This is a genomic window from Novosphingobium sp., from assembly GCF_965214355.1.
In the GTDB taxonomy this organism is placed as follows: Bacteria; Pseudomonadota; Alphaproteobacteria; order Sphingomonadales; family Sphingomonadaceae; genus Novosphingobium.
Genome location: NZ_CBDCBI010000002.1, coordinates 734,134 through 791,804 on the forward strand (window position 1 = coordinate 734,134; position 57,671 = coordinate 791,804).

46 protein-coding genes, 1 tRNA gene and 1 pseudogene (2 of these 48 only partly in view) are annotated in these 57,671 nt (G+C 62.0%); 23 read left to right on the forward strand and 25 right to left on the reverse strand.

The genetic code is table 11. The features are described 5' to 3' along the window. From ACOOE2_RS04085 to ACOOE2_RS04105, 5 genes are all read right to left on the reverse strand, one after another. A protein-coding gene (locus ACOOE2_RS04085) for a DUF2141 domain-containing protein (protein WP_420381749.1) crosses the window boundary here: on the reverse strand, positions 1 to 292 show its 5' portion. It extends 188 nt beyond the left edge of the window; 292 of the gene's 480 nt are visible here — the first part of the coding sequence; it begins with the start codon at positions 290 to 292; its stop codon lies off the left edge, out of view. Next, positions 289 to 999, reverse strand: a complete 711-nt coding sequence (locus tag ACOOE2_RS04090; RefSeq protein WP_420381750.1) for a sterol desaturase family protein — start codon at positions 997 to 999, stop codon at positions 289 to 291. The genes ACOOE2_RS04085 and ACOOE2_RS04090 overlap by 4 nt, the downstream gene beginning before the upstream one ends. A gap of 65 nt (positions 1,000 to 1,064) precedes the next feature. Further along, positions 1,065 to 1,520 (reverse strand): DUF3455 domain-containing protein, encoded by a 456-nt coding sequence (locus ACOOE2_RS04095; protein ID WP_420381751.1) that lies wholly within the window; start codon positions 1,518 to 1,520, stop codon positions 1,065 to 1,067. A 421-nt stretch (positions 1,521 to 1,941) separates the two neighbouring features. Next, positions 1,942 to 2,520, reverse strand: a complete 579-nt coding sequence (locus tag ACOOE2_RS04100; RefSeq protein WP_420381752.1) for a hypothetical protein — start codon at positions 2,518 to 2,520, stop codon at positions 1,942 to 1,944. Between the two features lie 896 nt (positions 2,521 to 3,416). Further along, positions 3,417 to 3,815, reverse strand: a complete 399-nt coding sequence (locus ACOOE2_RS04105; RefSeq protein WP_420381753.1) for a hypothetical protein — start codon at positions 3,813 to 3,815, stop codon at positions 3,417 to 3,419. 184 nt (positions 3,816 to 3,999) lie between these two features. On the opposite strand from ACOOE2_RS04105, the gene ACOOE2_RS04110 reads away from it, so the two are divergent. Beyond that, positions 4,000 to 4,353 carry a hypothetical protein gene (locus ACOOE2_RS04110; protein WP_420381754.1) on the forward strand — a complete coding sequence of 118 codons (354 nt, stop codon included), beginning with the start codon at positions 4,000 to 4,002 and terminating at the stop codon, positions 4,351 to 4,353. A 203-nt stretch (positions 4,354 to 4,556) separates the two neighbouring features. On the opposite strand, the gene ACOOE2_RS04115 is transcribed toward ACOOE2_RS04110, so the two are convergent. Continuing rightward, positions 4,557 to 5,957 (reverse strand): DEAD/DEAH box helicase, encoded by a 1,401-nt coding sequence (locus ACOOE2_RS04115; RefSeq protein ID WP_420381755.1) that lies wholly within the window; start codon positions 5,955 to 5,957, stop codon positions 4,557 to 4,559. 322 nt (positions 5,958 to 6,279) lie between these two features. On the opposite strand from ACOOE2_RS04115, the gene ACOOE2_RS04120 reads away from it, so the two are divergent. Further along, on the forward strand, positions 6,280 to 6,864 hold the full coding sequence (locus ACOOE2_RS04120; RefSeq protein ID WP_420384553.1) for a TMEM165/GDT1 family protein: 585 nt from the start codon (positions 6,280 to 6,282) through the stop codon (positions 6,862 to 6,864). On the opposite strand, the gene ACOOE2_RS04125 is transcribed toward ACOOE2_RS04120, so the two are convergent. Next, complete coding sequence (locus ACOOE2_RS04125) at positions 6,861 to 7,445, reverse strand: MmcB family DNA repair protein (protein ID WP_420381756.1); 585 nt, start codon at positions 7,443 to 7,445, stop codon at positions 6,861 to 6,863. The genes ACOOE2_RS04120 and ACOOE2_RS04125 overlap by 4 nt on opposite strands. Before the next feature lie 32 nt (positions 7,446 to 7,477). On the opposite strand from ACOOE2_RS04125, the gene ACOOE2_RS04130 reads away from it, so the two are divergent. Both ACOOE2_RS04130 and ACOOE2_RS04135 read left to right on the forward strand, forming a co-directional pair. After that, positions 7,478 to 7,554: transfer RNA gene (locus tag ACOOE2_RS04130), tRNA-Arg, on the forward strand. Between the two features lie 740 nt (positions 7,555 to 8,294). Then, complete coding sequence (locus ACOOE2_RS04135; protein WP_420381757.1) at positions 8,295 to 8,921, forward strand: PEPxxWA-CTERM sorting domain-containing protein; 627 nt, start codon at positions 8,295 to 8,297, stop codon at positions 8,919 to 8,921. 229 nt (positions 8,922 to 9,150) lie between these two features. Here the strand turns inward: ACOOE2_RS04135 and ACOOE2_RS04140 are convergent, their stop codons facing one another. The 3 genes from ACOOE2_RS04140 to ACOOE2_RS04150 form a co-directional block, all read right to left on the reverse strand. Continuing rightward, complete coding sequence (locus ACOOE2_RS04140; RefSeq protein WP_420381758.1) at positions 9,151 to 9,360, reverse strand: DUF2945 domain-containing protein; 210 nt, start codon at positions 9,358 to 9,360, stop codon at positions 9,151 to 9,153. Positions 9,361 to 9,441: 81 nt separating this feature from the next. Continuing rightward, positions 9,442 to 11,094, reverse strand: coding sequence for an inorganic phosphate transporter (locus ACOOE2_RS04145; protein WP_420381759.1), 1,653 nt, complete (start codon positions 11,092 to 11,094; stop codon positions 9,442 to 9,444). 209 nt (positions 11,095 to 11,303) lie between these two features. Beyond that, the gene (locus tag ACOOE2_RS04150) at positions 11,304 to 12,020 is read right to left on the reverse strand and encodes a TetR/AcrR family transcriptional regulator (protein ID WP_420381760.1); all 717 of its coding nucleotides are present in this window, start codon (positions 12,018 to 12,020) and stop codon (positions 11,304 to 11,306) included. A gap of 399 nt (positions 12,021 to 12,419) precedes the next feature. Here ACOOE2_RS04150 and ACOOE2_RS04155 point away from each other — a divergent pair, with 399 nt between their 5' ends. The 4 genes from ACOOE2_RS04155 (at position 12,420) to ACOOE2_RS04170 (ending at position 17,177) form a co-directional block, all read left to right on the forward strand. Continuing rightward, positions 12,420 to 13,358: a sugar phosphate isomerase/epimerase family protein gene (locus ACOOE2_RS04155; protein ID WP_420381761.1), complete on the forward strand. Its 939-nt coding sequence runs from the start codon at positions 12,420 to 12,422 to the stop codon at positions 13,356 to 13,358. A gap of 10 nt (positions 13,359 to 13,368) precedes the next feature. Further along, positions 13,369 to 14,340, forward strand: a complete 972-nt coding sequence (locus ACOOE2_RS04160) for a sugar phosphate isomerase/epimerase family protein (RefSeq protein ID WP_420381762.1) — start codon at positions 13,369 to 13,371, stop codon at positions 14,338 to 14,340. Further along, positions 14,337 to 15,479, forward strand: coding sequence for a Gfo/Idh/MocA family protein (locus ACOOE2_RS04165; protein WP_420381763.1), 1,143 nt, complete (start codon positions 14,337 to 14,339; stop codon positions 15,477 to 15,479). Before ACOOE2_RS04160 ends, ACOOE2_RS04165 begins: the two co-directional genes overlap by 4 nt. 66 nt (positions 15,480 to 15,545) lie before the next feature. Further along, positions 15,546 to 17,177 (forward strand): family 43 glycosylhydrolase, encoded by a 1,632-nt coding sequence (locus ACOOE2_RS04170; protein ID WP_420381764.1) that lies wholly within the window; start codon positions 15,546 to 15,548, stop codon positions 17,175 to 17,177. A gap of 830 nt (positions 17,178 to 18,007) precedes the next feature. On the opposite strand, the gene ACOOE2_RS04175 is transcribed toward ACOOE2_RS04170, so the two are convergent. The 4 genes from ACOOE2_RS04175 to ACOOE2_RS04190 form a co-directional block, all read right to left on the reverse strand. Then, the gene (locus ACOOE2_RS04175) at positions 18,008 to 19,261 is read right to left on the reverse strand and encodes a sulfotransferase family protein (protein WP_420381765.1); all 1,254 of its coding nucleotides are present in this window, start codon (positions 19,259 to 19,261) and stop codon (positions 18,008 to 18,010) included. 31 nt (positions 19,262 to 19,292) lie between these two features. Next, positions 19,293 to 20,030, reverse strand: coding sequence for an SDR family oxidoreductase (locus ACOOE2_RS04180; RefSeq protein WP_420381766.1), 738 nt, complete (start codon positions 20,028 to 20,030; stop codon positions 19,293 to 19,295). Between the two features lie 24 nt (positions 20,031 to 20,054). Beyond that, positions 20,055 to 20,717, reverse strand: a complete 663-nt coding sequence (locus tag ACOOE2_RS04185) for a TetR/AcrR family transcriptional regulator (protein WP_420381767.1) — start codon at positions 20,715 to 20,717, stop codon at positions 20,055 to 20,057. A gap of 142 nt (positions 20,718 to 20,859) precedes the next feature. After that, complete coding sequence (locus tag ACOOE2_RS04190) at positions 20,860 to 22,971, reverse strand: sulfatase (protein ID WP_420381768.1); 2,112 nt, start codon at positions 22,969 to 22,971, stop codon at positions 20,860 to 20,862. A gap of 21 nt (positions 22,972 to 22,992) precedes the next feature. Between ACOOE2_RS04190 and ACOOE2_RS04195 the strand changes: the two genes are divergently transcribed. Both ACOOE2_RS04195 and ACOOE2_RS04200 read left to right on the forward strand, forming a co-directional pair. Then, positions 22,993 to 23,904 (forward strand): formylglycine-generating enzyme family protein, encoded by a 912-nt coding sequence (locus ACOOE2_RS04195; RefSeq protein ID WP_420384554.1) that lies wholly within the window; start codon positions 22,993 to 22,995, stop codon positions 23,902 to 23,904. A 101-nt stretch (positions 23,905 to 24,005) separates the two neighbouring features. Continuing rightward, a pseudogene (locus ACOOE2_RS04200) lies at positions 24,006 to 24,182 on the forward strand (SDR family oxidoreductase); the annotation flags it as partial. A 58-nt stretch (positions 24,183 to 24,240) separates the two neighbouring features. Here the strand turns inward: ACOOE2_RS04200 and ACOOE2_RS04205 are convergent. Next, complete coding sequence (locus tag ACOOE2_RS04205) at positions 24,241 to 26,373, reverse strand: FAD-dependent oxidoreductase (RefSeq protein WP_420381769.1); 2,133 nt, start codon at positions 26,371 to 26,373, stop codon at positions 24,241 to 24,243. 207 nt (positions 26,374 to 26,580) lie between these two features. After that, entirely contained in the window at positions 26,581 to 29,091 is a 2,511-nt protein-coding gene (locus tag ACOOE2_RS04210; RefSeq protein WP_420381770.1) for a glycoside hydrolase family 2 TIM barrel-domain containing protein, read from the reverse strand. Positions 29,092 to 29,282: 191 nt separating this feature from the next. Here ACOOE2_RS04210 and ACOOE2_RS04215 point away from each other — a divergent pair, with 191 nt between their 5' ends. Next, entirely contained in the window at positions 29,283 to 31,652 is a 2,370-nt protein-coding gene (locus ACOOE2_RS04215) for a glycoside hydrolase family 3 N-terminal domain-containing protein (protein ID WP_420381771.1), read from the forward strand. Here the strand turns inward: ACOOE2_RS04215 and ACOOE2_RS04220 are convergent. Further along, positions 31,629 to 32,705, reverse strand: coding sequence for a helix-turn-helix domain-containing protein (locus ACOOE2_RS04220; protein ID WP_420381772.1), 1,077 nt, complete (start codon positions 32,703 to 32,705; stop codon positions 31,629 to 31,631). The genes ACOOE2_RS04215 and ACOOE2_RS04220 overlap by 24 nt on opposite strands. A 196-nt stretch (positions 32,706 to 32,901) precedes the next feature. On the opposite strand from ACOOE2_RS04220, the gene ACOOE2_RS04225 reads away from it, so the two are divergent. From ACOOE2_RS04225 to ACOOE2_RS04240, 4 genes are read left to right on the forward strand one after another with little or no spacing between them, the layout of a single operon-like run. Then, the gene (locus tag ACOOE2_RS04225) at positions 32,902 to 34,182 is read left to right on the forward strand and encodes a hypothetical protein (RefSeq protein ID WP_420381773.1); all 1,281 of its coding nucleotides are present in this window, start codon (positions 32,902 to 32,904) and stop codon (positions 34,180 to 34,182) included. Then, complete coding sequence (locus ACOOE2_RS04230; RefSeq protein WP_420381774.1) at positions 34,179 to 35,852, forward strand: DUF1588 domain-containing protein; 1,674 nt, start codon at positions 34,179 to 34,181, stop codon at positions 35,850 to 35,852. Before ACOOE2_RS04225 ends, ACOOE2_RS04230 begins: the two co-directional genes overlap by 4 nt. Then, positions 35,849 to 37,198: a DUF1552 domain-containing protein gene (locus ACOOE2_RS04235; protein ID WP_420381775.1), complete on the forward strand. Its 1,350-nt coding sequence runs from the start codon at positions 35,849 to 35,851 to the stop codon at positions 37,196 to 37,198. The genes ACOOE2_RS04230 and ACOOE2_RS04235 overlap by 4 nt, the downstream gene beginning before the upstream one ends. A 19-nt stretch (positions 37,199 to 37,217) precedes the next feature. Continuing rightward, positions 37,218 to 37,691 carry a c-type cytochrome gene (locus ACOOE2_RS04240; RefSeq protein WP_420381776.1) on the forward strand — a complete coding sequence of 158 codons (474 nt, stop codon included), beginning with the start codon at positions 37,218 to 37,220 and terminating at the stop codon, positions 37,689 to 37,691. Positions 37,692 to 37,747: 56 nt separating this feature from the next. Here ACOOE2_RS04240 and ACOOE2_RS04245 read toward each other — a convergent pair whose 3' ends face one another. Continuing rightward, positions 37,748 to 38,803, reverse strand: coding sequence for a hypothetical protein (locus ACOOE2_RS04245; protein WP_420381777.1), 1,056 nt, complete (start codon positions 38,801 to 38,803; stop codon positions 37,748 to 37,750). Positions 38,804 to 38,855: 52 nt separating this feature from the next. After that, positions 38,856 to 39,656 (reverse strand): SDR family NAD(P)-dependent oxidoreductase, encoded by an 801-nt coding sequence (locus tag ACOOE2_RS04250; protein ID WP_420381778.1) that lies wholly within the window; start codon positions 39,654 to 39,656, stop codon positions 38,856 to 38,858. Between the two features lie 98 nt (positions 39,657 to 39,754). Between ACOOE2_RS04250 and ACOOE2_RS04255 the strand changes: the two genes are divergently transcribed. After that, positions 39,755 to 40,459 (forward strand): aspartate/glutamate racemase family protein, encoded by a 705-nt coding sequence (locus ACOOE2_RS04255; protein ID WP_420381779.1) that lies wholly within the window; start codon positions 39,755 to 39,757, stop codon positions 40,457 to 40,459. A 69-nt stretch (positions 40,460 to 40,528) separates the two neighbouring features. Here the strand turns inward: ACOOE2_RS04255 and ACOOE2_RS04260 are convergent, their stop codons facing one another. Continuing rightward, positions 40,529 to 40,678 carry a hypothetical protein gene (locus ACOOE2_RS04260; RefSeq protein WP_420381780.1) on the reverse strand — a complete coding sequence of 50 codons (150 nt, stop codon included), beginning with the start codon at positions 40,676 to 40,678 and terminating at the stop codon, positions 40,529 to 40,531. A 220-nt stretch (positions 40,679 to 40,898) separates the two neighbouring features. Between ACOOE2_RS04260 and ACOOE2_RS04265 the strand changes: the two genes are divergently transcribed. Further along, the gene (locus ACOOE2_RS04265; protein ID WP_420381781.1) at positions 40,899 to 42,080 is read left to right on the forward strand and encodes a ThuA domain-containing protein; all 1,182 of its coding nucleotides are present in this window, start codon (positions 40,899 to 40,901) and stop codon (positions 42,078 to 42,080) included. 26 nt (positions 42,081 to 42,106) lie between these two features. Here the strand turns inward: ACOOE2_RS04265 and ACOOE2_RS04270 are convergent, their stop codons facing one another. Genes ACOOE2_RS04270 through ACOOE2_RS04280 form a run of 3 tightly spaced genes read right to left on the reverse strand, consistent with a single transcriptional unit; the run spans position 42,107 to position 46,830 of the window. Further along, positions 42,107 to 45,052 carry a glycosyl hydrolase gene (locus ACOOE2_RS04270; protein ID WP_420381782.1) on the reverse strand — a complete coding sequence of 982 codons (2,946 nt, stop codon included), beginning with the start codon at positions 45,050 to 45,052 and terminating at the stop codon, positions 42,107 to 42,109. Positions 45,053 to 45,071: 19 nt separating this feature from the next. Beyond that, a complete protein-coding gene (locus ACOOE2_RS04275; protein ID WP_420381783.1) occupies positions 45,072 to 46,061 on the reverse strand; it encodes an alpha/beta hydrolase in 990 nt (329 codons plus the stop codon). A 1-nt stretch (position 46,062) separates the two neighbouring features. Continuing rightward, positions 46,063 to 46,830: a TetR/AcrR family transcriptional regulator gene (locus ACOOE2_RS04280; RefSeq protein ID WP_420381784.1), complete on the reverse strand. Its 768-nt coding sequence runs from the start codon at positions 46,828 to 46,830 to the stop codon at positions 46,063 to 46,065. 117 nt (positions 46,831 to 46,947) lie between these two features. Between ACOOE2_RS04280 and ACOOE2_RS04285 the strand changes: the two genes are divergently transcribed. Further along, on the forward strand, positions 46,948 to 47,367 hold the full coding sequence (locus ACOOE2_RS04285) for a VOC family protein (RefSeq protein ID WP_420381785.1): 420 nt from the start codon (positions 46,948 to 46,950) through the stop codon (positions 47,365 to 47,367). A 61-nt stretch (positions 47,368 to 47,428) separates the two neighbouring features. On the opposite strand, the gene ACOOE2_RS04290 is transcribed toward ACOOE2_RS04285, so the two are convergent. Continuing rightward, on the reverse strand, positions 47,429 to 49,363 hold the full coding sequence (locus ACOOE2_RS04290; RefSeq protein ID WP_420381786.1) for an NAD(P)-binding protein: 1,935 nt from the start codon (positions 49,361 to 49,363) through the stop codon (positions 47,429 to 47,431). A gap of 272 nt (positions 49,364 to 49,635) precedes the next feature. Here ACOOE2_RS04290 and ACOOE2_RS04295 point away from each other — a divergent pair, with 272 nt between their 5' ends. Together ACOOE2_RS04295 and ACOOE2_RS04300 are read left to right on the forward strand one after the other, a co-directional pair. Next, positions 49,636 to 50,721, forward strand: a complete 1,086-nt coding sequence (locus ACOOE2_RS04295; protein ID WP_420381787.1) for a hypothetical protein — start codon at positions 49,636 to 49,638, stop codon at positions 50,719 to 50,721. Positions 50,722 to 50,772: 51 nt separating this feature from the next. Continuing rightward, the gene (locus ACOOE2_RS04300) at positions 50,773 to 53,217 is read left to right on the forward strand and encodes a TonB-dependent receptor (protein WP_420381788.1); all 2,445 of its coding nucleotides are present in this window, start codon (positions 50,773 to 50,775) and stop codon (positions 53,215 to 53,217) included. A gap of 110 nt (positions 53,218 to 53,327) precedes the next feature. Here the strand turns inward: ACOOE2_RS04300 and ACOOE2_RS04305 are convergent, their stop codons facing one another. Beyond that, positions 53,328 to 55,412, reverse strand: coding sequence for a glycoside hydrolase family 3 C-terminal domain-containing protein (locus ACOOE2_RS04305; protein ID WP_420381789.1), 2,085 nt, complete (start codon positions 55,410 to 55,412; stop codon positions 53,328 to 53,330). Positions 55,413 to 55,738: 326 nt separating this feature from the next. Between ACOOE2_RS04305 and ACOOE2_RS04310 the strand changes: the two genes are divergently transcribed. The 3 genes from ACOOE2_RS04310 to galA form a co-directional block, all read left to right on the forward strand. Continuing rightward, complete coding sequence (locus ACOOE2_RS04310; protein WP_420381790.1) at positions 55,739 to 56,362, forward strand: TetR/AcrR family transcriptional regulator; 624 nt, start codon at positions 55,739 to 55,741, stop codon at positions 56,360 to 56,362. A gap of 83 nt (positions 56,363 to 56,445) precedes the next feature. Further along, positions 56,446 to 56,778, forward strand: coding sequence for a hypothetical protein (locus ACOOE2_RS04315; RefSeq protein ID WP_420381791.1), 333 nt, complete (start codon positions 56,446 to 56,448; stop codon positions 56,776 to 56,778). 107 nt (positions 56,779 to 56,885) lie between these two features. Next, positions 56,886 to 57,671 carry the start of a beta-galactosidase GalA gene (gene galA, locus ACOOE2_RS04320; RefSeq protein ID WP_420381792.1) on the forward strand. The gene runs 2,133 nt beyond the window's last position, so the window shows 786 of its 2,919 coding nt (coding positions 1–786); its start codon is at positions 56,886 to 56,888; the stop codon falls past the right edge of the window.

Sequence of the window (57,671 nt, forward strand, 5' to 3'; positions counted from 1 at the left end):
CATAAATGCCGGGCACGACATGGCGAAACACCAGCGCCGGGCCGTTTCGCGCCGGCACCGTCAGGCGCAGCGATTGCGGGTCCTTGTCGCAATCGGGAAATGTCGCGGGCCTGGTCGTCAGGCACGCCAGGATGTTGCCATGGGTGTTGCGCAGGCCGGCGATGGTTATGGTCACGATAACCGTAATGGCGGCGGCGGCGGCGGTGGCGGTGGCTGGGGCGGGGGCGCCCTCTTCGGCGCGCGCGATCTGCGGGATCACAAGCCCGGCGATGATGAATGCGCGCCAGATCATGGATTGGAAATTCCCCGGTCGGTGCGACAGATATGGTCCCAGATGCGGAAATAGAGCCCGTAATTGCCCCGGTACTGCTCGTGATGGCGCTCGTGATGGCTGGCGGTGATGAGCCAGTGCCCGGCACGCGAATGGACCAGCGCGCGCGGAAACATTTCCCACCCCATGTGGTTGGTCACGCCCATCACTGTCATCGCGATCAGCACGCCCGCCAGCATGCCCGCGTGGATCGGCACGACGAACACCAGCGCGGGCACGAACAGCCCGACGATCGCGGCCTCGATGGGGTGAAAATTCATCGCCGCCCACGCGGTCGGCGGCCGGCTGGCATGGTGGATCGCATGAATGCGCCGGAATATCGCGGGCCGGTGCATCCACCGGTGCGTCCAGTAGAACCAGGTGTCATGCAGCAACAGATAGACGAGCAGCGATACCGGCATCCACCACAGCGGATAGGCGCGGGGATCGGTGTAGATCCGCGTCCACCCGTGCTGCTGCCAGCCCCATGCGATCACGCCTGCAGGCAGGCCGTAAATGACGCTGGCCACCAGGCTCCAGCCGATTTCCATGCGGATCTGCTTGCCCAGGGCGGCATAATGCCCGGGCCGCACGCGCATCGTCGCCCAGGCAAAGCCACCGCTGACCATCAGGTACCGCAGCGCGACAATCGCGGTCATCGCGAGCGCGGAAAGGATGGGGGGGATCATGGCGCGCCTTATGGCAAGTGTGGTGCGCGATGCCCAGATGTCATTTGGGCGTTTACGCGTGCGCCTTACCGGACGAAGACATAGTCTGCGGTATATGGCGCTGATTGAAGTTGACCGGGCATAGAGCATGGGCCTTGCAGCGCGCCGCCGCGCGTGTTGATGCGGTAAACTGCCGTAACCGACGCCAGGCGTCCGGTGTTGGCGTTCTGCGCCACATCGAGTTTCAGCCACGACACGTCTGCGGGGGTCGCGCCGGGCGCAGTCTGGGCGATCTTGCCCTTGATCAGGCTTCCGTCGTCCAATTCCCAGCGCGGGCCGGCGAAATGGCGGCCAACGGTCTTGCCATCCTCGAACAGCGCGGCGACCGGTTCGCGAAAGGTCCAGGCAAGGCCGTTGGTGCCCGGTTTGCATTCGTAGATCTGGACGCCCTCTGCGTGGAAGGTCGCAGCGACCGTACGGTTTGCGATGTCAAACGCCGGGGGTGATGCGCCGAGCAAGGAAAACAGGATCAGAACCGACATGGCATCGCCTTTGCAAACGGAGGCCCCCCATACGCCACAGCGCGCGCTCCTCAAAGCCCCTCCCCTTCAGGGGAGGGGTTGGGGTGGGGCCTATCCCCACTCGCCAGCGCTTATGCAAGGCAGCGAGGGCAATTCGCCGCTAGCTTGAATGGCGGGAAGTGGAGGGAAGCGGACGTCAGGTCAATTTAGTGCTGTCGCTGGATTTCCAGCAATCGCTTGGAGTTCGCGGGACAATGGAGTTCCCGGGACAGGGAGTTCCCGGGACAGGGGAGTTCCCGGGACAGTATATGTATTTAGCGCCGGTCAGATGCCATCGCAGGTGATCGCCTCCCAATTGAATAAACTGTCCCCGGAACTCCCCCAATTGAATAAACTGTCCCCGGAACTCCCCAAGATTGCGGACACCGGACACGAATTGGGCTTATCCACAAATTTTCTCTGTGCCGGTTATTGGATGCAGCTTTTTAGCTCTGATCTCAAGAATAGCCTCGGCCATGGCATTATCAGATGTCCGTTCAGCAGCATGTGGATCGTTGGAATTGGTGCCTTTTGCACGTCTGTAAGCCGCAGAACCTGCTGCCTCGACAGCCTGCGCTTCCGCAGCGCTGCAGACTTTCCCCTTAACATTCGAGGGAACGCCAGCCACATCAAAACCTCTAGACACACAAAGTCGATCGTCGAGGCCATTGCCAAAGCAGTCCTTTGTCTCTGAGATAGGGTCGCACGCTGTGCCGGATTCTGTCACCGCGTACTTGGACACAGCGGATTCATATTCTCGCCAACAATTTGTGCTATCGTCAGTTTTGATCGATACTTCACAGTTGCAGGCGTGATTAGCAAGATATTGGAGCCGAACGATCTCATCTTTGTCGGGCGTAGTTGCTTTTGGCGTCTTCGCCTTAGATTGCACTGAACTGATTGGCTGCCAATCAAACGAAATGGCTGCCAAACTGATGCCGATCAACACGAGCGCTATTACGAACAACCAGAGTTTTATCATACGAAGCACCCTGCACAAGAGGGCTTAGTGTCGCAAGCTCTGGGGCGAGATGGCTGATACGGCGTACGCCCAGTGCTGTTGCGTCCGCTCTTGGGGCGTGTCCTGACAGACACCTTTTTATCCAAAATACCTAAAAGCTGCCCTTCGCGCCCGACCTGAACCAACGGCGGCTATCGGTCTCAGCGCGTCGGCTCGGCTAGCTGCCGCTCCACAAATCGCGCTGAGTTGAAATGACGGTGAGATGACTGGCACGGTCAGGGCCGCATGTTTTCTCACGGCTTCAGCCTGCTCTCTTTGATACGTGTCGCCTGATCCATTGATGCCAACATCCATTGCGCTCGTCGGCGAGCTGCTTTGTCGCTTGAGCAAACGATAGAATTTAGGTTGCTTCGAAAATTCTCATCATCGACGGCTGCTGCGGCATTGCAATATATACGAAATTCTCGGCAATCTCGATTTCTAACAAGCTTCAGCAGTATACCCTGCAAAGCTTGCCATTCAGCCGGAGACAGATGGCGTCGTTTAATATCCCGAAGAACAGTCTGTTTTATATATCCTGACCTAAAGAACAATATATCAGGATCAAGCAGTTCAAGAATTTCACTGGTATGAACTTAGGAAATTGGCCGAATTCCCACGACATATTCCGCCAGCGCGGGCGGAAGAACATTTTCCATTGCTACCGCGAAACATTTCAATGCTTCGAGCCACCGCTTGGTACGGGGGTCAGCCTCATCTTTCCTGTGCTTTACCTGTAAAAAGGCGGCGGTCACTTCGCTGTGCGCCTCACGTGCTCGTCGCGCTCGCTCTGCCAGCCCTCGATCCCTCATATATCAACTTTGCATGTAAACCCAAGAATACGCAAACGGGGAACGTCCGCAACTGGGCGATAGCCGTCATGCTGGGCGGCAGATCACCTCACGGCAAGTCGCCAACAAATCTGCGCCATAAGATGGAACGATCATTACCAAACTGACTTCGCCGCTTTCAATGCGCGCAATCTGCCGTTTCAATTGGAGCGCATGTGCGTCGTGATACTTAGCATCTGCGGAGGGATGAGGCGGAGTGAAAAGGCTGTCGAAATCGGTGTCCGCATCAGGTGCGCGTCCCGTAACGACCTCGGCGACAAGTATGATGTTGCCCTCACGAAAATCCTCAACATGCAGCGCCTCCAGACCTTCGAGAAGAAGTTCAAAATCGGAGCCGCTCACGTCCCGAAGATATATCGTCGCGGCCCCATCTCGAAGACGCAGTCCGGTCACATTGCCATCGTGAAAGCGGGGAATTGGCTGCATGGGAGAAGCCTATCGCCAAAACGACAATGTCCGCAATCCCGACGACGACAGTGATGGAAGAACGGCGTAGTTTGGGCCGTTAGCTGCCTTTGCGGCCACGGCACGACTCCGAGGCACTGGAACGGCGGAAAGTGGAGGAAAGCGGCCATTGCCATTTAACCTATAGCGGGCACATAGTGCGAACATGGACGCTACCACGCACGAGGATGGAATGGACTGGGCGCCAATATCAGCAGAAGAGATCCGTGAAATTATAAATGAAGCCCAAGTCGACATGAGCACCACTGAAAAGAGATTGTGGGAACATGTCTCAATCATACCCGAGAAATGGGAGCAAGAGCCGTATGGTTCCCAAGGGGAAGGCTTCTGGGCTGTGGGGTTAATAGGTAGAAGCGTGATTTGGTATAATGATATTGAAGAAGGCTTCAACATTTCGAAATATCAGGCCTACGGGAAGATCGACGAATATTGTTGCAATCAGGACGATCTTCGGATGACCGTGGGATGCCTTAATCGTATGATTAGAGGCGATGTCTGAAAAAAGCTTAAGGGCCGCTAGTGGGGCGATTCCGGTGGTTCCACGTCGCACCGGCTGGCAGCGTAATTGGTTGCGTCCTTTGGCGTGGAATACAGCCAAGAGCCCACCCCAGCCCCTCCCCTGAAGGAGAAGGGGTAAGACGTGCAAGAAAAAGCCGACCCGGAGTTTCCTCCGGGCCGGCTGATTTTACTTCGGTGCCGCGATCAGTTGACGCGCGTCACTTTGCTGCGGTGCTGGCCGACGCCCGGCGCGCCGCGCGGGCGGAAGCGGCGTTTGGCTTCGCCGTCACCGGCGCCTGCGCCGCCGCCGGTCTTGCCGCCGCCGCCGTTGCGTTGGCCCCCGTGACCGCTATTGCCGCCGCGCGGCTGGCCGCTGCCGCGGCGATCGCCGCCGCGGCCATGGCCGCGGTCATCGCTTTCGGTGTGACGTGCCGGCTGGGGCAGCTTGGCCGCTTCGACCAGGAAATCGCCGGGCAGCGACATCGGGTCGAGGTTGATCTGGGTCAGGCGCTGGATGTCGCGCAGATAGGTCTTTTCGTCCGGCGCGCAGAAACTGATCGCGATGCCGTTGGCGCCCGCACGCGCCGTGCGGCCGATGCGGTGGACATACTGTTCGGGCACATTGGGCAGTTCGAAATTGAACACATGGCTGACGCCGGCAACGTCGATCCCGCGCGCGGCGATGTCGGTGGCCACCAGCACGCGGCAGGTGCCGGCGCGGAACGCATCGAGCGCGGCGGTGCGCTGCGCCTGCGACTTGTTGCCATGGATCGCGCGGGCATCGATGCCCGCGGCCACCAGGTGGCGCGCGATGCGGTCGGCGCCATGCTTGGTGCGGCTGAATACCAGGCTGCGGTCGAGCGTCTGGTCGGCAAGCAGCGCGCGGATGCGCAAGGTCAGCAGGCCCTGCTTTTCGGCCTGGTTGACGAATGTCACATACTGTTCGACGCGCTCGGCCGTGGTCGCCTGCGGCGCGACTTCGACGCGCACCGGGTCCTTGATGAACTGGCGGCCGAGGTCTTCGATCGAACGCGGCATCGTGGCCGAAAAGAACAGGCTCTGGCGCTTGTTGGGCAGCATGTTCGCCACGCGGCGCAGCGCATGGATAAAGCCAAGGTCCATCATCTGGTCGGCTTCATCGAGCACGAAGATTTCGACCCGGCCGAGCGTCAGCGCGCGGTTGTCGATCAGATCGAGCAGGCGGCCCGGCGTTGCCACCAGCACATCGGTGCCGGCGACCAGGCGCCGCGCCTGCTTGTTGATCGGCACGCCGCCGAACACGCAGTCGACTTGCAGGTTCAGGTACTTGGCATAGCCTTCCATGTTTTCGGCAATTTGCGCCGCCAGTTCGCGGGTCGGCGACAGCACCAGCATCCGGCATGCGGCCGGCTTGCGCGGCGTGGGGTCGGCGGCCAGGCGGTGCAGCGAAGGTAGCGCGAATGCGGCGGTCTTGCCGGTGCCGGTCTGCGCGATGCCGAGCAGATCGCGCCCTTCCATCAGCGCAGGAATGGCCTGGCGCTGGATCGGGGTAGGATCGGTGTAGCCCTTGGCTTCAAGCGCGCGCAGGATGGGCTCGGCGAGGCCGAGGTCGGAAAAATAGGACATGGATAGTCTTTCACATCAAATGGGCTGGGCGTCCGGCGCAAAAGGCGCGGACGCGGGGTGAACCCCAACGGCGAAAATAGCCCCAAGGTTCGTGGAGCGACCCTCGCGTGAATGGGAAGCAAACGGGTGCCGGGAACGCGAAGCCGGGGCGGATCACTGCTGAATGGATCAGGTGGATCTCACGCTGCCCGGGCCTGCATCAAATGGGTCGATGCCGTCCTTGCAAGGGAGGCTTTAAACAATATTGCTTTCGAAAGCAATAAAATTTGTGCAGGGCAACATACAGCCGGCGGCCTGTGCCGGCGCTGCCGGGATTTGCCCCATTCTCTTTCCTGCATTTCTTACCTCCGCCGCAGTGGTCGCGCTCGCTGAAATCGGCGACAGGACGCAGTTGCTGGCGATCGTGCTGGTCACCCGTTTCAATCGCCCCTGGCTGGTAATCGCGGGGATTTTCGTGGCGACGCTGGCCAACCATGCGCTGGCCGCACTGATCGGATCGGAAGCGGCCTCGCTGCTCGACAGCCTGTGGTTTCGCGCGGCCGTGGCGATCGGCTTTATCGCGACCGGGATCTGGACGCTGGTCCCCGACAAGCTCGATGCCGACGAGGACGTTCCGCGCGCCGGCAGGGGCGTATTCCTGACAACGCTGATCACGTTTTTCCTCGTCGAGATGGGCGACAAGACGCAGATCGCAACGATCGGGCTTGGCGCGCGGTTTCACGATACGCTGGCCGTTGCGGCAGGCACGACTGCGGGCATGATGCTGGTCAATATCCCCGCCGTGCTGTTCGGCCGCGAAATCACCCGCCGTGTGCCGATCGCCCAGATACGGCTTGCGGCGGCCCTGTTGCTGATCGCACTCGGCCTGTGGCAAGGCGCGCAATTGCTCGGACTGGTAAAGCCCTAGAAATCCTCGCCGCGCGGCGCACAAGCCGGATCGGCCAACACCGTCAACCGCCGCAACGCCGCACGCGCCAGCCGTTCCACCTCGACCTTGCGCCGCGCGGCAGCCATCGGCACCAGCGGCGCCGGCCGCAGGATTTCGGCGTCATAACCATCGGCCACGATAATCCCGCAATCACCGGGCCGGAACACCTCGGTTTCCATCACCGCGCGATCAAGATGCGCGGCCAGGCCCCAGTAGAACCGGTCGCAGTGATCGAGATAATCGGGCCACTTGGCATCGCCCAGCAGATCGGCCTTGCTCACCTTGATCTCGACGATGATCACCTGCCCGCGCGCATCGATCCCCATCAGATCGGCCCGCCGTCCGCCCTTCAGCATCATTTCGGGCACGCACCAGATGTCGTTGCGCGCAAACAGCCGCGCAATCCCGCGCGCGACCATCACCGCTTGGCGCGACTGAATTTCGCCGATCTGCGGCACCACGTTCAACGCATTGTCCATGCCGCACCATAAGAACAAATCGGCAACATGCCAAGCCTGCTTTGCAACGCGCGCGGCAAACCCAAAAATGCTGGCAGCCATTCCCGTTTGCTGCTAACTGCGCGATCCGGCCTGCACCCGTAGCTCAGCTGGATAGAGTACTGCCCTCCGAAGGCAGGGGTCACTGGTTCGAATCCAGTCGGGTGCACCATTTTTCAATGACTTATTTGGTGGCCTACGCGGTATCCCTTAAAACAGGGGTCAAAATGCCCTGCATTCCCGGCCGGATAGATTTTCCGTTTCCCTGAAGCAGTGCAGGCCAGCTTGCCGGGTGATTTACCTCAAATCAAAAATCAAGCACACCGTACGCGAGTCCTCGCAGGCGGTAACCCATTGAGCGCACCCGGCAATCTCGTTGATTCGGTGCTTCGTCACTTCTCAATCAAAGTGATGCAAAACGGCTCGGCTCGCGAAGGTAAACTCAGTGCCGTGCTCATCGCGGAAAGGCGGCCCGTCACGACCGATGATCAGGTAGGCCAGACGCTGTTCGGTCATTCCGTTGGCCGTTCGATCGGCGCGCACTTCACGTCCCGCGATCCACCAGCCCGGCATTTCGGGTAGCGCTGCACCGCCCCCATATCCCGGCTCTTGCCCGCCTTCGATCGCGCCAGGCTGGGCGCCAGACTATAGAGCACCGCCGCGCGTCCGCACCCTTGGCAGACTAAGCGCAGATTGAAGCCGTGGCGCGAGTAGTCGCTTATCGAGTCGAGGCGCTTGCTTCCCATCGGCGCATGAGAACGAATGCAGAACGATTCGGCAGGAGACCAATCCGCGTGCCAGCTGTCGCCCACGCTTACATAGTTTAAATTCGGTTACAAAAAACGACTGAATTGAGCGATTGGCACGAAGCCTGCTTGTTACGAAAAGACTGTTGATCTGAGGATTCGATTAATGAAATTTTTTGTCATTGCAGCAGCAGCAGCAACATCGATCGCTTCCCCAGCTATGGCGGCGCAGCTTATCTCGAATGGCTCGTTCAGCAGTGGGTTGTCCGGCTGGACGGTCGCCCCAACCGGCGGAAATGACATTTTGGCGCTGACTGGCCAAGACTACATTAACGGTGCTGGGGGAAGTAGCTCAGATCCCTCCAATACGTTTGCGGCATTCGGAGCTGGCGACCGTGCCAATGTAAGCACGCTTTCTCAGAGCTTTAACACGGTAAGTGGTGCGACGTACCAATATAGCTTCGACGTTGGTGCATTCGGTGGCTCGCAGACCTTCACCTACAAGATCGGCAGCAATCCCTACACCACCGTATCGGCGTCTGGCGGTAGCAATCTTGATTCAGATTTTAGCACCCTGACAGGCTCGTTTGTCGGAACAGGCGCCCCCACTTCGGTGTCATTCACACTCGCAGGGCAACCTACCAACAGTGTTGATGGCTTTATCGACAATGTCTCGGTCACCGGCGCTGTCCCCGAACCGGCAACTTGGGCGATGCTGCTCATTGGCTTCGGCATGATCGGCTTCGCCATGCGCAAGCGTTCGAATGTGCGGACGACTGTCAGCTACGCCTGATCGATCAATTCAATCTTGGGAGCGCCGCTGGTCGAAAGGCTGGCGGCGTTTTCATTTGGCGATTGCCTAAAACTCTGCCTCCCGAACCCGCCGTGCAATCGCCTTGGTATAGCGCGCGGCCTCCACGGCCTTAGCCGAATACGCCCCATGCTTGCGTGCGTTCCGGCTAGACCGGGGCAATCACCGCGGTTATCGCGGTCACACACACGCTCGATTCCGCAGCCATTTGTCATTCCCTGGACAGCGCATCCGCCTTGTGGGCTGCGCGCTTGCCCTTGTCGGTTTCGACGATGAACTCGGGATTGTCGGGCGAAGCGGCGACTTTGTGGCCCTTGATCGTGGTCGGCTCGGTGATCTTTTTCAAGACTTTGCCGTGCGCTTCGCCGGCATGGCTTTTCCAGCTTACGCGATCGCCGCTTTTAGGGGGTGTCCTGGTCATGGCCCTGGCTCCGACTGGTGTGTCTGTACAAGCTTTCGGCGCGGGCGGTGTTCCTTGGCCTTCGCTGTTTTACCCCGCCGGTCAGCCGAGCCCCATGCTGCGCACGACGGTGATGAACAGCGCATAAAGCAGCCCCGCGATCGCCATGGCCGCAGGGAGCGTCAACACCCAGGCCATGGCGATATTGCGCACGGTGCTCGCCTGCAGCCCGGCGCCATCGGCCACCATCGTCCCGGCAACGCCGCTCGACAGGATATGCGTGGTCGAAACCGGCATGCCCTTGACTTGGGCGAGCAGGATGGTGCTCGCCGCGACCAGTTCGGCCGCGGCGCCCATGCCATAGGTCAGGTGCGTCTTGCCGATCTTTTCGCCCACGGTGACCACGATCCGCTTCCACCCCACCATCGTGCCCAGTCCCAGCGCCAGCGCAACGGCCACTTTCACCCAGATCGGAATGAACCGCGTGCCTTTTTCCAGCAGGTCCCGATAGGCTTTCAGCTTTGCGTCCCCGCCACCGGGATAGGCGGCTTTCGCCTTGTCGGCATCTTTGGTCAGCATCTGGAGCGTGCCGTACACGACGTACATTTCGTTGCGCAGATTCTTGGTTGCCGCCGCGGGCACATGGCGGATCGAGCCATAATTCTTCAGCTCTTTCGAGATATCGGACGTGCTGGCATCGAGCGCCGCATAGACTTGCGGCGTATCGGCGTTACGCGTGCGCAACGCATTTTCCAGCGTTGCCCGCGCCTGGTCCTGTGTGACCACCGGCGCGGTTGCGACTTTGGCGCGGAACACGCTCTGTGCCGCGCCCGCCGCCTGGATGAACGCCGGGGTCGAACTGTCGGGCATCGTGCGGTTGAGCGCATAGGCCGTCGGTGCCACGCCGATCAGGATCAGCATGATCAGCCCCATGCCTTTCTGCCCGTCGTTGCCGCCATGCGCAAACGACACGGCCGTGCAGGTGAACACCAGCAGCGCGCGGATCGGCCAGGGCGGCGGCGTGTCGGCCTTTGGCTCCTGATACAGCGCCTTGTTGGGGATCACGCGCTTCATCGCCCACAGCAACAATGCCGCGCCGACAAAACCGATCACCGGGCTGAAGAGCAGGGCCAGCAGCACGCTTTCCGCCTGATCCCACTGCACGCCCGCTGCGCCGCCCGGGCCCGTCGCCATCAGCTGGTTGGCAAGACCGACGCCCAGGATCGAGCCGATCAGCGCATGGCTGGAACTGTTGGGCAGGCCGAACCACCAGGTTCCCAGATTCCATGCCACCGCCGCGATCAGCAGCGCGAAAATCATCGCATAGCCACCGGCCGATCCGACCCCCAGAATCAGGTCTACCGGCAGCAGCGTAATGATCGAATAGGCGACAGCACCCGTCGAAATCACCACGCCGATGAAGTTCCACGCGCCCGACCAGATTACCGCAAACACCGGCGCCAGCGAATTGGTGTAGATGACCGTCGCCACGGCATTGGCGGTATCGTGGAAGCCGTTGACGAATTCGAAGCCCAGCGCGATCAGCAGCGCCAGGCCCAGAAACAGGAATGCGCCGATCGCCAGCGGTTCCCCGACATGGTTGGTATCCATGGCAATGCTGATGCCGGCATAGACAAGGCCGCCCAGCAGGACGGCGAGAAACCCGGCAACGCCGGCGGGATGGATTTTATGATCGAACGACCGGCCTGTCCTGGGTGGGTTCGATGGGGTCGCATCGAGTGGGTGCGTCGCCAACAGTCTTACTCCTGCAGTCCCACCCGCACACACACTATCTACGCCAAATGCTACCGTTCGGCGACGATAAAAAGGCGTGCCGCCAACTTTTCGCGGCGACGGTGCGCAGGGCCTGCCCGAACGCCGCGAGCGGCTGGATCGTTGAAGGCGCGGCCGCGCGCTCGAAGACTTGCGCGGCCGTGCGGTGACGCTTCAGGCGTAGTGAGACGTCAGCTTTCGGGCAGCGGCTGGCTGACCAGGTAACTCAGCGTCATCGCGCTCAGCTCCCCGATCAGCAGATCCCAGTGCTGGTTGGTCGCGACCCGGTCCTGCGTATCGAGGCTGAGCCGGCGCGCGACGGTTGCAAAGATCACCTGAAACGCGATGCGCGCCTTGGTCTCGGCATTTCCGAAAATCTCGTCGCGAAAACCCATCAGCGCCTTGGTCGACTGGTCGGCCGCCTGCAACTCGAGCTGCTCGCCTGATCCGGAAACCTCGACGTCGAAGCTGGCGCGCTTCATCGCCAGCCGCATCATCAGCGAATGTTCGCGCAGGATTTCCGCATAGGCTGCGACATAACCGGGCACGTATTCGCGCAACGAACGCGATCTGGCGGCAGTTGCGATGATCATGTCGCGTTCAGCGCTGGCCATGCGTGCCAGTTCGGCCGCGAGCACCGCGCGGACCAGATTTTCCTTGCTGTCGAAGCGGTGATAGATCGAACCGATCGACACTTTGCCGATGTGGCTGACCTCTTGCAGCGTGAAATCCTCGCTGCCGCGTTCGAGCATGAATTGACGCGCCGCGGCGATCATCCGTTGCTGCGACGCGACACTGCGCGGCTGGCTGGGCGCGCGCGAAACGGCGCCCGCCGGTTTGGCATCGGCCGGTTTGGGGAAATCCGGATCGGGGTCTGATGATGCGGCCTGCGGTGACGGGTGCTTCATTGTCGGGCATTATCCATCATTGTCATACGCAACTCAATCGCCGCGTCCGCGACATGCCTGTCGCGCTGCAGATGGAGGCACTCCGGCTCGCTGACCGCGCGCGCACGATCCCCCCGGGCCGTTTGCGTATCGGCAGACATCCATCGAGGGCCCAGTGGCAGGTCCATATTCCGGTTATCCTCGATGATCCCGGTCTCGTAGCCGGCCCGCTTAATCTTGCTGCCATCGCTCAACGGTGCTTGACAGCACAACCGCAAGCGATATCTAGAATCATATTCCAATTCTAAGGCTTTGCAACAGCTGGAATGCGGTTGCGTGAATACGGTTGGGAAATCGGGTAAGTAAGCGGGCGGACGAAGCGCCCACCCGGCTACAGAATTTGATCATCGGGAACAGGTCTTGACCAATATCAAGTGGCAATACGCCGATCACTGGCGGACCGAATCGCCGCAGGGGCCGATCAACCAGTTCGCGTCGCGCCGCGAAATGGACCGGTTCATCAAGCAGCTGTCGGCGGTCGGCTTCACCGGTATCGGCATGTTTGCGTGGAACCTGATGGCGGTGTCGGCGATGTTCGGCTCGATGCGCAATTACCAGGATTTCCTGGTGGAGCGCGGCCTGGAGAAAATCGTCGACTTGTTCTGGTGCCAGCCGCAGGCATCGCCCGGAATGCAGGTCCACAATCCCGAACATCAGCCGCGCGTGCTGGGCATGCTGGAACATTTCGTCAGCCAGGCCGACGGGCTGGGCATCGAAAACCTGATCGTCATGCCCGCGCACAGCTATGCCGATACCGAGCCGGTCGATCCCGACCGGATCAAGGTCCTGGCCGATCTGTGGAACAAGGCCGGCGCCATGGCGGCGCGTCACGGGATGAAGCTGGGTTGCCATCACGAATTCTGGTGCGGCTTGCGCAGCCAGGACGAGATCGACCAGTTCTATGCGCTGACCGATCCGCAACTGGTGCACTTGTACATCGATACCGCGCAGCATGTGATCGCCGGCGTCGACCCGGTGGCGCTGTACCGGCAATACCAAGACCGCGTGAACGGATTTCACCTGAAGGATACCAGACACGTCGATCTTGTGGAGGATTATCGTTCCAATCCCGATCCGGAACTGGTCGCGACCACTACGTCGCGCTGGTTCTGGGAAATGGGCACGCCCGGCGGCCTGGTCGATTTTCCCGCGCTGATGACAGCGCTCAAGGAGCACGGGTACAAGGGCTGGATCGGCGTCGAGCACGACAAGGCGGACATCGGCGGCGGCAGCTATCCCGAAAGCACGGCGTTGGCTATGTGGTATGCCCGCAACGTACTTTCTCCGATTTATTCCTGAGGGCGAACCCATGACCATGCGCTGGAGCTATGCGCTCAACCAATGGAACAACGGCCACGACCGCTTCGTGCTGCGCGAAGAGCACGCACGCGCGTTCAAGACTGTCGCTGTCGGCGGGTTCGATGCGGTCGAGATTCCCTGCGGCTCGGGCCGGTGGGAACCTTTGGGCCGCAAGGACTGGATCGAGAAATTCTACGGTTCGGTCGCAGGGTTGAAAGACGCGCTTGCGCAATGCGGCATCGCTGCGGTGTCCAGTTTCCTGTTCAATCCCGCCGAGCCGATTTTCGAGGAAGGCGCGTTCGGCCTTTCCGTGCTCAAGCCTGCCGACCATCCGCGCATCCTCGCCACGCTGGTCCAGTATGCCGCGCTGTTGCCCGCGCTTGGCGGTGACACGCTGGTGGTGCGCGCGCTGCCCAACTGGGCGGCAGATACTGCGGTTACGCCCGAAGCCATGGCCACGGCCGCCGCATGCTGGAACGCGGTCGGCGCAATGGCTGCGGAACACGGCGTGCGCGTTGCGCTCAACTTCGATTGCGTGACCATGGCGCGCAGTGCCGACGATATCGCGCTGCTGCTCGACCAGTGCGATCCGGCCACAGTCGGCCTGTCGCTCGATACCGCCGATGCCGCGATCATGGGGATCGACCCGGCGGCGATGGTCGAACGCTTTGCCGACCGGATCTGCCATGTGCAGCTCAAAAACGCGCTGTATCGCGACACGCTGGACGAATACAAACTGCCGTTTCCCGAAAAATTCCTGCTGGCCGGCGGCGGCGCGCGCAAGATCACGCGGTGGTATACCGAACTGGGCGATGAGGACGGCATCGTCGACATCGCCGCAGTCCATGCCGCGCTGGTGGCGCACGATTATCGCGGCTGGGTGGTCGTCGAAAGCGACCAGAGCCCGGTGCCGGCAACCAGCACGCTGCTCAACGCGTGGTTTGTGCAGAACCGGCTGACCGTGCGGGGTGTAGCGGCATGATCGCCATCACCAACCGGCGTCTGCGGATGGGCATGATCGGCGGCGGCCCGGGGTCGTTCATCGGCCCGGTGCATCGCATCGCCGCCGAACTCGATCGCGAGATCGAGCTGGTGGCGGGCGCGTTTTCCAGCGATGCGGCGCGATCGCGCGCGGCGGGTGACAGCTATCGCATCGATCCGGCACGCGCCTATGCCGATCTGGCGACGATGCTTGCCGCCGAGCGCGCGCGTGACGACGGGATCGATTTCGTTGCGATCGTCAGCCCCAACCACCACCACCTGCCGGCTGCTCGCGCCGCGCTGGAGGCAGGGCTGCCGGTGATCAGCGACAAACCGATGACCGCAACGCTGGGCGAAGCGCACGACCTGGCCGCGATCATTGCGCGGATCGGCCTGCCCTATGCGCTGACTTACACCTATTCGGGCTACCCGCTGGTGCGCGAAGCGCGTGCCCGGATCCTGGCGGGGGCCCTTGGCACGATCCGCAAGGTCGTCGTCGAATATCCGCAAGGCTGGCTGGCGGGCGAAGCCGTCGGCAAGCAGGCCGAATGGCGCGTCGATCCGGCGCGCGCGGGCGAGGGCGGGTGTATCGCCGATATCGGCGTGCATGCCTTTCAGCTCGCCGAATTCGTGACCGGGCTGCACGTGACCGACATCATGGCCGATCTTGGCGCAGTGGTGCCGGGTCGGCTGCTCGACGACGATTGCACCGTGCTGCTGCGGCTCGACAACGGCACGGCGCAGGGCGCGCGCGGCGTGCTGCTGGCGTCGCAGATCGAGATCGGAGAAATGAACGGGCTGCGTATCCGCGTCTATGGCGAGCGTGGCGGGCTGGTGTGGCAGCAGGAAACGCCCAACACGCTGACGCTGCACACGCCCGACGGGCGCACTGAAATCATTCACGCGGGCGGACCGCAGCTTGGCCTCGACGCATCATCGCGCACCCGGACGCCAGCCGGCCATCCCGAGGGCTATTTCGAAGCATTTGCCAATATCTATCGCGATTTTGCCGCTTGTCTGCGCGGCGAGCCCGCGCCGTTGCTGCCCGGCATTGCGCAAGGCCTGCGCGGTATGACCTTCATCGCGACCGCCGTCGCCGCCAGCCGCACCCGCGCGGGCTGGGTCGCGCTTGGCGCATAGCGACACCGCACCGATGCGCACGCAGCCGGCCGGCGCGCGCGGCCGAACCCGTTCTGGAGATCGCACATGACCACACGCAGAGACGCTCTGAAAGGCGCACTGACCGGATCGGCGCTGTCGCTGCTCGGCAACACGCCCGCCGCGGCGCCGCCACCCGGCAAAGCCGCGCCTGTGCCGCAATGGCGGGCCGGCGAGGAAGGGCAACGCCGCGCGGATCTTGGCAACGGATCGTATCGCAACCCGGTGCTGGCCGGCGACCATCCCGATCCCACCATCCTGCGCGATGGCGAACACTGGTACATGACGCATTCCTCGTTCGACGCGGCGCCGGGCCTGCTGATCTGGCGGTCGAACGATCTCGTGAACTGGACGCCGGTCGGAACCGCGCTCGACAAGCCGCTGGGCACGGTCTTTGCCTGCGATCTGGTGCGGCACGCCGGGCGCTATTACATCTATATTCCGTTCATGCGCGCGCCGTGGTCGCAAGGGCTGAAAAGCTGGGCCAATGTCTATGTCATCCACGCCGACACGATTGCCGGGCCGTGGAGCGCACCGGTCGATCTGGGCGTGGGGGGCTATATCGACCCGTGCCATATCGTCGGCGAGGACGGCCACCGCTATCTGTTTCTATCGGGCGTCAGCCGCGTGCGCCTTAGCGATGACGGGCTGCAGACAGCGGGCCCGATCGAAAAGGTCTATGACGGCTGGCACTATCCGGACGACTGGATAACCGAGGCCTACGCGCTCGAAGGGCCCAAGCTGATGCGGCACGACGGCTGGTTCTATCTGTTCAGCGCGGTGGGCGGCACCGGCGGCCCGCCGACGGGACACATGGTGATCGTCGCACGCTCGCGTTCGATCGACGGGCCGTGGGACAATGCGCCGAACAACCCGATCGTGCATACGGCGGACGCTGGCGAACCGTGGTGGTCGCGTGGCCATGCGACGGCGGTCGAGGGCCCGGGCGGCCAGTGGTATCTGGTCTATCACGGCTATGAAAACGGCCTGCGCACGCTCGGCCGGCAGACGCTGCTCGAACCGTTTGCCTGGGGGCCGGATGGCTGGCCGCGCGCGCTCGGCGGCGATCTGTCGCGGCCGCTGCCGATGCCCACCGGCCGCCCGGGCGGCCCGCATGGCATCGCCGGATCCGATGACTTTGCGCACAATTCACTGGGCGTCCGCTGGGCGTTCTATGCCGCCGCCCCGGCAGAAGCACGGCGCGCGACGTTCGGCCCCACCGGCCTGGCGCTGTCGGGCAAGGGCACCGGCCCGCAGGACAGTTCCCCGCTGACGCAGATGGTGGGCGACCCCGCCTATGAAATCACCGTGACCATGACCACCGTCGGCGAATGCCAGGCGGGCCTGCTGTTGTTCTACAACGATCGCCTGTTTCTGGGCATGGGCCACGACGGCACGCGGATGACCACCTGGCGCGGCGGCAAGGCGAGCTATTGGCAGGAGCCGGCGCCGGCGGTGCGGACCCTGCATTTGCGCATCGTCAACCGGCGCAACCTGGTGGAATTCTATTACAGCACCGACCGCCGCCAATGGACCCGCCATGGCTTGCGCAGCGAAACCTCGGGCTATCAGGCCAACACCGTGGACGATCTCGCCAGTTTGCGCCCGGCGCTGTTTGCCACCGGCCCCGGACACGCCCGCTTCGAAAACTTTGCGTATCGCGCGCTGCCCGACGCCTGATTGCCAGGCAAACCATACGCCACCGCTCTGGAATGGTGGGCGCGGCAGGGATTGAACCTGCGACCCCACCCGTGTGAAGGGAACTGACGAAATCTTCTAAAATACTGATAATAAGCCGAAAATTATAATTCACAAAAGAGGTGTGTACTGGGTTTGTACGAGCGCGCTATCTCGTCTCACGCGCAAGTCGGATAACATCAACTTCCGGTAAATTTGCTAAGCGCCACGGTCGGACGCGCAGGAACAAGTGCGCTGGTGTTTCAGAAACGCATGTTGGTGCGATGTCTCGTTCACGAGTAGCACCGCTGCTTGCCCGACATTTCGCTAACCTCAAGACGACCCAGGGCGGCGGTAAGGAGCTGTTCTATCGAACTGCGTCTTGACCATCTGCAAGCAGAAAAGTGAGAAACCGGGGTTGCTGAGAGCTTTCTGCCCCTCGGATTGACCAGGAGATAAAGGCCCAGTGAGTCAGTGACCTTGTAGGGCTTTTCCTTGGGCTTGGCATTTCGGATCGCGGTATCGGTCAGCGCCATTGGGGGCCTCGATTCTGCGGGGGCTTCTCAGGGCCCCCAAAATAGGCCCCCATCTTCCGCGGCTGCGGGCAGATAAAGGCATTCGCTGACAACCAACGAATGTCCATAAACTAACGGAAATCAGGGGTTTTTCAATCATCGGCATGTGCTGGCAGACTGATTTTTGGTAGCGGAGGCCGCACCGGTCACGATTGCCGTTTTTGCATCGAAACGCTTCATGGTTGTGCCTTTCCCTGATCGCCGGAATTCGGAGCGAGGTCAGCCGGGCCGATGCCGCTGTGAAGGGAATTGCGCGCGTCAACCCTCATATTTCACCGGGAAACGCTCGTAATAGAATGCGAAACGATCGCGCAACGCCGCGACATCGACGTCAAAAGTATGTTCGAGATCGTAGATGACTTTGCCGTGCTTGTGCCGCGGATTGTCATTGAGATAAGCATCGAGCGAAGCTTCCACGTCGGGCGTCAGGTCAAGCCCGGACATCGCATAGATCCGACGCATGACGGTTTCCTGATCGGCCATATAGTCGTGGAACATCAGATCGATCGACTGGTCGGCACCCCACGCGTCGCGCTGTGCAATACACCCGCGCAACAGCGCCTCGATCCGGTCGATCCATAGTCGCGCCAGGCCGGGCGGATCGACGGGATCGCGGCGGGTGCGGTCGCAATAGCCCAGCATCGTGGTCAGCGACCGCAACACCGCGATCGGATCGCGGTGGGTGATGACCATCGTTGCATCGGGAAAGACCGCCTTGAGCGGAGCCAGATTTTCCATATGATGCGGTGCCTTAAGCAACCAGCGGTTGGGGCCGCGCAGCCAAGTCATGACTTGCAGCACCTTTTTCTCGTAGCGGAAACACGGTGTGCGATCGATCGCCAGATAATAGTCGATCCAGCGCGGCATCCGCGCCTGCCATTCCCAATTCTGACCCAGACCGTCCATGTACATGCAATCATTATCTTCTTCGATCAGGCTCACCTCCATGCCGTGCATCGCCGCCAGATGCGGAACGAGCGCGCCGAAACTGCCCCACAGCGCCGCTGTCTTGGCGATGCGGGGGTCGGGCTGGCCCGGGGATGCTGGCTGCATCGGCACCGGCTCTTCCGCTTCCCACAATTCGAGTGAGCGCAGGCGGGTATCGCGCGCCAGCCAGTTGACAAGGTGGGTGGTTCCCGAACGCGGCAGACCCGCGATGATGATCGGCCGGTCTATTGCGATATTGAGAATTTCGGGATGGCGCTTGACCAGGTCCTCGATCATCAGCCGGTTGGCCATCACTTTGACCGCATGCTGCAACAGCACGATGCGTCCGCCGCGCGTCAGACCCTGATCCTCGTCCCAGCTTTGCAGGATAATGGTCATCCGTTCGCGAAACTCGTCATCACCGAAATCCGACAGGCCGTTGGCCTCGGCAGTTGCGCGTTTCAGCAATTCGTCCAGCGACAAATGGTCGGGAAAGTCGGCCGGACCGTTGCGCGCGGCCTGCAAAGCGGGTGTCATGACCGGATCGGCCATGTCGTCGATGAAGAGATCGATCGTATCGTGCATCGTGCTGTATCCCTGGCGCGTGAGCGCAGCGTCAAACGTTCTGAATGGTGGGGGTGATGGTGATCTCGTCGATCCGCACCCGTGCGGGCAAGCGGGCAACCCACAGCACCGCCTGGGCGCAGTCATCGGGCCGCAGCAGTCTGGCGCGTTGTTCCGGTGGCGGCGGCATCGGCAGATTGTCGAGCAGCGGCGTGTCGATCCCGCCCGGAATGATCACTGTTGAACGGATCCCTTCGAGCGCGACTTCCAGATTGAGCGATTCGCTCATCGCCAGCAGTCCGGCCTTCGCCGCGGTATATGCCGGGCCGGAGAACGTGCGGACCCGGCGCCCGGACCAAGATCCGATGTGGACGAGCAAGCCGTCGCCAGCGGTACGCATCGCCACCAGCACCGCCGAACTGGCGTTGAAGGCGCCGCCCAAATTGGTGGCGATGATGGCGCCGGCCTCTTGCGCGGTCAGATTGGAGAATTGGCGCCGATTGATATTGTACCCTGCCGCTCCGACATAGATGTCCAGCCGGTTATGGTTTTCCATGATCTGCGTGACAGCGGCGCGCGGCGGATCGGGCTGCGCGACATCCACGACGATGGCGCTGGCCTGTCCGCCTTGCGCCTCGATCTGTGCCACTGTCGCGGCCAACGGCTCAAGCCGACGACCGCTGACATAAACATGGGCGCCGGCCTGCGCCAGCGTCCGCGCGACGGCCTGGCCGACACCCGATCCGCCGCCTGTGATCCAGGCGATCTTGCCTTGCAGGTCTCTCTCCACGTCCTTTGACCCTCTTGTTTTACGCTATGTGCCGGACCGCGGTGTTTGCGACTGGCGCAGAAAATCGAGCAGTTGACCGGCGATCACGCGCGGCGCGGCGCTCTCGCAATCGGTGAAATCGCGATTGACGACGCGAAAGCAGATCTGATCGACCTGCCACAGCAGCATTCTGGCCTCCAGCAACCGTCTCGGCGATGTCCGTGCATCAGCAAATGCGGGAAAATGCTGCCCCAACATGGAAATCAGTTCGTCCCTCTGTCGCGCAATCAGAGCATAAAGGTGCCGGTCGATCGCCGCGATCTGGGTCAGCAGGCTGCAGGTCGCGATGTTGGAGCGATGCACATCGAGGAAACTTTCGGCCCATTCGACCAAGTCCGCCAGGGTCGGGTCGCCCAATTCGGTTAGACGCTGGAATACGGGTAACCAGCGCGGCTCGAAATCTTCTGCAATCGCATAGACGACCGCGAGCTTGCTATCAAAATGGCTGTAAAATGCCGCACGACTAACACCTGCACCGAGCAGGATCGGCTCGATTGCACTTCCAGCAAAGCCGTTTTGCGCAAAAACGGCCAACGCGGCCGTGCAGATTGCGTGACGGGTAAGACGACGCTGTTCTTCCTGAAACGCGGACCGGCGCAATGCGGGCTTGAGCAAAGATTTTGCCTCCATCATGGAGCCTTGTGCCATTTGCACGAATTCCAAAGCTTATCGACTATACACTCTGTATGGCCGAATAATATGTCTGGTCAACCGTCCAGATGTTCCATGTCCCCGGTACGCTCCCAGGCTTGCACCGCGCTATCCTTGTCGGCCGCGCTGTCCGATCGCGTCAGAGCGGCGGCGGCGGAAATTTGAACGTCGGCCAGGACGTGTATATCGGCGTTTCAGGCTTGTAGGTGGCGTCGAGCCTGGCGACGAGATAGCGGCTTGCCAACGCGACATAATCGTCAATGCCCACGCCTGCCGGAGGCAAATGCTCGGATGCGTAAACGCGCAGCAAGGGCAGCGCCGCGCGTGCCGGTTCACCGATCAATGTCAGCGCATCCACGACCTGCAGGCGCATGGGCATATTGGCGTTAGCAGCAGGCAGGCTCTCAAGGATAGCGATCAATTGCGCAACACCCTCGCTGCTGGCGCCGACGGCCGCCAGCGCATGGGCGGCCGAAATGCGGGTGTGAACGGATGGGTCGCCCGCTGCCATCTTCTCCAGCACCGGGCGGGCATTTGCAGCAGCCTGGCCCAGACCACGCATGCCGTTTGCGGCCCAATACCTGACCAGCGCATTGTTGTCCGCCAGTTTCGCCATGAAATAGGCAAAGTTGGCGACCCGGCGTTGCGACGCGCGTTCGCCTAGCACCATCAAGGCTTCGAGCGGATAGACGGCCCGATCCCGGCTCGGAAAATAGCCCTGTTCCGGCGCGCCTTCGGGAATGAAGCCATTGTCGTTGATCTCCAGCATATGCCGATCGAGCGCACTGCGCATCGCGGTGATCCGGCTGTGGTGGCGGGGATCGCCGATCAGGTTGTGGACCTCGTCGCGATCCTCGTGGAGGTCGTAGAACTCCTCGTAGGGCTTTGTCTGGAAGAACCTGTCCTGCACAGTGTTCAGCCTTGCTGCCAAATGCCCGCTTTCCCACGACTGGTAACTTTTCATCAACCAGGCGTAGGCCTCGTTGATGCCCCAGGGACGATCCGGATTGTAATTGCGGATAAAGCGGAACCGGCCATCACAGACCGATCGGACGAAATCATAGCGCTCGTCCATCCGGTCGCGGCTGCCAAACGCCAACGTCTCGGGTGCTCCCTGATAGGGGCCCAGCAACGCGCGCCCCGGCATATGGGCCGCCTTCGGTTGCCCGATCAGCGACAACAGCGTCGGAACCAGATCGATATAGCTCACCGGGGTGGTGACCTCGCTACCTGCCGGAGCAGGCGCCAGGTGTTGCCATTTGGGCGGAACGTAAATGATAAGCGCGGTTCGGAAGCCTTCGTCGTAATCGAAATGCTTGCTGCGCGGCAGAACACCACCATTGTCCGAATAATAGAAAACGATGGTATCGTCAGCGACGCCTTCGCGCTCGATTTGCGCGAGCCGATCGCCGCAATTCTTGTCCATGATTTCGATGCGGTTGTAATAGCTGGCGATATCTTGCCGCACCTCCGGCGTATCGGGAAGATAATCGGGGACACGGACATCTTCGGGCTTTACCCGGCCCGGTGTCTCGAAAAAAAGCTGCGATTCATGCGTGGTGAAATCGTTGTAAACCGCCATGAACGGTTTGCCAGCCGGGCGCTTGTACCACTGCGCGCGGTTATCGGATTCATCCCAGATTTCCTTGCCGACCGCGTCGCAGTTCCAATCTTCCTTGCCATTGTTGACGCAGTAATATCCGGCCTCGCGCAGATATTGCGGGTAGGTTTTCAGGTTTTTGGGAAGGTGAGCAATCGCGCGGTGGTGCTGCGCCGGGGCGCAGCTTTCAGCATAGACCCCGGTCAGGATACCAAAACGTGATGTTGCGCACACCGGGCCGTTGGAAAAGGCGTTGCGATACAACACGCCTTTTTTCGCCAAAGCATCAAGGTTGGGAGTATGGGCCAGCGTATCGCCATAAGCACCCAGATAGGGATTATTGTCTTCGCTGACGATCCACACAATGTTCGGCAACGCTGTCATGTTGCCGGGCTGCGCCGCGTTTGCGGCGCTCGTCGCCATGCCTGCGACAAGCGCGCCCGATGCGGCCGCAATCGCGTCCCTGCGTGAAAATTCCACTCTCCGACACTCCTTTGCGCTGATATGCTGGTGCGTCCGGATTTCGTATTCGAAACGGAGTGGCAGCCTGCCATGGGCTATCGTATTACTCCTACAAAACCAAGGGTCATGGGTGTGCGGCCCAGCGTAACGGGACTGGGAAACGCAAAGATGACCGTCGATGATCCGCACTCAAAGGCCGCGCGCGACCGCATGCGCTTCATTCAGGACTGCGAATTCACAATGGGCTCCAACCGGTTCTATCCCGAAGAGCGGCCTGCACGCAAAGTGGCCATAACCGGGTTCTGGATCGACGAGATCCCCGTGACCAATGCGGATTTTGCCAATTTCGTGGGTGCGACAGGTTATGTGACGTTTGCCGAAATCCCGCCCGATCCTTCGCTTTATCCTGGCATGCCGGCTGAAATGGCGCGAGCGGGTTCGCTGCTTTTCGAAAAGCCCATGGAACCCACCGGATTGCGCGATCCGTCTCGCTGGTGGCGATTCGCGCATGGCACCCAGTGGCGGCACCCCCTCGGGCCCGGCAGTTCGATCGCGGGACTGGAAGACCACCCGGTCTGTCATGTCGCCGCCGTGGACGCGGAGGCTTATGCGGAGTGGGCCGGCAAATCTCTGCCCACCGAAGCCGAATGGGAATGTGCGGCTCGCGGAGGCTTGGAGGGCGTTGAATATGCCTGGGGAGATGAACTGGCACCGCAGGGGCGCATGCTCGCCAACTACTGGCAGGGCAGGTTCCCGCATGAAAACCGCTTGCTTGACGGATGGGAGAGAACCTCGCCGGTGCGCTCGTTTCCGCCCAACGGTTACGGCCTGCATGACATGATCGGCAACGTCTGGGAGTGGACGGCAGATTGGTACGAGCAGGGGGCGCCAATCGCAAAACCTGCCAAATCGTGCTGTGTCCCGAAAAACCCGCGCGGCGGCTGCGAGCAGGATAGCTACGATCCGCTCTTGCCCATGCCGATCGCCAGGCGCGTCATCAAGGGTGGATCACACTTGTGTGCACCGAATTATTGCCAACGCTACCGGCCCGCGGCGAGGCAGGCCCAGAGCGTCGACACGTCGACGAGCCACATCGGTTTCCGCTGTGTGGTTCGCTTGTGACTGATCGGGTTGCGGCCCATGGATAGGTAAACACGGGGAGCCACCGGTTTTGCCTTGCGTGGGTCAGGGTTTGCAGGCACCGTCAAGAAACAGCGCAACGCAGCGCGCGGCGTGCGCAGGATGCGTGGACCGCGCCCACGCTGGCGCGAACACCGCTTGGCGGACTGGGTAAGGCCGATGACATTGCCGGGGCCGTGGCAATCCTTGCCAGCCCTGCGGCAAGCGGGATAACCGGACAGACGCTGGCGGTGGACGGCGGTTATACGATCAGCGGGTGAACGAACAGGTCCAGCCGGGCACGGTCTGGATCCTGGCGCCCGGCGCGAATTTGGACGATCATGTCCCAGCGATGGCACGGACCGCTTCGTTGGCGCTATGGATCGCGCCTTCGATATACCCAACGCCGCGCATATCGCCCACCGCATGCACGACGAAGCCCGCGTGTTCCAGGCTTTCGGCCAATGACATGTCGCCTTGCGCCCCGCGCGCGACAATCACATTGTCCGCCGCAACGCTTTGCCGTTGACCGGCGGCATCGGCAAAGCTGACGCTGGCCGGTTCGATGACGACATCGCTGGTGCCGCCGTACAGGCCGACGCCGTGTTCTGCCAGTTCCGCCAGCAACCGCATGCGCCGCACCAGCGTCAGCCCCTTGCCCAGGCGCGGTGCTGCTTCGATCACCTGCACGGTGCGACCGCGTTCGGTCAGGAATTCGGCGAGTTCAAGCCCGACCAGTTCGCCACCGATGATCGCGATGGATTGGCCCAGCGGCATCCAGGCGTGGGTGGCCTTGCGCACCAGTGCCAGATTGGCCGTGGCGCCGGTGGCCGCGCCCAATCTGGTTGCCAGACGGGTGAACATCCCGGTCTTGCGCTTCAATTCGTCCGAACTTTCGCCCAGCATCAGGCCGCGCAAGTCATCGCCCGAATAGACATGCGCCTGATCATTGCCCGGGATTGGCGGCATGCCCCGGATGGCGCCGGTGGCGACCACCACGGTGGCAATACCGAGCGATCGCAGCATGTCAGGCGTGGCCAGGGTCGACAGGCGCACGTCGATCCCGGCTTCGCGCACCTGGCGCCGCAACCATTCGAGCAAGCGTTCGTTTGGTTCATAGGCCAGGCTGGCGAAGCGCAGCGTTCCGCCCAGACGGTCCGATTTTTCGAACAGCACAACCTTGTAGCCCAACGCGGACAATTGGCGCGCCGCTTCCATTCCGCCAGGGCCTGCGCCGATCACGCCGATCGGCACCGCGCCGGAAGGCGCCGCTGCCGGCGTGCCGAGATATTCCTGCCCCAGCGAAGCGTTGATCGCGCACCGCGAAGGTTGCCCCATGTAGATCGCGCTGACGCAGGTGTAGCAATAGATGCAGGGGCGAACCGTGTCGGGTTCGCCACGCATCAATTTGGCAGGCAACTGCGGATCGGCCAGCAATTTGCGACCCATGGCGATGAAGTCGGCGCCGCCTTTGCCGATTGTCGCATCGGCAGTGGCGACTTCGATGCGGCCCGACCCGATCACCGGAATCGAGACGACTTGCTTGATCGCGGCAGTGGCGGGCAGGTTGGTGTCTTCGATATGGGGAATGTTCGATTCCGAATGGAGCTTGCCCACGCCGGTATCGTGATAAGCGGTGACGGTAATCGCATCGACCCCTGCCGCTTCAACCAGTCTGGCCGCTTCCTGGGCATCCTCGATCGTGATCCCGCCGGGTTTGCCTATTTCGCGCGAATCGAGCTTGAGCCACACCGGATAATCGCGTCCGACTTCGGCGCGGACGGCCGCAATGACCTCCAGCGTCACGCGCAGGCGATTTTCGAGGATGCCTCCATAGGCGTCGGTGCGGGTGTTGGTATAAGGCGATGTGAACGAGGACAGCAGATACCCGTGTCCGCCATGAATTTCGACGCCGTCGATCCCTGCGGCCTTGGCGCGGCGTGCGGCGGCGGCATATTGGCTGACCGCCAAATCGATATCGGCCTGGTCCAGAATTTTCAGTTCGGGCACTTTCATGCCCGCCAGCCCGGCCATTTCTTCCATCAGGAAATAATCGGTGAAATTGCCCTTGGCCTCGGGCGGGACAGCCGGGCCCCAGAGCGGATGCCCCCAGCGTGCGTGCGAATAGACCGCGACAAACCCGCCATGGTGCAATTGCATCGCGATCTTGGCACCGTGGGCATGAACGCGGTCGGCCAGGCGGCGCAGATCGGGGATATAGCGATCGTCCGAAATCGCGGTTTGCCCCACTGCCACTGCGCCAACCGGCCAGGCGACCCCGGCGACCCCGGAAATGATCAGCCCCGCGCCGCCTTTGGCCTGTTCCTCGTGATAGGCAATCAGCCGCTCGCCGACCGTGCCGTCATCCTCCGATAAACTGACCCCCATGGCGGTAACCGCGATGCGATTGCGAAGCTCCAGCGTGCCGATGCGGCCGGGGGCAAGCAAGTGGGGATAGAGATTCGATGTCATGGCGCATTGGTCCTTTGGGCGATATCCGACAGCCGGCGCATGTGCACCAGCTTGAAAACCGCATTCATCCTCTGGTTCGGGCAGCGTATCTTGTTATTGCGTAATTTATGGTCCGTATCGTTACGATAATCAAGGAAATCCGGTGGAGCGCGCCATGCACGAGACGACTGGGAGTGCGCCGCGATCCTTGCCTGGTGCCTCTTGCGCTTATCCGATCCGCAGGCGGGCCATGGCCGGGGCCAGACCGGCGCTGCTGACAGTCACCGCTGCCGCGCCCCGTTCGCCTGTGGGACGAACGATGGCAAGGGCCTTGCCATGCCAGGTCTTGGCCACCGCTTGCCGGAAACTGCCGACGCCGCGCGGGTTGGCGTTGCCGAACGCCGCGAGCTCAACGGGACCGATCAGTTTCACGTCCAGCACATGGACCGCGTCGGGGACCGGTCGGCCTGCGCTATCGAGAATGTCTGCGGTCACATAGCAAAGATCGCCGCGATCGGCCCGAACCTGCGCGCGGTCGATCTGCAATCGCAGCGCAGCCGCTGGCCCGGCGGTTTCGAGCACGCGTTTGCCGATGGCGCGGCCGTTGCGAAACGCCGTTGCGGTCAGAGTGCCCGGCGCATAGGCCACCGCGAATTGTGCGGTCGATTTGTCGGTATCGGTCATCGCTTTTTCGCCCACGATCTTGCCGTTGAGAGTCAGTTCGACCCGGTCTGCGCGGGTGTAGACGATGACATTGACCGCTTTGCCCTCCGCGCCCGGCCAGGTCCAGCTCCGCAATTCATCGCGCCAGCCCCACATGGACACGCGCTCGATTTGGCCATCAAGCGGCCGGTGCACGCTTAGTTCCAGCGGGCTCAAACCCCACACCACATCGCGCGCCAGCGATTGCGGTTTCTGCTGGCCGATCACGTCGATATCTCCGCAATTGGCATTGAACCACGGGTACTTGCTGCTGAATTCCAGCGGATTGCCGCTGGTATCGGATTTGCCGATGCCGGATTCGCCGAGATAATCCATCGCGGTCCACACGAAATCGCCGATCAGCCACGGGCTGCGATCGGTCAGTCGCCAGATTGCATCGACATCGGCCGGCAGGCTTTCGGTGCCCAACATCACCCGCTGCGGGAATTTTGCGTGGTCGCGTTCATAGTCGCGCAATTTGTAATTGTACCCGGCGACGTCGAGAAATTGGGTGGCATCCTGGTCAGGTGTGCCGTCGGGTCTAGTTACCGGCGCGCCGGCGACCCCGTCGATCGCTTCGGTAATCGGGCGTGTCGGATCGAGCCGGCGCAATTCGTCGCGCAGCATTTTGGCCGTCGCGATACCCTGCGGCTTGTGCTTGTCGGCGATCTCGTTCCCGATACTCCACATGATGACGCTGGGGTGGTTGCCGTCGCGGCCGACCATCGCGGCCAGATCCTTGCGCCACCAGCCGTCGAAATAGATATTGTAGTCATCGACATTCTTGCCGACGCGCCAGGTGTCGAATGCTTCTTCGAGAACCAGCATGCCCAACCGGTCGCAAGCATCGAGGAACGCCGGCGAGGGGGGATTGTGGGAGGTGCGCACGGCATTGAAGCCGCGCGCCTTAAGCAGTTCGACCTTGCGCCCCTCGGCCCGGTCGAGCGCGGCCGCTCCAAGCAGGCCGTTGTCGTGATGCACGCAGCCGCCGCGCAACTTGTGCGGCTCGCCATTGATCCGCAGCCCCTGCGCCGCGTCGATCTCGACATGGCGGATGCCAAAGGGCGTGACCATGCGGTCCACCAACTGGCCTGCCAACAGCAATTCGCATTCGGCATGATAGAGCTGCGGTGTTGCGGGCGACCACAAGCGGGGCGCGTTGACCGATAGCAGCGCCTGGCCGTCGCTGGCCGGCACACGGGTTTCGGCGACCACTTTGCCCGCCGGGTCCTTGATCCGCGTGACCAGCATGGTCCCCGGCACCGGCCCTGCGACCACAGTGCGCACTTGTACCGACGCGGTGCTGGCCGACACAGAGGGCGTCGACAGCCTCACACCCCAGCGTTCGAAACGTACCGGGCCAGTTATCGACAGGCGCACGTGGCGATAGATGCCCGATCCCGAATACCACCGGCTGTTGCGGCCAAGATTGGCCACCCGCACGGCCAGCACATTGTCGCCGGTGTGGTCGAGATGCGGCGTCAGGTCGAATCCGAACGGGGTATAGCCATAAGGATGGTTGCCGAGCTGAACCCCGTTCAGCCAGACCTCGGCATTCATGTAGACTCCGTCGAACAGGATCTCGACCCGTGCATCGGGAACGAGCGCGGGCAGACGGAAATGCTTGCGGTACCAACCCATGCCACCGACGGTGAAGCCGGTCTGTGCGCCGCCTTCGCTCGCAATCGAGTCGCCCAGGATCGAAAATTCCGCGTTGAACGGACCGATCGCGCGTGGCGGCGCTTTGACCGTTTGCCCGATCGGGGCCGTATCGACATCGCGGATTTCGGCGTTGACCAAGCTCTGATCGGCAAGGCGGTCTTCGATGCTCCAGTCATGGGGCAGGTCGATCCTGCGCCAGGCCTGATCGTCGAAGGCGGGCTGCGCGAAATCGTCGCCGTCGCCGAGAGAAAACTGCCAATCGGCATCGAACGGCTGATCGCGAAGATCGGCCGAGAGCGTTGCGGACCTGGGGGTTTCGGCCCTGGCCCATGGCCCTGCAAGCGTTGCCAATGCGACGCCGGACGACAATTTCATGCTCGTGCGACGCGAAACGGTTGCCAACGCCTTGTCCAACATCTCCGGCTCCCAAAATTTTTTCGGTGTGGCGCGTTGTGAAGATTTACTCACAAGACGTCAATCGCTCGAATGCGTTCGATTTTCGCCTTGCGCTCTGGCGTCCAATGCCGTTGACCGTGCGTAGCACCAGCGAGCCGGAGTGTATTGCCATGCCAGATTTCCCAAGTTTTGATCGCCGGCTGTTTCTGGCGTCGGCGGCGGCCATGATGCCGGCGGTGGGAATGGCGCAAACCGGTGACCGTGTGGTCTATCGCGATCCGCATGCGCCGATCGGCGAGCGGGTGCGCGACTTGCTTGGCCGGATGACGCTGGAGGAAAAGGCGGCGCAGATGCGCTGCATGTGGCTGACCAAATACCAGATTCTCGACGGTGGACAGTTTTCGCCCGCCAAGGCCCAAACCGTCCTGGCCCAGGGAATTGGCCAGATCGGCAGTCCCGGCGACACCATCGGGACGCCACGCTCCAGCAAGGACTATTACCGCAGCCCCGAAGAGACCGTCGATTTGGTCAACGCGATCCAGCGGCATCTGACCTTGCACACGCGGTTGGGAATCCCGGCGCTGTGCCATGAGGAAACCGCGCATGGCCTCAAGGCCCGCGATACGACGATCTTTCCGATTCCTCCGGGGCTTGGCAGCACCTGGGACCTGGACCTGGTCGAACAGGCCTTCGCCGTCGCGGGACGCGAAGCGCGGCTGCGGGGTGCGACTGTCGCTTTGAGCCCGGTGGTCGATCTTGCGCGCGATCCGCGTTATGGCCGGGTGGAAGAATTTTTTGGCGAAGATCCCTGGCATGTCGCGCACATGGGGATAGCCGCCGTGCGCGGACAGCAGGGCCATTCCCGCCCGTTGGGCAAGGACAAGGTGTTTGTCACACTAAAGCATTTTGTCCACGGCGCGCCGCAAGGCGGCCTGAACACCGCGCCCGCCGATATGAGCGAACGCACGCTGCGCGAGGCGTTTCTGGTGCCGTTCGAACGGATCATCCGCGAAACCGACCCGGCAGTGATCATGCCGTCCTACAACGAACTGGAGGGCGTCCCGTCGCACGCCAATGTGGAATTGCTCCAGCACACCGGGCGCGAGCGCCTTGGCTTCAAAGGCGCCTATTTCAGTGATTACGGCGGTGTGACCAATCTGGTCAGCGACCACAGGATGGCCGCCAACAATGATGATGGGGCGGTCCTGGCGATCACGGCGGGGGTCGATGCGGAAATGCCCGACGGACAGGCTTATGCACGGATTCCCGAACTGGTGCGCAGCGGGCGCCTGTCCGAGGCGCAGATCGACCGGTCTGTCGCGCGCATCCTCGCGCTGAAATTCGAAGCGGGCTTGTTCGAAAACCCCTATATCGACAAGGCGCTGGCGGTGCACCGCGTCAACACGCCGACTGATATCCGGCTGGCGCGAACGGTTGCGCAAAAATCGATCGTGCTGCTCAGGAATGATGGCGTCCTGCCGCTCGACCGTCATGCTCCGCTCAAACTGGCAGTGATCGGGCCCAATGCAGCCGAGGCGCTGCTTGGCGGCTATTCGGGAGTCAACGCCCGATCCGTCGGCATTCTCGATGGAATCAGGGCGGCGGCAGGCGCGGGCATGACCATCGGCTATGCCGAGGGTGTACGCATTGTCGAACCCGACCCCAGCGGGCAACATTCGAATGTACGGCCGCTCCATTTCGTCGATCCGGCCGCGAACGTCGCGCGCATCGCCGAGGCAGTTGCCCTTGCCGCCCGATCAGACATGATCCTGCTCGTGGTCGGCGACGCGCCGGAAATCACGCGCGAATCGGTCGCAAGGTTTGCGGCCGGCGACCGCAGCACGCTTGGGCTGTTTGGGGATCAGGACGCCCTGGTCGAAGCGATGATCGCGACCGGCAAGCCGATCGTCGCCGTGCTGATCAATGGTCGGCCGCTGGCGGTAACGCGGCTGGCGGAAAAGGCCAATGCGCTGATCGAGGGGTGGTATCTTGGCCAGGAGGGCGGGCATGCCTTGGCCGACGTGGTCTTCGGCGCGATCAATCCCGGCGGCAAACTCGCGGTCACGATCCCGCATGGGGTGGGCGAATTGCCGGACTTTTACGACCAGCATCCTTCGGCAAGGCTGCGCGCTTATGTGGAAGGGGGACCCAAACCGCTGTTCGCGTTCGGCCATGGCCTCAGCTACACCAGCTTTGCGGTTTCTGCTCCGCGCCTTGTCAATCCGCAAATCGCGGTGGGCGATACGGCGGTGCTCGATGTCGATGTCGCCAACACCGGCGCGCGCGCGGGCGACGAAGTGGTGCAGATCTACATTCGCGACGATGTCAGCTCGGTGCCGCGTCCGGTACTTGAGCTTCGGGCGTTTCAAAGGGTAACGCTGCGTCAGGGCGAAACGCGCACGCTGCGGTTTGCCTTGCCGCCCGATGCGCTGGCGTTCTGGAATATCGCGATGAACTTTGTGGTCGAGCCAGGCACTTTCACGATTTTCGCGGGGCCCGCTTCCGACATGCTCAAATCAACCCGGCTGACCGTCATCTGATGGGCTCGTCGGCGCAGCGTGCGCGACCGCCAGGGTGCGCACGCTTTGGCGATAGCGCGATGGCGAAACCCCCATCCATTCGCGGAATGCGCTGCGAAACGCGTCGGAATCGGCAAAGTCGAGCCGGTCGGATATCTGTTCGACGGTCAACGTTGATCCGCGCAGCAGTTCCAGACCGAGTTCGCGTCGGCAACTGTTTCTGATCGCGCGCCATGACGTGCCTGCCTCGGTCAGCCTGCGGCGCAAGGTGGCATTGCTACTGCGCAAGTGACGCACGACGTGCTCGAACGCAGGCAACCGGTGATCCTCGCGCAAGGCTTTGTAGGCAAAGCGGCGCACCGCATCGGCGGCGGGCAGGACCGGGACCCCTGCTGACCCGGTGAACAAAAAACCCTGTTGCGGCCAGTCGATGACTTCGTCGTTCGCGCGCACGATCGGATAATCAAGGAATACAGCAGGAAACGCGAACCCGGTCCATCCCGCGTCCAGCACCACCGGCAACGGCAATGTGGGCAAGTCCAGCGCCTCGAATAATGCCCGATCATAATTCAGCGCAATCCGGCCGAACGGCAGCCGATGTGCGATCAGCCAGCCGAGCATGCCGTGAAAGTGTGCCACGCCCACCAGATCGATGACGCAGCCGGCAATGGTCGGGGCAGAGCGCAGCGAATCGAGCCGCAATTCGGCCACGTCGGCGTAAGTGTGCAAAGCCATCCGGCCCATGCGTTGATCGATCGCGTCGAAGCATTCGCTACAACGCGTGATCGCCTCGCGCAGCGATCGCGCGCTGCCCAGACAATACAGGATCAGCCTCCAGTCGCCTGGGCGCATCGGTTCGCGGTTGTCGGCACGATTGAGATCGATGGCAATCCGTGCGACCAGCGGTGCGCTGAACCGGCGCAGCGCTTCTGTCGGCAAATCGCCCAGATCGCCCGCGGTCAGGCCAGCGTCACGCAACAACGGGTCAAGATCACCGGTGGTGCGGGCAAAGATCTGCGCGATCGTGAGCCACAGCCGGCGGGACAGATCGGCATTGCCATACGCATCATCCATGGCGCCGCGCAATACCCTGTGTTTCGGATCACGTCATCCTGAAAGCGTGTGCCGTAAAATCTATGTTTTCCAACAATGGCTAATCGAATGATCCATAAACGGGGTTTGTATTGAGCGATAACAGGGTGGTTTTGGCCGATCCTTCGGGCCATGTTCCCGCAGGCTGAAAAGACGGGGCGTGCCCGCAGGGGATGTGATGAAACACACTGTATACCGTGCCTTGCATCATCGCGGCTGGCGCGCGGTGGCGACAGCAGGGTTCGCCTTGCTCGCGGGTGCCGCAACGATCGGCGCCGATTCGCCCACGGGCGGCGAGCGCGGCGTGCATGCCTTTGTGCTCAGCCACATCTATTTTGCCGGCGCGCCCGAAGCCGGAGCATGCGCGACGATGTCGGCGCGCAGTACGGAGGCGTTTCGGCTCACGCTGCCTAAACCCGAACAGGCGGCTTATGCCGCACCGGCGCAATATGGCCCGTTGTTCGAAAAGATGAACAAGGATCTGGGGTTTCGCCGCATTTCGTTGTCCGGCGGCAATCCGGGGGGCAATTCAGCCGGCAGGGCGAATGTTGCAAAAGTTCCCGCCGATTATCGCCATGGCGAACATCTGACCATTGCTCGTGCGCGCCAGATTGCTGCGATGAATGGCTTCCCGCACGATCGCGGCAACCCCGCTTTCCAAAGCTCTGTCATCGCGTATGACGCCTGCACGGATCCCGGCGACTTTCCGCAATTGACCAAAGGCTATGTGCCTTACGACGGAAAACGGGCGTTTGGGATTGATCTGGATGGCAAAGTCGGGCCTGCCGATTTTACCGCGCCCGACGGCACGCGCGGTGTGGATAACCAGGTATGGCACGTGCTGGGTTGCACCAAGACGTTTCGCGAACAAGGCGATCCGGCGACGGCAAAGGGCGTGTTCCTATCGGCGCGTGCACCCACGCTGATCGAAGTGCGCGGGACGGACAATCTGCACGACGCCGGCGATGTGACGGTGAATGTCTATAGCGCACTTGACCCGGTTACGCGCGATGGACGCAAGGGCGCGCTGGCCTACGCCAGTTTTCGGCCCGATCCCGATTCCGCGCTGCATGCCACGACGCATGGCCGCATTGTCAACGGGGTGCTGCTCAGCGATCCGGTCGATCTGGTGCTCAATTACAAGGAGCAGATCATCGATTCCCCGCGCCATTTGCTGCGCACGCGTATTCGCCTGGTGTTTCAGCCCGATGGCAGCGTCGAAGGCGGTTTCTACGGATATTACACGATCGCCAGCCTTTACAATTCGATAGAACAGATGACGCTCGTCGGTGCCGATGTTTCGGGTATGTCCTGCCCGGCCATTCACCGGGCAATCACGCGTTATGCCGACGGGGCGCGCGATCCCCGCACAGGCCGGTTCACCGCGATTTCGACCGCCATGCACTTCTTTGGCGTTCCCGCGTTCATCGTGGGCAATGCCGGGCAGCCAGCATCATGATCCGGCACGTCATTCGCGGCGCGCGTCACACCGTCTTGGCCAGGATGGTGCTGGCGCTGGCGGCCGTTGCCTTGGGAGCCGCCAGCGCGGGTTTGGCAACCGCCGACGGCGACACACACTCCGCGCCTGAACCAGGCAGCGTGCGCCGGCTGACCGAAGCGCAATATCGGGCCGCCATTGCCGACACGTTCGGGGACGACATAAAAATCATCGGTCGCTTCGAACCGGATCTGCGGGTTGATGGCCTGATCGCGGTCGGCACAAGTGTGGTGTCTGTCACTCCGGGCGGTCTTGACCAATATGAACATCTCGCGCGCGGTGTGGCCGAACAGGTGACCGACGCGGCCCATCGCAACCGGCTGGTCGGCTGCGCGCCCGGGCCAGCCGATCCGAGCGGTGTCAAGTGCGCCGCAACGTTTTTTGCGCGCGTGGGGCGGATGCTTTATCGCCGCCCGCTGACCTCGGCTGAAACGGCCGGTCTGGCGCGACTGGCGATTGCCGGGGGCAGGGGGCTGGGCAATTTCGACCAGAGCCTGGCAACCGCACTGGCTGGAATGCTGACCAGCCCCGAATTCCTGTTTCGCATGGACCGTGCTGCGGGGCACGCGGTCGACGGGTATTCCAAGGCACAAAGACTCAGCTATCTGTTGTGGAATGCCGGGCCCGATGACGCGCTGCTGGCCGCTGCGGGCGCCGGCGCGCTTGATACGCCCGACGGCCTGGCACACACGGTTGACCGCATGATCGCTGCGCCGCAGTTCGCGCGTGGCGTTCGCGCGTTTTTCAGCGATTTCCTCGCGCTCGACGATATGGACGGGCTGTCGAAAGACCCCTTGCTCTATCCTGCGTTCAACGCCTCGGTGGCTGCGGACTTGCGCGAACAGACGCTGCGCACGATCACCGATCTGCTGGTTACCCAGCGCGGCGACTATCGCGATCTGTTTACCACGCGGCGCATCGCGATGACGCGCACGCTGGGGCCGATCTATCAGGTTCCGGTCGCACGCGACGGCTGGAGCGTCCACGAATTCCCCGTAGGCGATCCACGCAGCGGACTTCTTTCCCACGCCAGCCTGCTGGCGCTGCATGCCCATCCCGGACGCACTTCGCCAACGTTGCGCGGCAAGGCCATCCGCGAGACGCTGCTGTGCGAGAAAATCCCGTCGCCACCGGCCAATGTCAATTTTGCGGTGGTGCAGGATGTCAACAATGCCACGCTGCGGACAACGCGTGCAAGATTGGCCGCGCATCTCGATGACGAACAATGCGCCAGTTGCCACAAGCTGACCGATCCGCTCGGGCTTGGCCTGGAAAATTTCGACGGCGCGGGTCAGTTTCGCGTGGCCGAACGCGGTGATGTGATCGATGCCAGCGGCAGTTTCGATCAGCGCCGGTTCGACAATGCCATCGGCCTCGGTCAGATTTTTCACGACAGTCCCAAAGTTGCTGCCTGCCTCGTCGCGACCACCTGGCGCTATGCCACCGGGCGCAATATCACCGCCGCCGACGCTCCTGTCGTTGCCGAACTCGACCGGCGTTTTGCTGCACAAGGCTATCGCGTTGTCGATCTGATGCGGGCGATTGCGGTGGAGCCAGCGTTCTATGCCACTTCGCCAACCGCAGGGCCCGATGTCGTTGCGGCCCGCGCAAACCGGAAAGACCGATCATGACACGCGATCATCCCACACGGCGGGCCTTTGTGATGCGCGGGGCGGCGGTCACCGTTGGTCTGCCGCTGCTCGATATGGTCCTGGGCTCCAATGGCGATGCGTTTGCGGCCAGCGTGGGCGGCGGCGCGCTGCCCGTGCGGTTCGGCACCTGGTTCTGGGGTTGCGGCATGATCCCGTCGCGTTGGGAACCCAAGAATGCAGGTGCGGGTTACGATCTGCCGCCGCAACTCGCGCCGATCGCCCCGGTTCAGCAGCATGTATCAGTGTTGAGCGGGTTTGACGTCATGCTCGACGGCAAAGGCAACCTGCCGCATATCTCCGGCAATACGGCGTTACGTACTGGCGCGCCGGCCGACACCTGGCAGGCGATCCGCGCGCCTACCTTCGACGTGCTGATCGGCGATGCGATTGGCGGTGGATCGGTGATGCGATGCCTCGATATGACCGCCGACGGCAATCCCAAGACCAGCTATTCGTTCCGCAATGGGGCCAGCATGAATGCGGCCACACCGACCGCGCTGGCGCTGTATCAGCAACTGTTCGGTCCTGATTTCCATGATCCCAACAAGGCGGATTTTACACCGGACCCCAAATTGCTGGTGCGGCAGAGCGTGCTGTCGGCGGTGGGCGAACAGCGCCGTGCGCTGATCGCGCGCGCCGGCGCGGCCGATCGCGCGCGGCTGGACCAGTATTTCACGTCTGTGCGTGAAATGGAGGGCAAGCTGGCACTGCAATTGCAAAAACCGCCTCCGGCGCAGGCGTGCATCCGCCCGGTCGAACCCGCTGCCCTGCCGGCAAATATCGACATGACCGACCAGAGCGTGCGCCGCACCAATCACAAATTGATGGCTGAACTGCTCGCGATGGGGCTCGCCTGCAACCAGACGCGGGCGTTCAACATGACCTTTTCCGCGGCTGCCGCCGATCTTCACCAGGCAGGCGAGACCACCGGGTACCACCAGTTGACTCACGAGGAACTGATCGACCGCGCGATCGGGTATCAGCCCAAAGTCGATCGTTATGCGATCTATTCGATGGAGGCCTTTGCCGAATTCGTGACCGCGCTGGCGTCGGTCAGGGAAGGGGCCGGCACTTTGCTCGACAATTGCATGGTGTTTGCTCATTCCGAGGTTTCGTACGCCAAGAACCACGATGTGTCGGGCGTTCCGGTGATGATCGCGGGCCGCGCCGGCGGCCGGTTGAAACCGGGCATCCATGTGCGCGGTGGTGGGCAGCCGATAACCCGGATCGGCCTGACCGCGCAACAAGTCATGGGGGTCGGCACCGACAGTTGGGGCTTTGATGCGATGCAGGCCAGGCAGCCTGTCTCTGAGATACTGGCATGACACGATGAAAGGAAACGTGATGAGGCTTGGCTTGAAACGGCAGGTGACCTTGGCCACGGCCATTGCGGTGCTGGGCACCACGGGCTTGGCGATCGCGGCGGCGCCCGAGATTGCCGCAGCGATCGCTGCGCGCAAGGCCAATTACAAAGAGATTGGTGGCGATATGAAAACCATCAGCGACGAGATCAAGACCGGTGCGCCCGATCTGGCCAGCGTGCGCTCGGCTGCGCGCGATCTGGTGAACCGGGCTTCGGGGCAACTGAAGTATTTCCCCGCCGGCAGTGGGCCGGAATCGGGTGAAAAAACCAGGGCCAAGGCCGCAATCTGGACCGATTACACAACGTTCGGCACAGCCCAGAGCGATATGCTAATCGCCGCCAAGGCGCTGCAGATCGCGACCGACGGCGGCGATCTGGCATCGATGACGGCGGCGCGCAACACGCTCGGCAACGCCTGCAAGGCGTGCCACGACAAATTCCGCGAACTGGAATAACCGGCCTGGCGTCATGCGAAGGTGCACGCGTGCACCTTCGCATCGTTTGTCGCTGGTCAGGCCGCCAGCACGTCTTCGGGTTCGGGCGGGAACATGCTCGGGGTGCCCGGGTCATAAACGCGGGTCAGCAGGCCGATGAATCTCTGGTCTGTCATCGGGTCGCTGGGCACTTCGAACGTTTCGCCGCGCGCGCGCAGATCGGCAATCAGCATGTCGAACACCTGCTCGTGTGTGATGTCATCCGTATGGTCGAGCCCGCGCTTCAATTCGGCATAGTCCATATAGATGTCGGCGCCCCAGTGGACGAGGAACCGGAATTCTTCTTCGGGGACGTGCTGGATGACCTGGCCATCGGTGGTGATCCGCCAGCCCGCAGGCTGATCGGGATCGGCCTCCATCATCGAAGCGATGGTCAGACCTGCTGGCCGGCGCAGCGCGGCCGGGCCATTGGCCTCTGCCGTGTGGAACATCATCTCGTTTTCGACCACCACCGCGCGACCCCACATCGGCGCCTTGACCTGCTGCGGCGCGGCCTGGGGACCGTGCGGCCAATAGTTGAAGCCGCCGCCGACCTGGCCTTTGTAATACCAGGTAATGACTTGCGCCTTCTTGGCCTGCCAATGCGTGAACAGTCCGCATTTCACCATCATGTTCATCAGCCAGATTGGCGAATTGTCCATCGACACACCGCGGAAACGGGTGGCATCGACATGCGGATTGCGGCTGCCGCCGCAAGGTCCCTGAATGTTGAACAGCATATTTTCAGGCGTGGCATAAGCGGCGCCCCAGTAATTGCGCACGAGATCGAGAAATTTGGTGTTGAAAAAGCAATCCTCGATCTCGGGATACAGCATCGTGCTGGCACGGCCGAAATAGCCGCGAAATACCGGGCTCAGAAACATATCCCAGGTCGGCGTGAATCCTTCGGGAATGAGGCCGGACGTCGTGGCGATCACTTCTTCGGGCGATTTGAAATGCTGCGCCAGGATCAGCGACCACGGTCCATTACGACGCACGACGTCAAGCATGCGCGCATGCTGATCGGGGGTATAGGCATTTTCGATGATCTGCGGGTCTGCGACCGGGCGGAACACGTTGGGAATGCTGGTCATGATTGTCTCCTTGATATCAGGGGTTTGAGGGGTTTGAGGTGTTTGAGGGGTGTCAGCTATGTCCGGTCGACGCGGTTAACCCGCCGTCGACGACAATTTCGGTTCCGGTGATGTAGCGGGCCTCGTCCGAAGCGAGGAACAACGCGGCATGCGCGACATCCCAGGCATCGCCCATCCGGCGCATCGGCACTTGTGCGTGGCGTTTGGCCACCATGCCGTCGTAGTCGCCCGCGTTGTAGCGCGCGGCGAGCCGTTCCACGAGCGGGGTAAGCATCAGCCCCGGGACGACACAGTTGAGGCGCACGCCCGTCGCTGCGTATGCGATCGCGGTGACGCGCGTGAACTGCATCAGCCCGGCTTTGGCGGCGGCATATCCAACCTGGTCCTTGCCCACCCAGCGCAGACCCGCCACCGACGCCACATTGACAATCGCACCGCCGCCCCGCCGCTCCATGATGGGCAGGACCGAGCGGCTGACGAGAAAGGCGCTGGTCAGGTTGAGTGTCAACTGTTGCTGCCACACCGCCGGGTCCATTGTGGCGGGTGTGCCCGGTTCGGACTGGCCGACATTGTTGACCAGCACATCGATCCGCCCATAGCGCGCCAGGCACGCCGCCACGATCGCCTCGACTTCGCCTTGTGCAGTCACGTCACAGGCGGCAACGTCCAGCGCCAGGCCTTCCTCGGCCAGCACGCTGCGGGTTTCTTCGGCAGCGGCCGGATCGCGATCGACGCCAAACACTTGCGCGCCCTGGCGTGCAAACAGTGCGGTGATGGCCTTGCCGTTGCCCCATCCCCGTCCGCTTGATCCGCAGCCGGTGACGATCGCGACTTTACCCGCCAGGTTCAACATGCCGGCGAACAGTGTTTGAGCCGGCGCCTGAACTGGCGCTTGAGCGCACGCCCGTCCCGCGATAGGCCGGGCCGGGTCGCAACAAGGACCGCCACGTGATGACTAAAGGCCCCCGGATCCACCTGATCAGCGCACTCGCCCAATCGCCGGGGCCCGCCGCTGCGGCCATGCGCGAAGCCTGGCCGCAAGCCCGGTTCCACAATCTGCTCGATGATTCGCTGGCCGGAGATCTGGCGACGCTGGGCGCGATCACGCCCGGTATCGTCGAACGCTTTCTTGCTCTGGGGCGCTATGCCGCAGCGGCGGGTGCGGAAACTGCGCCCACAGCCGGGGTCATGTTCACCTGTTCGGCGTTTCGTCCGGCAATCGACCGGGTCAGGGCGGCGCTCGCCATCCCGGTCGTTTCGCCCAATGAAGGCGCTTTCGAGGAGGCACTGGCCTATTGCGCCGGTCGCCCGGCCGGCGGGACCATCGCCCTGATGCTGACGTTCGCCGGCTCGCTGGCCCCGTTGATCGACGAGGTACACGCCATTGCCGCCTTGCGAGGGCAGGATTTGCCCCGCGTCGACGGAATTGTCGCCGATGGCGCGCTCGCGGCGTTGCAAAGCGGCGATGGCGCTACGCATGACCGTATCGTTGCCGCTGCGGCCAGCCGGATTGCGTCGGCCGATGTGGTTGTGATCGGACAGTTTTCGATGGCGCGCGCGGCTGCGGCCGTGGCCGCGACCGTGCACGCGCCGCTGCTGACCACACCTCATGCTGCGGTGCGCAAATTGCGCAGCATGGTAGAAGCGTCCGCGTGAGGCGCGCAACAGGCTCACTCGCTGGCGCGCAGGCAGGCAATCGGGCGGCGTGCACGGCACGTGCAGCTTTCAGTCGAGCGTGGCCGGACGAACCGCGATCCGGTGGCCATCGCCAAGCGGCCCAGTGCCCGATGCATCATGCTGTTCCTCGGCCCGATCATTCGAAGATTGCGCAATAAAATGCCATTGACACGCGGCATGAGCCGCATGATAACGCATTTATACTGCTGAACGCGTAACATATGTCGTATAGGCGATGCAATCCAGAACATGACTTCGAGCCGTGTATCCGCCGCACTTTTTCCCCAGCGGATGAAGGACGAATTGCGTCTGCGGCGTGGTCGCGTTCGTTTCGGGGGCCGTCCTTGACGCGGCAGCCTTTTGAAGTCCGACGCCTGCCAAAAGCAAACACACCGGAACGATGATCGTGGGGAACCGCATGCCAATACCCGACCAGACCGCGATTCGCGCCGATGGTGCGAAACGTGTCGTGATGAAGCGGCTTGCGCTTGTTGCGCTGGCGATGCTTTCCTGCGCGGCCGTCTCTGTGGCACAGGCCCGGCCGGTGATCGATTGTCCGCTGCGCGATGCACCGTTTTCAAGCCGGTCGCCGATGATCGACTTGCTGCTCGATCCGGCGGCGCGTGCAGTGGTCGAGCGCAACCAACCCGGGCTGCTGTCGCATGTCCCGGCAATGATGGTGAGCACCGCCGCTCCTAGTTTTGCGGCGATCGTCACTTTGCGTGAAATGCTGGGCCTGATCGGCAAAAGCGAGGCAGATATCACCGCCGCAGAGGTCGCGATCGATGCCGGATTGCGTCCGTTGCCGGTCACCGCCGCCGACCGGGAAGCGCGTTGCGCGCGCTATGACAACGATCGTCCGCGGTTCGATCTGCCTGCGGGCCAACCGCGCCTGCTGCTCTTCGAAAAGATCAACGGTTTTCGCGATGCCCCCTCGGTCAACGCGGCGCACGCGGCATTTGTCGATCTGGCGCGACGCAACCATTGGACGCTGGTCACCACCGACAAGGGCGGCGCATTTAACCGCGCCACTTTGCGCCAGTTCGATGCGGTGATCTGGAACAATATCAGCGGGGATGTCCTGACGCTGGCAGAGCGCGCCGCGATGAAGGGCTATATCGAGCAGGGCGGCAGCTTTGTCGGCGTGCATGGCTCGGCGGGCGATCCGGTCTATTGGTGGGACTGGTATGTCGATACGCTGATCGGTGCCCGATTTGCCGGCCATCCTTTCCAGAAGCAGTTTCAGCCGGGCCGGGTGGTGATCGACAATCCTGCCGATCCGATTGCCAAAGGACTGCCGCCCGAATGGACAGTGACCGAGGAATGGTATTCGTTCAAAAACAATCCGCGCGCCACCGGCAGCCATATCCTCGCCACGCTTGACGAAAACTCGTACGAACCGCTGTTTATGAAACGCAGCTTGCGCATGGGCGATCATCCGATCGCCTGGAGCCGGTGCATCGGCAAGGGGCGGATGTTCTATTCCGCCATCGGCCATCGCCCTGAATTGTATACCGATCCTGTCTACCAACAGATGTTGACGAATGCTCTGGGCTGGGCAGTGCGCCACGATGGCCCGGCTTGCGGGCAGCCGGGCTGATCCTGCCGATTGGACGCGGCGTGGCATCAGGGAAATGGCCCGGCAACCGCCTGATACAGCAGGCGCACCGGACCCACCAGACCGGCAGGTTTCGGACGCAAAAAGCGTGCCCCCGGGCCCTTGCTCGCGGCCATGGCGTTTTGCGGGGTGTTGACCACCGTCACGTCGATGTGGTTGCGGCCCGGTTTTAGCGCGGTGGTGAGGTCAATGACAAATGGTGCAAGCAGCAGCGGTTGCGCATCTGCGCCGTTGGCTTTGACGAGCGCGGCATCATGCACTTCGCCCAGATCGAGCGATACCTTTGCACCCGGCGCCAGCCACGCGGCCGGAATGTCGACATCGCGGATGTAATGCATCGCCCCGGAGAAATCGGCAAGTGCCGCGATCGTGCGCAAGTCACCCGGGACAGCCGGATGGGCGGCGATATCGATAACCCGTCCATTGGCGCCGTGCCCGCTGGCCGCCAGCGTCCAGCCATCAGCCAACACCAGGCTTTGTGCGGTGCCAGAGACACTCGGCGCCGCTGCAACTGCGGATTTCGGCAAGTCTTCGCCTACGACCACGATCGCCGACGCACCCGGTTTGAGCGACAGGGCCAGATGCGTATCGCCAGCGGCACCGGTGACCGGAAGCGCCGCAATCGTGCCATTCCAGGCATCCCACAGTTGCGCGCCGCCATGAGCATCCGGCACGGTAAAGCCGATGTGTCGGTCACCCTCACCGACGTTGGCAAAGAAGAACACGCGTCGTTTGCCGATGGCCCGTTCGACAAACGGCGTTGCCGCATCGGGATCGAATGTCAGGTTTGGCATCACCCCGATGGTGTGAAGGCCCGCCGGAAGCGTTGCTTCGGTCATCGCCATACCACCGTGCGCCACGATATCGGCCACGAAGTTGCGCAGTTCATGGTCGCGCCGGGCCGCGTCATGCAACCCTTCGCTGCGCACCGGTGGCTTGTCGACAAACATCACTTTGAGGCCTTCTGCGGCAAAACCAGCCAAAGCCTGCGCCGCGCCAAGATCGAGCACATCACTGCGCGGCACAACTACGACCGCAAAATGATGGCCGCCGGGCGTCACCAGTTCGCCATGGACCACGCGGCTGCGCGTCAGGCCATCGGTATTGATCCGGTCATAGTCATAGCCGGCGTGGACCAATGCGGCCAGCATGGCTGGCTCATGATGTCCTTCGGTTTCGTGACCTTGATAATAGGCGAAATCCTGCATGAACACGGCCGCCGGCACAACCGGATCCCCGGTCTGAAGCACGCTCTGGGTGCGCGCGAGATAGGTTGTGAGCTTTGGCACCACAGCCCAAATTGGATTGGTCTCGCTCAACATGGTGCTGAACCCGGTACCGAAACCCGGCGCAAAAGGATGCCAGCCGGGCCACTGTTCGGGATGCACAGCATATGGGAAACCGTGAATGATCAACCGGTTGACCCCGGATGTGAAGATGAGGTCTGCGCGGCGCTTCAGGTCTTCAGGCGTAACTGCATAGGGTCTGCCCATGAAGCACAGGCTCTCGGCCGAGATTTCGCGGTGGCCATAAATGTCACCGGCCGAGCGCGCCAGTTTCATGAAGTCGACATCGGCAGTGGACTCAAGGTCCTCGGTTTCGGGAATATCGGCCAAGCCATAGGACCGCAGCGTGTCGGATGGCGCGCCGTGCGCCTGAAATCTTGCGAGCAGGCCATGCGCATGGTTCCAGGCCACGAACGGCGCCACGAAATTCTCGTTGAACAGGTCGGAAACGGTGCGGTGATAGTCTTCGCGCACGCGTTCGCCCATATCCCCTGCGCTGCCCCCCATCCGGTAATATGGCGGGCTCCAGTGCGCGGTCCAGGCCTCGGTCCAACCGGGCTGGATGATCAGGGGCAAATAGGGGGTCAGGTCATAGCCGCGCCGCCTTTTGAACTGCGCCAGCAGGTCCTCGCTCCAGTAGAGATCGGGCATCAATTCCAGACTGTCGACGAACGTCGCGCGCAAGCTCTTGCCGAAACTGGCGCCCAGTTCGGCGACCGCAGCATCGCCGACGCGGTGGGCATGGGCCGCAAAGGCGTCCTTGCGGAAATGATCGAGCACCAGTTGCGGACCCGCGCCCACGCCGCCCGACACGCCGGAATCGGCCATGTACCGCTTGAACACCAGAATTTGCCAGTCGCCCGGAGGCGCCGTCCAGTCCAGCGTGCCGTCACTGCGCAACCGATCGGTGAGGACGCGCGCGCTGCCGGCCTGCAACTGGCCCGGCGTCAGCACTTGCGCCCAGGGATCGAAGTGAAAACCGCCCGGCGTGGTCGCCTTGAGCCCGGGGTCGGTGCCTTTGACCGCAACCACCGCGACGATCTTTTGCCGGGCATCGATCCGCGCCGGCCAGTCGGCAACTTCGGGCCCGCGATAGCGCGTATCGAGCGTCGACCATGCGCCGAGTTTGCGGGTGCGTGGCGGCAATGTCAGTTTGATCGGCCCGGCCTGGCCCCCAGTGACATGCGTGGTGCTGGCGGTCAGTTCGGGCAGGGCGAGTTCGGGGGTGATGGCATAGCCACCACCCGACGGCCACGCCGATCCAAACGTCATATCGAGGCGCAGACCATGCGTCTGTGCGGCGCCGAGCGCATGGGCGACGTGCGCAAAGTATGTGGGCGTAGCGTAATCGTTGACCGCGATCCGCTCGTCCGGGGTCAGGTTGGGAATGCCCGGGTTGAACGGCTGGATCTCGCCGCCACCAAACCCGGCGGCATCGAGCACGCCGATTTCGCGCGCCAGTTCGGCATCGGTGACCGCGCCGCCCGGCCACCACCATCTGACCATCGCGCGCGCCGATTTGGGCGGCGCCAGAAAGGCTTGCGCAAGCGGGTCCGCGGTCTGGGCAATCGCTGCATTGTGCGGTTGCAACATCAGCGCGATAGCCAGGCTGAGCAACGGCAGGCGGCGCTGGCCGACGTTTGCCCTGGTATCTGGATTGCAAGCCATTGGTCGTTCGCTTTCCGATTCAGCCAGCCAGGTGAGAGGTGAAAAAATTGGACATTATGTCGATTGCTTCACGCGTTTCGGGGAGCTGGAAATTGTACCAGTGCGCATGGGGCATGGCCTCGAACACATAGAGTTCCGCGTTGCGCCCGGCCCGGCGCAGCGCGCGGTGGAACAGGGCCGATGCGCTCAAAATCGCATCGCGCGTGCCGCTGACCAGCAAGGTCGGCGGAAAATCCGACAGGTCGCCCTTGATCGGTGCGACCAGCGGATCGTTGCGATCGGCATCGCGCAAAAATACCCCGCGCTCGCTGATCGGATCATCGACCGGCGCCCCGACATGGTCATAAAAACCACCAAGTGTCAGATAATTGTACGTATCACCGAGCGTGGCGACATCACCGCCCGCGGTAAACACGCCGCAGCAGACCGGCAGCGGCAGATTGTCGCGCTTCAGCCGCATGATCGTCATCGCGGTCAGGAACCCGCCGGCCGATGTGCCGAAGATGGCAATGTCGGCTGGCAGGTGATCGGTCAGCAGCGCGCGATAGACCGCCACGATATCGTCGATAGCGGCAGGAAACGGGTGTTCGGGCGCGAGCCGGTAATCGACCGCGACGACCTCGATCCCGGTCTGCGCGGCGATCGGGATCGCCTCGCCCAACGCTCCGGCGCCGATGACAAATCCGCCGCCGTGCAAGTTGATCATGATTTTGGACCGCAACGCCGCCGGCGCGTCGGCCTTGCGCACGCGGTGGCAGTGCACTCCGGCAATCGTGGTTTCCTCCACCGCACAGGGCCAGATCGACAGGGCATAGTGGTTGAGCATCGCAAACGCCTGGTTGGTGGCCTCGCGCGTTTCCCACATCGGTACGGGTTGTGCGCTATCGGCCATTTCGCCCCAGGGGTTCGATGACAGAAATATCCGCGCTTCGGCGCTGACCGTATCAGGCACGGGCAGTTTGACGGCCCCGAGGTCTACGACACCATTGTCAATACGATAGGATCCCATGCTACTGGCTTTCGATCAGGGGTAAACAGGGCAGTTCGACGGTCTGCATCTGCGCAGGCGAGTGCCCGAAATCCTTGGCACTGGCTTGCGTATCATGCGCGACGCAGCGCTCGATGGCGGCATTGGTCATGCCAAGCCCCCGGCAACAGAACCAGGTGGCATCATGCAGCAAGCGGTCGGGGCTTTGCTGATACGGCGACAGCGCGCCGGGCAGCGCGCGGGCGGCGGCGACCATCGTGCCGACGTGTTCGATCAGCATGCTGACATGCTCGGGCAAGAGCGCAGGCCCTGCCATGTCGCCCGCGGCGCGTGCGGCATGAAGCGCACGGGTCACCGGCGCAAGTTGCAGCCGCATGGCCCGGCGATAGACAACGCCGGCATAGCCGCCATCGCCTGACAGGCTGGCCAGCATGATCCGCACCGATTCGAGCACGGCTTCGTCGGTGGGGGTTATACACTGCCGCAGATAGGCGCGGATCACCTTGACCAGGCTTTCGGTGGTCGCATCGGGCATGCCGAACACATCGTAAATGTAATCCTGATCGCGGATCATCTTGCGGAGCACCGCGCGATAAAGCGCCTCTTTGGACGCAAAATGGCGATAGAGCAGGGCTTCGGATGTGCCTGCCGCTGCAGCGATCTGGAACGTCCTGGTGCTTTCATAGCCGTTGTGCGCAAACAGCTTGCGCGCCGCGACCAGGATGGTCTGACGACGGTCCACCGCCGAAATCCGCTTGCGGGCAGCGCGCGCGACCACATTCTCTCCCATTTTTCGCAGTGATTTTCATTCAGGGGATTGCGGCAAGGCCATGGGGCTGTCAATTCAATAGTAAGTGCCCGCTTATATGACGTCGGGCGCAAATGCCGCCAAGGGAGCATAACGGAAATGTCTGAACAACCCAAAACACCAAGCATTTTCATCAAGATCGTCTGCGATGACGAAGAAAAAATGGCCGATTACTATATGAAGGTTTATGGTCTTCAGGTGTGGCAGCGCGTCGCTGGGCAAAGCGTCGGCGTGGACGAGGCGTTCCGCGAAGTCATCCTGATGCGCCCGAACCCCGACATTGTCGAAACCGTGGTGCTGTTCAAATTCGTCGACAGGCCCAAACCGCGTGATCAACAGTCGATCGTCGGCTGGATAACCGACGACATCGAAGCCTTGAACGGACGGATCGTCGCCCATGGCGGAACGCTGGTCGGCCCGTTGCGCGACATGCCGGAGCACGGCATCCGGGTGCAATTTTCGGAAGATCCCGAAGGCGCCCTGTCGGAAAATGTGCAGATGGTGGCCGCACAGCACTGATCGAGCACGGTCCGGCTGGAACAGGGTCCGGCGCGGGTCTCGCGCCGGGCCCTGCCAAACCTCAACCGCGCAAGGTGTAACTGCCCTCGGCCGGTCTGCGTGTGGCGTTGAAGAAATCGACCAGCCGCCACGGCCAGCTCATGAAATTGCGCTTTTTCGAGTTGTTGTAATAGCTGTTTGCCCTCGGGTGCAGCCAGATCATTTGCGGCATCCGTTCATCGACCGTGCGGTTCCAGTCGGTAAACGCCTGGTCGGTAACTTCGAAGGCGCGGGCATCGGCAGCGACGACTGCGTCGAGCGCCTCGATGATCCAGTTAACCTGGCATTCGGACACCAGGTTCTGTCCGGCGGCATGGTTGGGCGCGCTGTTGGGGCCGACAGTGTGGAAATAGTTGGGGAATCCGGGTACGCACATGCCAAGATAGGACCGGGCATCCTCTTCCCCCCATTCCTCGCCCAGGTCGCGTCCGCCGACACCCTTGATCGACAAGTTGCCGGTCATCTTTGCGACGTTGAAACCCGTTGCGCACACGATGATGTCGCAGTCATAGACGCTGCCGTCATTAGCTTCGATCCCGTGGGGCAGTATACGCGCGATGCCCGCGTCCTGCAGATGGACGTTGTCGCGGGCGAGCGCGTCGAACCAGCCGTTGTCGAGAATGATGCGCTTCGAAAAGATCGGGAAATTGGGGGTCAGTTTTTCGATCAGGTCGGGCCGGTCGGCAAATTTCGCTTGCACATACCCGACTGCCCATTCGCGTGTCATCGCGTTCGAGGCCGACACGGCCAGATCGTTGCCTGCCCACGCCGGGTCCATCACCACATTTTCGAACAGGCCATCGGCCGCCGACCAATACACGCGGAAACGGAACCACTGCTTGAATGTGGGGATATTGGCCAGCGCCCATTTCATCCCGGCACTGACTTCATGCGCAATTTCGGGATTGTAGATTACCCAGTGACGCGTCCGCTGGAATTGTGTGAGATTTTCCACCAGCGGCGCGATCGCCCCGACAAGTTGCGCCGCGCTGGCGCCGGTGCCTATCACCGCGACACGTTTGCCGCGCACATCGAGATCCTCTGGCCAGGTGGCGGTGTGCACGACCTGACCCTTGAAATCGCCAAGGCCGGGCGCATCGGGCCACTTTGGCCGATTGAGTGGGCCGTGGCCATTGATCACGGCATTGACGATCAGCGTTTCGCGCGCGCCGTCCGGCTTTTTGACGGTCACGTGCCACATATACGATGCTTCGTCCCAGCGCAGTTGTTCAACTATGGTGTTGAAACGCAGGTTCGGGCCGATGCCGCCTGTTTCGGCAGCTTCGAGCATATATTGCCGCATATCGGCGCCGTGCGGATGATAATACCGCCAGTTGGTCCAGATCTGCCAACTGAAGCTGTAGAAGTGACTTGGCGTATCGACGCCCACGCCGGGATAGCGGTTTTCCCACCACGTACCGCCGACATTGGCATTCTTTTCGATCACGACGTAGTCGTATCCGGCTTCGCCCAGCTTGATTGCGGCGGCGATCCCGGTCAGTCCCGCGCCGATCACCAGCACCTTGAAATCGGCGGGCGGCCGGCGGCGCCCTTCGATCTGCGAGCGATCGATCCACGGTTTGAAGCCGCACTGGTCATAAACCAGTTCGAGGAATTCGTCGGCAACCGGTTCGCCGACGCTGACCGACATGATCCGTTGCACCAGACGGTCATCAGCCGGCGCTGACTGTCGGCCTTCGCCGGTGGTCAGCAGGCGCCGCATCCGCTCGCGCAAGTCTGCAACCAGGTCGTCAGGAACCGGCACGGCCTCAGGCGAAAATGCCGGCTTGATGAAGGGCGCAAAGCGATCGAGCATGACCTCGTCATGGGACAACTGCACATAGGCGGCCAGCAAAGTGGGCACGTTGGCCTCGGCCAGCCCCTCGCGCAATTCGGGTGTGTCGGCGAGCGGTGCAGGTGTTTCGCCATCGATGGTGCGGATAGGCTCAGCAATCACAAGTGTCTCCCAAATTTTTTGTAAGTCATTACTCACCTATTTTTTTTGACCGCGCAAGTCTGGAAATTCGGGAGAAGCCAAACCCGTGTGCAATCGTGCCCGTGGACCGGCGGAAGTCGTTCACTGGTGCATGTTTACAACACAATCCTACGCGACCGTCTATTTTTCCCCAAGCCTCGCTCCGACTGTTGACGGACGAGTTGATAATTGCAAGTGTACACTCACTTAAAACTGCCGCGCACCAAGCCGGCAGGCATTCGGGAGAGTGGCACGTGATATACAGCACGCAGATTTCGCATCTTTCCGACGTTTTGCGGCCAGCATCGCCGCCGCGCGAGATCGCCGGGGTCTACACCCCTGACCAGATCGCGCGGCTGCTCGATGTCGTGCGCACGCAAGGACCGTGGCAGCTTATCATTGCGCAGCATTTCGCCTCGGTCGAAGAGCTGGTCGCAACCATGTCAGGCGCAATGCCTGTTGACGTCGAGCCATCGCTCGACATGTTCCTGACACCGACGTTCAGAGGCTATTACGCCAATTATTCGGCGGTGTTGTACCCGGAACTGCACGACTGCTTCTACAACCAGGTGTTTCTGGAGCACGCCAAGGCGTATTGGGGCGGGGCGGCCTATGCCAAGCCGCAGATGATGCTGTTCAACATCAACGGCCCTTGCGGCAACACCGATCCGGGCCACCTCGATTCGCCCAGCTTTCGCGGGGTGCGCCATGAAAATTCGCCCACATGGCTATGTTCGGTGATGGGAAAGTCCGGCTTGTTCCAGGACTATCTGATCAAGATGGCGCAAGTCATAACCTGGTTCAGCCACGATGCGGGCAGCGGTTTCACGTATTGGCCCAACGGGCCTGCGCAACCACCAGCGCGCTTGCAACCGCCGATCTACAATCGCGGTGTCGTGGTCCAGAACGAGATGATGATGCACCGGGGGGAGGCCAATGGGCCGATCGCGCTGCAGCGTCCGGCAGGCCTGTCGTTCGAAACGCGCTTCACCGGCGATCCGGCGGACAAGGACAATTGGCGCCTGATGAATGGCGAGACGGTCATCGCGCAGCATCGCACCGACGAATTGCGGTTCCTGGTGCATTGGTCGGGCGAAGTGTTCGAAGATTTCGCGGAGCTCAAGATGAACATGGACGGTACCCATGATCTGACGCACGATCAGGTGTTCGACACCTTCATCAAGGATATGCGCGCGCGCGGGATCGCGGTCGAAGCCCCCGCCGATCCGCTTCATGACCAGGCGTTCATCCGTACACTTGTCGCTGCCTATGATTTTGGCTCGCCCGCGATGTACCCTACCGAAGCGCCGGTTACACCGGTCTATGCCAGCGCAGCTTAAGCATTGATACATAAGAAATAATTGAAATACCGGATCAGTTGAGGGGGTTTTATGCAGAAATTTTCAATGAAACGGGCGGCGTTGCTGCTGTGCGGCGCCGCTGTCATTGCCGTGCCGGCCGGGGCTTGGGCGCAGGCGGCGACGCCAACCGTTGCGTCGACGAACGACGGGCCTCCTACGATCAGCGAGATCGTCGTCACTGCGACACGTATCCAAAGTCGGCAGCAGGACGTCGCGATGTCATTGAACGTCGAAACCGGAGACAAGCTGGAAAAGCTCAATGTTTTCGATATCAAGGACATCAGTCAACTGGCTCCTGGCCTCGACCTGACCAACACCGACGGGCGCAGCAATTCGACCACCTTACGGGGCGTGACTTTCAATCCGGATTCGGGGACAGCACCGGCTGTTCAGGTCTATCTCAACGAAATACCGACCGACGCGCAAGTCATCTATGCGCCGATCTACGACATTCAGGATATCGAAGTGCTGCGCGGCCCACAGGGCCTGCTGCGCGGTCTGTCGGCGCCGGCCGGCTCGATCACGATCGCGACCCGCCGCCCCAATTTTGATCATGTCGAAGGCTACGCCGAGACGACGGCGACCAACCGCGAAGGTTACAACGTCCAGGCAGGGGTTTCGCTTCCGTTTTCCGACACGCTGGCGATCCGCGTCGCGGGCCTTGTCGACGGCAACCGCATCAATGACGTCGTCGATGTGAACCGCAACAACCAGCGCTCGTATGGCTGGACCGAAAGCGCGCGTATCACAATCGGCTGGAAGCCGCTGCCCGGCTTGACCACGTTTTTGACGTATCAGCACCTCGATGTCGATACGCGGCAGTTTCAGCAAGTCGTGGGTAGCGGCAACACGCCTGCTTATCAGTTGCTTCCTTTTCTCGGTGGCTATCTCCTTCCTGATACCTCCGCGCGTTCGGGGCCGCCGCTGACTGTATCGGATTACGGGGCGGTTTCGGAAGGGCTGGATGAAGTCAACAACCGGACCGATATTGTCAATCTGGCCGCCGACTACGACCTGGGGCCGGCGACATTGTCATTCGTCGGTGCACATCAATCCAGCCTGATCGTCGTGGAGCGCGATCTCGACAATGGCAATGCCGTGCCGGGGTACATTTCCAACGGACCGCAGCATACCACGTTCAATTACAACACCGGCGAGTTGCGGCTGACATCGAACAATACAGAAGGTCTTGGCTGGGGTGTCGGGGCATTCTACACCAAGCAGTCGGGTCTGACGATTCTCGATGGCGGCAACAGCAATACGTTCTTTTTCCCGACGTCGGTTGCCGGAACCAAGGCGGCCTTTGGGGCGCCGCCGTATTTACCGATCAACACCAACATCACTGTACCGACCAACGCCAGCACGGCCTCGTTCAATGCCAACTTGCGGTACAAGAGCGGACCATTCAAGGCCGAGGCCGGTGTGCGCTATTCGATCGAAAAGAACGACCAGACCACCCAAGTCGGGGTCAGCAGTCCGGGCAACACATTTGCCGGTGTGCCTGCCTTTGCCCTGCCGACATCCGAAATCATTCCGCCCAATCTTCAGAAGAGCACGTACCGTCCGCTAACCGGCGGGGCCGACATCAGCTATGACTTTGCCCGGACATTGACCGGCTATGTGGCTTATGGTCACTCGGCACGGCAGGGCAGTACGGGTGTGGGTGTTCCCTCGGGGATCAGCCCCGACCTGATCCGCACCAAGAACGAAACCACCGATTCCATCGAAGCCGGTCTCAAGGGGTCGTTTGCCAATCGCCGGCTGAGCTTTACCGTCGACGGCTTCTACCAGAAACTCGAAAACTACCTGTCGCGGTTCCAGAATATTTTCTACGATGTTCCGGCCAACCAGTCGGGCACCGGTCAGCAGGAACTGGGTTCGTTTGATTTCAACTACAACGGCAACGCCACGATCAAGGGCGTCGAAGGTTCGCTTGACGGCCATGTCACCCGCGATTGGGATATCAGTGTCCAGGCGTCGTATACCCATGGCCGTTACAACAACGCCACTTTGCCGTGCAATGATTTTGCCGGCACGGGCATTCCCAATGCCAATGGCGCGCAGAAAGTGACCGGGCCCGGCAATGTCAGCTATTGTGTCATCAACTCCCGCCTGGCCGACGTTCCCGACTTCAGCCTGACCGCGAACACGGAAATCCGCTTCCCGATGGCGACCGTCACTCCGTTTGTAAGGGCACTGCTGTCGTATCGCCCGGGGTTCTATTCGCAACTGGTCAATTTCAATTACGAAGACCGCGAGAACGTCAATCTTTACCTCGGTTTGCGGACCAATGACGGCAAATGGGAAATCAACGCCTTTGCGAAAAACCTGCTCAACCAGCAGCGCATTACAAACATTTCGCTTGGCAATGCGCAGCAACCGACGTCGGCCGGGGTTTCCTATGACTCGGGCTATCGCACGATCAATGCGACCAACCGGCGCTCATTCGGGATCACCGCGCACGTCAAATGGTGACAAGTAGCACCGTGTAGTAGGGCCCGCGATACGCTCAGGCGAAGCCGCCGTGCCAGACAGGCATGGCGGCTTTGTTGTTACCCAGGTTGCAGGATTTCCATCAGGCCCGTTCAAGGTTGCAGTTGCGCAGCGGCAATCCGTACGCTGGCGGTCAACACGGGGTCGGTGGCCGCGCGAGAAACTTCCACTTTGACCGGCCCCGCTGCCACAAGCCAGCCGCGGTTCTGCACCGAATAGCGCGCGAGCAGCCGCCGGTCGGCCACGACGGTGACCGTTCTGGTCTGGCCGGGCGCAAGGTCTGTGCGGCTCCAGCCGATCAGGCGTCGTGCCTTGCCGGGCAGGGTGACATAGACTTGCGGCACGTCGGCGCCTGCCGCGGTGCCGGTGTTGGTCACCCGGAATGTGACGCGCACGGCCGCCCCGCCGTGCGCCTGCAATCCGGCATAGGCAAAGTGCGTGTAACTGAGGCCAAATCCGAACGGATAGAGCGGCACGGCGTGGCGGGCGTCATACCAGCGATAGCCGACGTCCGATCCTTCGGGATAGCCGATATCGAATGTCGGGGAGGTTACCGCGCTGCCATACAGGGCTTTGTCCTGCTTGCTGGGCGGGCCCATTGTCGAGCCGGGCAGCACCGGGTTGGGTATTTGTCCGAAATCGGCGGGAAACGTCACCGGCAGGTGGCCAGACGGGTTCACCGCTCCCGACAGGACCTGCGCGACTGCGGTCCCACCGCTCTGTCCAGGGTACCAAGCCTCCAGGATCGCGGCGACTTTGTCGCGCCAGGGCATGACCACCGGATTGCCGGTCTCCAGCACAACGACGGTATTGGGATTGGCGCCGGCCACTGCGGCGATCAGGTCATCCTGTCCCCCGCCCAGCGACAGATCGCGGACATCGACGCCTTCCGATGAAAATTTTTCTCCGATGACGACGGCGATGTCCGCCTTGGCTGCGGCCGCGATCGTAGCGGGCAAGTCGGTACTGTCGATGTAGGTGATGACACTGTCGGGAAACGCGGTGCGCAACGCCTCAAGCGGGGGTGTTCCGCCATAACCGTACCCGGTGAACGATCCCGTTGCCGTGGCGCGCCGGCGCAAGCCGCCGACGGGGGAGACTTGTGACGACCCGCCACCGGACAGAACACCCAGATCGCCATGTCCGCCAACCAGCAAAATCGTGCGTGGGTGCGCTTTCAGCGGCAAAATACCATCCTGATTGCGCAGCAGCACGATGCCCTGCTGCTCGGCACGCAGCGCCACTGCGCCATCGGCCGCGTAATCGATGGCCGATTTTCCGATCACAGGGTGATCAACCAGCCCCTGGCTATAGATTGCAGTCAGGATGCCGAGCGTCGCGCGATCGACTGCGGCCATGGGCACCTCGCCGGCCAACAGCGCGCTCGACAGTTCGGTCGAAAAAAAACGTTTGGTGTCGAGGGCTTCGCCTGATTCCTGATCCAAACCGGCAGTCAAGGCACCGACAGAATGCACCGCTCCCCAGTCGGACATCACAAAACCGGAAAATCCCCAGTCCCGCCGCAGCACATCGGTCAGAAGAAACCGGTTTTCGCAAGCATAAGTGTCACCGACCCGGTTATAGGAACACATCACTGCGCCCGGATGCCCGCCTTCTATACCCAGTTCGAACGCCAGCAGGTCGCTTTCGCGGGCAGACGCCTCGTCGAAATTGACAGATGCGATATTGCGCCCGGTTTCCTGATCGTTGAGCGCGAAATGCTTGATCGTGGACATGATGTGGTTGGACTGCACACCGCCGATCTGGGCGGCCACGAGTCGGCCGGCGAGCAAAGGGTCCTCGCCCAGGTATTCGAAAGTGCGTCCGCCGCGCGGGTCGCGCACCAAATTCACGCCGCCCGCCAGCAACACATTGAATCCTTTGGCCCGCGCCTCGCTGCCGATCATCTTGCCTCCGGCATAGACGAGATCGGGGTTCCAGGTCGCCGCGAGCGCCAGACCCGACGGCAGCGCCGTTGCGACATCGCCCTTGCGCAGCACACCGCCGAGATTGGCCACACCCAGGCTGGCATCGCTTTCCACCAGTGCGGGTATGCCAAGTCGCGCAATGCCAGGAATATAGCCTGCGCCAATGGTCACCCCTGGGGGACGTTTGGCCTGCGGTACCATTCCCAGCATCGGGCCATGGAGCAGCGTTACCTTTTCATCGGTGGTCATCCGCGCGAGCGTGGCCCGGGCGCGCAAAATGGCGGGCGATTGCGTTTGATGGGGTCTGGCCTCGGCCGTTCCCGAAACGAGCGCCAGGCAGCAAACCAAACCGGCGTAATTGCGCACCATCATATGCCGCTCCCCGTAACCCAACCCGCACGGCGCCTTGCGCCCCCGGTTCGGCAAAGGCTTGCCGATAAGTGGGCGAATGTCAATTAAATGATCGAGTCCGTACGATTAACTTGGGCAGCGCCCTTTTTGCCGTAACCGCGATAATCGTTGGCCGCACGAGCCGATCGGGATAAGGCAATGCGATGTTACCAGTTGCCAAACGTATGCCTGCCCGACGCGGACGACCGAGCGCAGAGCGCGCAAATTCGATTGATCAGCTTGTCCTGGAGGCGGCGCGACGGCTATTCCTGGACGAGGGCTTCGACGCTGTGACGATGGAGCGCGTGGTCGCGATTGCCGGCGTTTCCAAGGGTACGCTCTATGCCCGCTACGCGTCGAAAGAGGCGTTGTTCGCGGCCGTCATCAAGGCGACCGTCGAGCGCTGGTCGGACATCGCGTCGCAGAACAATCACCTGTTCACCGACGATATCGAACAGCGCTTGCGCCATCATGCGCGCACAATCGCCGGCGCGCTGCAGTGGCCGGATGTCGTTGCGTTTCAGCGTCTGATTTTTTCGGTCCAGGACCGGTTTCCGGCGTTGTCGCAGGCAATGCATGAAACTGGCGCGAAATACACCGTGCATTACATTGTTCGCGATATCGAGGCGGCGGCATTGCGCGATGGTCTGCCGGTAAAAGATGCGATTTCGGTTGCCCGCATGCTGGTCGAATCGCTCACTGGTTTTCAACTGGTCGAAGGGGGCGACAAGTCTGCGCCCGGGGTCGACATCACGCAGTTTGGTCAGCGCGTGGTCGATCTGTTGATCGCCGCGCGGTCATCCTGGTAAATGCGCGCAACGCGGCCCTTGTTTTTCGAACGGTGTCGTGCGATATAGTGCCGACGCGAATGTTCGCGCGTAGGGAGAGTTCAATGCGCATTGCTGTTTCCGGATCGTTGCTCGTTGCCGCCGCGCTGGCGTTGGGCGTGTGCTTGCCTGCATCGGCCCAAACCCCGGCACCCGCTGCCACGTCAAAGCCAGCCGCCGCGAAATACAGCACGTCCGATACCGACATCGGCACGTTGCTCGATGATCCAGCCGCAAAGGCGATTGTCGAAAAGCATATCCCCGGCATGACCACCAACCCGCAGATCGATATGGCCCGTTCGATGACGCTCAAAGCCATTCAGGCCTATGCGGCCAGCGACGTGACCGACGAACGACTGGCCGCAATTGATGCGGATTTTGCCAAGTTGGGCAGCTAACCCTTCATGTCGCTGCCTGCGGCTGCGCGGGCAACCACCGTACCGCAGTTGTGCAAGCCATATTACCGCTGTGCGGGATGCTTGATTGCGCCCGGGAAGGATCGATGATGGATCGACGCACTGTATTGCAGGGTGCCGGGTCCGGTCTTGCGCTTTCGGTCCTGCCCGGTGCGGGGGTCGCTTATGCGGCTCGGACTGGTCATGCCGCGCGGTCCGCGCCATCGCTCGTGCCTGGGTCACCGCCCGCGCCATCGCCCGCGCCATCGGTGGTCTTGCCGGAACGTGGCGCGATCAACTTGAATGCCGGCTGGCGATTTCACCCTGGCGACATCGAGGCACCCGCCACCAAGACGTTTCAGGACAGCTATCTCTCCGCCAAGGCGGGCGGGGCGCGTGGCGCTGCGGCCGTCGGTTTCGACGATACCGCTTGGCGTCTGCTCGATCTGCCGCATGACTGGGCGATCGAATCCCCGCTGTCGTCCGATGAAAACGGCACGCTGGGCTATCGCCACCGCGGGTTTGGCTGGTACCGCCGATCGCTGGTGTTCGATCCGGCGCTGGCCGGCCGTTATCTGGAACTCCAGTTCGGCGCGATCGCCACAAATGCGACAATATGGTTCAATGGCACGCCGGTCGTGCATAACTGGTCCGGCTATAACAGCATGGCCATCGACGTCACCGCGCTGGCCAATTTCGGCGCGCCCAACACGCTGGCAGTGCGGGTTGACGCGCAGGCCGCCGAAGCCTGGGCGTATGAAGGCGCCGGCATCTACCGCGATGTGTGGCTGATCGATCGCCCGCCGATCGGACTGGTCACCGATGGGGTGCACGCCGATCCGCGCCGGGGCGAGGACGGCATATGGCACATTCCGGTCGAGGCGACGGTCTATTCG

Coding starts and splice junctions, on each gene's coding strand:
- ACOOE2_RS04255 (WP_420381779.1), top strand. CDS start 39,755: ATGACTAAAGGCCCCCGGATCCACCTGATCAGCGCACTCGCCCAATCG.
- ACOOE2_RS04160 (WP_420381762.1), top strand. CDS start 13,369: ATGACCATGCGCTGGAGCTATGCGCTCAACCAATGGAACAACGGCCAC.
- ACOOE2_RS04235 (WP_420381775.1), top strand. CDS start 35,849: ATGACACGCGATCATCCCACACGGCGGGCCTTTGTGATGCGCGGGGCG.
- ACOOE2_RS04225 (WP_420381773.1), top strand. CDS start 32,902: ATGAAACACACTGTATACCGTGCCTTGCATCATCGCGGCTGGCGCGCG.
- ACOOE2_RS04170 (WP_420381764.1), top strand. CDS start 15,546: ATGACCACACGCAGAGACGCTCTGAAAGGCGCACTGACCGGATCGGCG.
- ACOOE2_RS04270 (WP_420381782.1), bottom strand. CDS start 45,052: ATGGCTTGCAATCCAGATACCAGGGCAAACGTCGGCCAGCGCCGCCTG.
- ACOOE2_RS04175 (WP_420381765.1), bottom strand. CDS start 19,261: ATGCACGATACGATCGATCTCTTCATCGACGACATGGCCGATCCGGTC.
- ACOOE2_RS04305 (WP_420381789.1), bottom strand. CDS start 55,412: ATGACCACCGATGAAAAGGTAACGCTGCTCCATGGCCCGATGCTGGGA.
- ACOOE2_RS04090 (WP_420381750.1), bottom strand. CDS start 999: ATGATCCCCCCCATCCTTTCCGCGCTCGCGATGACCGCGATTGTCGCG.
- ACOOE2_RS04210 (WP_420381770.1), bottom strand. CDS start 29,091: ATGAAATTGTCGTCCGGCGTCGCATTGGCAACGCTTGCAGGGCCATGG.
- ACOOE2_RS04105 (WP_420381753.1), bottom strand. CDS start 3,815: ATGCAGCCAATTCCCCGCTTTCACGATGGCAATGTGACCGGACTGCGT.
- ACOOE2_RS04140 (WP_420381758.1), bottom strand. CDS start 9,360: ATGACCAGGACACCCCCTAAAAGCGGCGATCGCGTAAGCTGGAAAAGC.
- ACOOE2_RS04110 (WP_420381754.1), top strand. CDS start 4,000: ATGGACGCTACCACGCACGAGGATGGAATGGACTGGGCGCCAATATCA.
- ACOOE2_RS04220 (WP_420381772.1), bottom strand. CDS start 32,705: ATGGATGATGCGTATGGCAATGCCGATCTGTCCCGCCGGCTGTGGCTC.
- ACOOE2_RS04310 (WP_420381790.1), top strand. CDS start 55,739: ATGCCTGCCCGACGCGGACGACCGAGCGCAGAGCGCGCAAATTCGATT.
- ACOOE2_RS04250 (WP_420381778.1), bottom strand. CDS start 39,656: ATGTTGAACCTGGCGGGTAAAGTCGCGATCGTCACCGGCTGCGGATCA.
- ACOOE2_RS04125 (WP_420381756.1), bottom strand. CDS start 7,445: ATGGCTGCCAGCATTTTTGGGTTTGCCGCGCGCGTTGCAAAGCAGGCT.
- ACOOE2_RS04300 (WP_420381788.1), top strand. CDS start 50,773: ATGCAGAAATTTTCAATGAAACGGGCGGCGTTGCTGCTGTGCGGCGCC.
- ACOOE2_RS04100 (WP_420381752.1), bottom strand. CDS start 2,520: ATGATAAAACTCTGGTTGTTCGTAATAGCGCTCGTGTTGATCGGCATC.
- ACOOE2_RS04185 (WP_420381767.1), bottom strand. CDS start 20,717: ATGGCACAAGGCTCCATGATGGAGGCAAAATCTTTGCTCAAGCCCGCA.
- ACOOE2_RS04275 (WP_420381783.1), bottom strand. CDS start 46,061: ATGGGATCCTATCGTATTGACAATGGTGTCGTAGACCTCGGGGCCGTC.
- ACOOE2_RS04095 (WP_420381751.1), bottom strand. CDS start 1,520: ATGTCGGTTCTGATCCTGTTTTCCTTGCTCGGCGCATCACCCCCGGCG.
- ACOOE2_RS04165 (WP_420381763.1), top strand. CDS start 14,337: ATGATCGCCATCACCAACCGGCGTCTGCGGATGGGCATGATCGGCGGC.
- ACOOE2_RS04265 (WP_420381781.1), top strand. CDS start 40,899: ATGCCAATACCCGACCAGACCGCGATTCGCGCCGATGGTGCGAAACGT.
- ACOOE2_RS04135 (WP_420381757.1), top strand. CDS start 8,295: ATGAAATTTTTTGTCATTGCAGCAGCAGCAGCAACATCGATCGCTTCC.
- ACOOE2_RS04285 (WP_420381785.1), top strand. CDS start 46,948: ATGTCTGAACAACCCAAAACACCAAGCATTTTCATCAAGATCGTCTGC.
- ACOOE2_RS04115 (WP_420381755.1), bottom strand. CDS start 5,957: ATGTCCTATTTTTCCGACCTCGGCCTCGCCGAGCCCATCCTGCGCGCG.
- ACOOE2_RS04260 (WP_420381780.1), bottom strand. CDS start 40,678: ATGCGTTATCATGCGGCTCATGCCGCGTGTCAATGGCATTTTATTGCG.
- ACOOE2_RS04195 (WP_420384554.1), top strand. CDS start 22,993: ATGCGCTTCATTCAGGACTGCGAATTCACAATGGGCTCCAACCGGTTC.
- ACOOE2_RS04245 (WP_420381777.1), bottom strand. CDS start 38,803: ATGACCAGCATTCCCAACGTGTTCCGCCCGGTCGCAGACCCGCAGATC.
- ACOOE2_RS04205 (WP_420381769.1), bottom strand. CDS start 26,373: ATGACATCGAATCTCTATCCCCACTTGCTTGCCCCCGGCCGCATCGGC.
- ACOOE2_RS04230 (WP_420381774.1), top strand. CDS start 34,179: ATGATCCGGCACGTCATTCGCGGCGCGCGTCACACCGTCTTGGCCAGG.
- ACOOE2_RS04280 (WP_420381784.1), bottom strand. CDS start 46,830: ATGGGAGAGAATGTGGTCGCGCGCGCTGCCCGCAAGCGGATTTCGGCG.
- ACOOE2_RS04315 (WP_420381791.1), top strand. CDS start 56,446: ATGCGCATTGCTGTTTCCGGATCGTTGCTCGTTGCCGCCGCGCTGGCG.
- ACOOE2_RS04240 (WP_420381776.1), top strand. CDS start 37,218: ATGAGGCTTGGCTTGAAACGGCAGGTGACCTTGGCCACGGCCATTGCG.
- ACOOE2_RS04215 (WP_420381771.1), top strand. CDS start 29,283: ATGCCAGATTTCCCAAGTTTTGATCGCCGGCTGTTTCTGGCGTCGGCG.
- ACOOE2_RS04150 (WP_420381760.1), bottom strand. CDS start 12,020: ATGAAGCACCCGTCACCGCAGGCCGCATCATCAGACCCCGATCCGGAT.